This is a genomic window from Micromonospora sp. CPCC 206061, assembly GCF_036906915.1.
Lineage (GTDB): Bacteria > Actinomycetota > Actinomycetes > Mycobacteriales > Micromonosporaceae > Phytohabitans.
Genome location: NZ_JBAKHX010000056.1, coordinates 1 through 53438, shown reverse-complemented (window position 1 = coordinate 53438; position 53438 = coordinate 1). Strand labels below are relative to the sequence as shown.

Genomic DNA, 53438 nt, shown 5'->3' with positions numbered 1-53438 from the left:
GGTTGCTCGCCACATCGCCGGCGGGCCGCGCCGGCGGCGGGCGCGCCTGATGCCGCGCGCGGTCACGGTCGTCGGCGGCGGCCTGTTCGGCGTCACCGCCGCGTGCGCCCTGGCGCGCGCCGGCTGCCAGGTCACGCTGGTCGAGCGCGCCAGCGGGCTGCTGCGCGGCGCGAGCGGCGTCAACCAGTACCGCCTGCACCGCGGCTTCCACTACCCGCGCAGCCCCGAGACGGTGGCCGCATGCCTGGCCGCCGAGGAGTCGTTCCGGCGGACATTCCACGACGCCGTCATCGACGACCACGCGCACTACTACGCCGTTGCCAGGGCGGGCAGCCGGTTGAGCGCGGCGGACTACCTCGCCGCTCTGTCGCGGATGGGGCTCACCTGGCGGATCGAGCGGCCGCCGGTGGTGCGGGCCGAGACCGTGGCGTGCTGCATCCGGGTGGACGAGGCCGCGGTCGATCTCACCCGGCTGCGCCGGACCTGCGCCCGACTGCTGTGCGAGGCCGGAGTCCAAGTGCGCACGGGCACGGTGTTCCGCTGGTGTGACCTGCCACCCGGCGAGACTGTGGTGCTGGCCACCTACGCGGCCAACAACCAGTTGCTGCGCGCGGCGGGCCTGCCCGCCACGCCGTACCGGTACCAGCTCGCCGAGCTGCTCTCGGTCAAACTGCCGCCGACGTACGACGGGATCAGTTGCCTGGTCATGGACGGCGACTTTCCCTCCCTCGACCCTTGCGGCCGAACCGGTCACCACGTCGTCGGCCACGTCACCGAGATGCACCATGTGGAGGAGACACGGATGGTATGCACATTCGAGGCCGAGGCGGCGCGGCGGCGGTCCTCGGCGGCGACCTGGCGGCGCTGGCTCGCGACCGGCACCGAGTTCTACGCCGGTCTCGACGGCGCCCGGCTGCTCGGCTCGCAGCTCGTCGTGCGCACCACGCTCGCAGGCGTGTCGGCTACCGACGCCCGCCCCACGCTCGTAAAACAGCACGACGAGCGGGTCTTCACGGTGTTCTCCGGCAAGCTGACCACCTGTACCACGGCGGCGCAGACCGTCACCGCGCTAGTGCTGGGGGTGTGAGCCGGTGTCCGCGATGGTCACTCGCCCGGTCGCGCTGGTCGGAGCCGGCCGGTGGGGCACCAACATCCTCCGCGTAATGTCCGGTCTCCAAGGCGTCGAGCCGGTGGTGGTCCGCCGCGACGAGGCCGACCTGCACCCGGCGGCGCCCGGCGTACCGCGGTCGCTGCGGGTCTTCGAGGCGCTGGCCGACCCCGGTATCGGCGCGGTCGTCATCGCCACGCCCACGCACACGCACGCCGAGCTCACCGCGCGCTTCCTGGCCGCCGGCAAGCACGTCCTCGTCGAAAAGCCGCTGTGTACGTCACCCACGACAGCCGGAGAGCTGGAACACCTCGCGCGGGACCGGCGACTGGTGCTCCGGACCGGACACGTCTTCCTGCACCATCCGGCCTTCGCTTCGCTGGCGGCCGCCGTCGCCGGCGGATCACCGTTGCGGATCAGCGCCGCCTGGCACAAGCCGGTGCCGCCGGATCTGGACCTGGGTTGGGAGCTGCTGCCCCACCCGGTCGGCATCGCCCACGCCCTCGTGGGCCGCGCACCCGACGACGTGGCGGGAAATCTCGCCGGCGCCCGTGGCGTGCGCGTCGAGCTGCGCTGGCACGGCGGATCGCACGCCAGGCTTGACGCGTACCCGTCCCCGCCCAACAGCTGGCGGCTGGCCGTCGCCACCACGGGAGTGACGGTCGAGTGGACGGCCGCCGGGCTGCAGCGCCACACCACTGGTCCTGCCGAGTGGCTCGCGGTGCCCCCAGGTGAGGCCCTCGTGGCGCAGATCAACGCCTTCCTGGCCGCCATCGACAACGGCCACACCACCGAGCCGGTGCCCGGGTCGGCTGTCGTGGCCACTATCGCGGCTGCGCTCGGGCACGCCGCCGGGCCCGCGTGGGCCGAGCCGCGGTGACGGTACTCGCCGTCAGCCAGGTTCTGCCAAAATACGCCATCGGTCTTCCCTTATGTTGTTTTTCGGTGCGAGAATCGACACGATGATGATTTGTGGCTTGAAGCTCACACACGACGGCACAGTGGCGGTTGTCGACGGGACGGAGCTGCTCTTCAGCATCGAGCTGGAGAAGATCGCCAATAACCGGCGATACAGCTCGCTGTCCGACCTGGACCAGATCGCGGAGATACTCGCCAGTCAGGGCTTGACCCCAGACGAAATCGACGTGTTCGCCGTCGACGGCTGGCAGTGGCGGGACGGGCCGCTCGCAGCCCTGCCGGTCACCGCAGGAGGGCGTTCCGACACGCTCGCCGCCGCCCCGTATCACGAAATCGAGGGCGTGAGCGAGGTCCACCAGCGGTACGAGTTCGCCGGACTGACCATCGACGGGCGCGCCTACCCGTATGTCAGCTACCACCACGCCACCGACCACCTGTACTCGGCGTACTGCACCAGTCCGTTCGCCGCCCGCGGCGAAGACGCCCTTGTGCTGGTGTGGGACGGCGGGATGCTGCCGCTGCTCTACCTGGTACGCGGCGGCACCCTGGACGTCAAGCCGCTGGGCGCCCTTTTCCCGCTGCCGGGCAGCATGTTCGCGTTCTTCGCCGCGCAGTTCGACCCCTTCTGGCGCGACACCACTGGATTGCCGCTCGACGAGCAGCTGCGCGTGCATCTTGAGGTGGCTGGTAAGGCGATGGCGTACGCGGCTCTGGGCCGGGTCGAGCCGGAGGCGTTCGACCTGTATCCGAAGGTCTGGAAGGCCATCGACGGGATCCCGCTGTCGGAACCGTCACGGATGACCGAGACAGTCCGGCGTGAGTGCGACATGTCGTTCCCCGGGCTCTCCAGCGCCGACCTGATCGCCACCTGTCAGGCCTACCTGGGCGAGGTGTTGGTTTCCGGCCTGCGGGAGCGGCTGGCCGAGATGCCGGATCCGCCGCGAAACCTGTGTCTGGCCGGCGGCTGCGCGCTCAACATCAAGTGGAACAGCCTGTTGCGCGGCAGCGGCCTCGTGCGCGAGGTGTGGGTGCCGCCGTTCCCGAACGACTCCGGCGTCGCGTTGGGCGCGGCGTGCGCGGAAATGGCCAAGACGCAGCGCGCCGCAAGCCTGGCGTGGAACGTGTACCAGGGACCCCGGCTCGCCGAGGTTTCGACACCACCTGGATGGATTGCCAGCCCGTGCGACGAGCGAGGCCTGGCGCAGATCCTGCATCAGGGCCACCCCGTCGTGTTCCTCGACGGTCGGGCGGAGCTGGGGCCGCGGGCACTGGGCAACCGGAGCATCCTCGCCGCACCGGTACAGGCGTCGATGAAGGACCGGTTGAACGAGATGAAGGCCAGAGCCGGGTACCGGCCTGTGGCCCCGGTGTGCCTCGAATCCCGCGCACCAGAGATCTTCGACCCGGGTACGCCGGACCCGTACATGCTCTTCGACCACCGCGTCCGTCCGGAGTGGACCGAGCGAGTGGCCGCCGTGGTCCACGTGGATGGCACCGCCCGCCTGCAGACCATCAACTCTCGTCAGCACCCGCGGCTCGCGCGGGTACTGGAAAGCTACGAGCGGCTGTCGGGCATTCCGCTGCTGTGCAACACCAGCGCCAACCTTCTGGGACGCGGCTTCTTCCCCGACGTCCGCTCGGCGCTGGAGTGGGGCGGCACCGACATGGTGTGGTCCGACGGCGTCCTGTATCAGCGCGGGCGTCGACTAGCTTGACGCTAGGCCACGACTGACGAGTTGTAGCGCGCCCACACGGCCTCGCGCTCCTCGTCCGACGACGCCCGGTGGAGCGAGGCGACAAGCTCGTCGACCTCCGCCGTCATCACGACCAGTACTCGCGCGCCTTCCGGGTCCGCCGTCGCGAACGTGTGGACCGTGCCAGCCGGAACCACCAGGTAGTCGCCTTCGGTGAGCAGGTGCCGGGTCTCCCCCAGCAGCACCTCCAGTCTCCCGCGGAGCACACAGAAGGCTTCGTCAGAAGAATGGTGGATGTGGGGCGGCGCCTGGTCACCCGGATAGTGCGCGAGATCCCAGCGTCTGACGACGAAGTCCGGCATGCGGCCATGCTACCGGCCGGCGGCGCGGTCAGCTCTCCTGGAGGATGTAGCGCCAGCGCTGGGCGTCGTCGGCCACCTCTGCCCACAGCGGATAGTCATCGTAGCCACGGCCACACGACCGTAGATGCAGCCGCCGGGAACCCACGTCGATGCGACCGTCGTGGCGATCCAGGTAGGTCAGGACGCGGCGTGTCTCGGTCAGCACCGACGGGAAGACGAGCTTCCACTCTCCGCTCTCGAAGCGATCGATCCGCTTACGCATGCGGTCGACGACGCTGCCGGTCCACTTGAAGTGGTGCACCTGGATGTAGCTCACCTCGCGAGGCAGTCCTCGCCCACCCCGCGCGCCGTGGTGCCCGATGTGCAGGGGGACCCGGCCGAGGGCCAGGCCGGTCTTGATGGACGGCGCCTGGACGAGCCGGGAGGTGATGGAACCGCCGAGTGGAAACCGCTCCCACAGCGAATCTCCGTCGACGTCCGGGAACCCGCCGTCGGCCGCCACACGGTCCACGAAACAGCCGTCGACGTGGTCATATCCACCGTGCTCGGCCAGCTCGATAAGGTCGGCGAGCGGCCGGTCGTAGACGTGGAACTCGTCCAGGTCCACAACGACGTACCAGTCGTCGGGGTGCTGCGACCGGGCCTCGAGCATCAGGCGCTCGTACATCTCGTCATCCCAAGGCCCGACGAAGGTCCGGAAGATCTCGATCCCGGCGTCGCGCGCGGCCTGCTCGATCTGCTCGTACAGCGGGTCGGAGGTGGACTCGACGTGCCGGCACACGTAGAAGGACTCCACGCCGTGCGCTCGGTAGTGCTCGACCAGATGCCGCAGCAGCAAGGCGTCACCGCCGCCCACGACGGCGGCAAGATGGACTCTCGGCAGGACCGATCCGGAAGGCATCAGCTTCCTCCTCATCGTCACATCGACACGAACACGGTACCGGAAATACGCCATCAAGTCTTCACAGGGAAGCCGCGAGATACAACAATGGCCGCAATGGTGGCTTGCGGGCTGGGCTTGCCGCTGTCTCCGCTGTGGACAGTCAGACTGGGTGGTGAGCGCTGTGAACGCGGATCTCGTCATCGTCGGGGCCGGACTGTTCGGCCTTACAATGGCCGAACGCTGCGCCACGGAACTCGGCGTGAACGTCCTCGTGCTGGATCGCCGTGACCACATCGGCGGCAACGCATACGATGAGACGGACCCGGAGACGGGCATCAAGATACAGCGGTACGGCACGCACGTGTTCCATACGTCGAACGAGCGAGTATGGGCGTACGTCAACAAATTCACCATGTTCACCGACTACCAGCACCGGGTCTTCACGCTCGCCGGCGGCCGCGTCTACCCCATGCCGATCAACCTGGGCACCATCTGCCACTTCTTCGGGCGGGCCATGTCGCCGGACGAGGCGCGGGCGCTGATCGCCGAGCAGGCCAGCGCTGCCGACGGCACCGGCGGGCTGGAGGGTCGGGCCATCTCACTGATCGGCCGCCCCCTCTACGAGGCGCTCATCCGCGGATACACGGCGAAACAGTGGCAGACCGATCCGCGCGACTTGCCCGCCGAAATCATCAGCCGGCTGCCCGTGCGGTACACATTCAACAACCGCTACTTCGACGACAAGTACGAGGGGATGCCGGTCGACGGGTACACCCCGTGGCTGGAGCGGATGGTCGACCAGCCCCGGATCGAGGTGCGGCTCGGCACCGACTTCTTCGACGTACGTTCCCGGTTGGCCGGTGCGGTGCCGATCGTCTACACCGGCCCCGTCGACCGCTACTTCGACTACGCCGAGGGTGACCTGTCGTGGCGCACTCTCGACTTCGAGTGGATGGTCCTGCCGGTCGGCGACTTCCAGGGGACGGCGCACATGAACTACGCGGACGAGACGGTGCCGTTCACCCGCATCCACGAATTCCGCCATTTCTACCCGGAGCGGCGCGACTACCCGGACGATCAGACGATCATCGCGCGGGAGTACTCGCGCTTCGCGCGGCGGCACGACGAGCAGTACTACCCGATCAACACCGGCGAGGACCGCGCCCGGCTGCTGGGCTACCGTGATCGCGTCCGCGCGGAGCACCAGGTGTTCTTCGGGGGGCGGCTCGGCATGTACAAGTACCTGGACATGCACATGGCGATCGGCTCCGCGCTCACCATGTTCGACAACGTGGTCCGCCCGCTTTTCGAAACGTCGTCGGTGTCTGGTTGGCAGCGTCCTGATGCCGAGATCAGGTAAGGGAGCACGCCGGCCAGGACGGTGACGACCAGCGGCGAAGCGTGCAGCCTGATCCATTCTCACACAGTCGGGTCATGCCAGTCCGGGCCCGCACGATGTAGCCCGTCGCGGGATCCACTTGTGAGGGGACGGCGGACGAGCAGCGTGGAATCCTGAATGTCGACCACTACACCGTCGCGGGTCACTGTCCGCGGCCGCTGCTCGGCCACGAGCGTCTCAAAGTCGTCCGGCAGGCCCGGCAACAGCTCCTCGGCGACGAACATCGCCTTGTGCTGGCTCCCGGTCAGGTGACTGAACACCGCGGACGGCGCGTGGCCAACGACCAGTAGTCGGCCCCCGGCCGCGACGGCCTCAGCCAACCGACCGATCACCTCGACCATCCCGCCAGCCGGCGGGTGCAGGTAGTGGCTGGTGACCAGGTCATACGACCGGCCGTCCGCCGTGAATGTCCGCGCGTCGACCTGCCACCAGTCGACGCGGTCGGCGACCCCGGCCTGCTCGGCGTGCCGGGCGGCGCGTGCCAGGCCGTTGGCGGAGAAGTCGGCGCCGGTGACCGTCCAGCCCTGGCGGGCCAGCCAGATCACGTCTCCCCCCTCGCCGCAGCCGACGTCCAGCGCGGTGCCCGGCGTCAGCCCGGCCACCTCGGCGACCAGCTGCGGGTTGGGGTTCCCGCTCCAGATCTTCTCCGGTGCGCTATACCGCTCGTCCCAGGCGGCCGGTTCGAACATCGCAGCCGCTTCATCCTCGGTGAGGTGGTGCCCGTGCCCACTCATCGGGTGGCTCCCCTCTGGTGCGGCGCCGCGGTCTTGTCGACGACCAAGTCGCTGGACTCGTTGATTTCCATGCCCGCCAGCATCCTGAATCTCGCTGAGGTTTGACAAACTATGTTGCTACTTCAGCAACCCGACTCGGCCGCGGGTGTTTTCGTCCGAAGCTCAGCTGAGACGCCCGCGCGGGCTGGTCAGGGGCGAAACACCTCGGAGAGGCCGCGGTGACCGATCCCGACCAGATATACCAAATACGCAAGAGACGCGAGGCCGAGCACGGCGACCGCCAGCCGGTGGCTGGTGTCCACCGCGTCGGCGATCCGCCGGGCGTACCGGGTCAGGCTCCGCTCGCCGAGCGTGGGCAAGCGTTCAGCCGGCCGTCCGTCCGGGTCGAACCCGTTGACCTGGCGGTTCAGCTCGTCGTAGGCGGCGCCGCGCCACGGTCCGACGAGGACCGCTGCCACCGTCTGGAGCAGCGCGTAAATCTCCGGTGTCGTCGGCCCCGCAGCTGACCGCAGGCTGCGCAGGTGCACCGTGAGGACGTCCACTGCGCCGCGGAGCAGGGTGGCGACCGGCTGCGGCCGGGCAGGTGCCGGCACCGACCGGTCGATCCGGTCCGCGGCCCGGGCCAGCAGCTCGGCGATCCGGCCCAGCGACGCGCGATCGGCGGCGAAACGGTCAGGGACCCTGTGTGGGCTGTAGTACGCCGCCCCGGTCGGACGCCTTGGGCGCCTGGCCCGCCCCTGCGACGCGAGGAACATAGCGATCGCCCGCCGGGTGACGACGCCGATCCAGAACTCGTCCACGATCCCGGTCACCAGCAGCACGACCGGCACGGTGGCGAGAGCGGTGAGGAACGCCACGCCGACCAGCCCGAGGATCTCGTCTTCGGGCCGACCCCACGCCGTGCCGACCAGCTGGGCCAGCAGGAACACGCCAGACAGCGCCCAGGCCATATTGACCGTCTTGCTCCAGACCCAGTACAGGAACGCGGCCAGCGTGGCGGCGGCGCGGGCCGGCCGGTTGACCAGCCGCCCGTAGACCACCAGGCGAGGGCGGGACACCGCGCGTATGCCACGCCAGAGGAGGACGGAGTACACCAGCACACCGACCGCGGCCCCAGGGCCAGCCAGCCAGGACTGAGGCACCGGCACTGGCCACAGCACGATGGTCGCGGTGAGCCCGCCGCCGACGGCGGCGAAGACCTGAACCCAGGCGGCCGCAACGGAGACCGAGGAGAAGCCGGAGGTGCCGTGTTCGAGGTCGGCCCGCCACACCCGCCGGATCGTCGGACCGAGACCCCACCGCCCAGCCAGCACGAACTCCGGGTCGAGCAGCTTCGCCCGCAGGACCGACCACAGCATGGCATTGACCATGCCGAGCACCACGACGCAGCACAGGAACACGCCAGGCCCCAGCAGGATCGTCACGGCCACCTCGCGGAGATTCATGACCGCGTTTGTATCAGGCGTCCGGGTCAGCGGGCCCCGCCAGAATCACGGGCGATGGTGATCCACAGCGACCCTCGTCGAGCTGTCGACCCTGGTTGCCGTAAGTAACAACTGTCCGAAGCAGACAGCCGCAAGCCGCACTCGACACGACTCCGGCCAACTCGACCCACACCGACATTAATAGACGTTCTTGATATTTAAGTCTATAGATGTAACACTCGTCGAAAGCGCTCCCAGACGGATCTTTACCGCCGCAGAACGGAGGATGCACAGTGCGTTCACACAAGCTCGACCAATCCGGTGGGCGATCCCGGTCAGCCTTCCGCCAGCCCGTTCGAGCGCTCGTCCTGCTGCTCGCCATGATGGTCGGCACGCTGCCCTGGACCGGCGCAGCCCAGGCCCACGGCACCATCATCAACCCGGCAACCCGCGCCTACCAGTGCTGGAAGACCTGGGGAAACCAGCACACGAACCCTGCCATGCAACAACAAGACCCCATGTGCTGGCAGGCCTTTCAGGCTAACCCCGACACCATGTGGAACTGGATGAGCGCGCTGCGAGATGGCCTCGGCGGACAGTTCCAGGCTCGGACCCCCGACGGACAGCTGTGCAGCAACGGCCTGTCCAGGAACGACAGCCTGAACCAGCCGGGAGCGTGGAAGACGACCAACCTCAGCCGCAGCTTCTCAATCCAGCTGTACGACCAGGCCAGCCACGGAGCTGACTACTTCCGGGTCTACGTCAGCAAGCAGGGGTTCAACCCAACCACCCAGCGCCTCGGTTGGGGAAACCTCGACTTCATCACCCAGACCGGCCGTTACGCACCGGCGCAAAACATCACGTTCAACGTATCGACCTCCGGCTACACCGGACACCACATCCTCTTCGTCATCTGGCAGGCCTCGCACCTCGACCAGGCCTACATGTGGTGCAGCGACGTGAACTTCGGCTGATCGACCCGGACCGGCAGCCGTGACACCTCTCCGGCCCAGGACGTTGACTGACGTCCTGGGCCGGAGGGTCCCCCGATGCTCGCCAGCCAATTCGCCCAGACGGCCCAAACACCAGAACCGACGACGAGGTGAGAGGCAACAAATGATTTCCCGGGAGAGTTTCGCGGGGTGGTACCGAAACCGCTTCGTGTGGGTGGCGGTGATCCTGCTGGCGGTGTCGGTCAGCGCGGTTGTACTGGTCAATTCGGCCAGTTCGGAGGCGGAGCCGGTGGATCTGCAAACGCAGATCACGAACCGGATGCGTACCACGCTCGAACAGGCGGACCCGGGGCAACACAACCACGCCGGACACAACCTCGAGCAGATAACCACCGAGGAGGCGAAGCCGGCGGTGATCTGCGGGGTCCGCGTCTACGGCTATGAGCCGGCCGAGGTCACCACGCTCGCCGACGTGCGGACGGTCTACGGCTTCCACCTCTGCGGGGTCGCCGAACAGAAACGCCCCTGGGACGTAGCGGTCAAGCTGGCCGGCCCGGTGATCATGGACATGTCCACCGAGCCTCCGGGCATCCAGGTGGTCGAGGCGACCGCCGACGTCATGTACGTCGACCGCCTGCGGGAGATGTTCCCGAACAAGTACGCGGAGCTGGCGCTCAAGGAGGCGCTGCCCGACCCGGAGATGGCCGACCTGCGCCGCCGGTACGACGCCGCGGCCGGGCTCTGAGCATGCTGATCAGCGGGTGCACTGATTGCGGCATCAGAGCCGCCCGCTCGGCGTAGTCGTCGGAATCCGGCGCAGCCGTCCCGGAAGCGTCTGGCTGTCGATCGTTCCCAACCGGCGTACCAGAAATCCTCGAAGGAAATCGGGGAGGTGGTGTCGGATTGGGGCCGACGTGTTCGTTGCAGGGGTGAGAGGCGTTCCTGTTCGGTCGGCAGACCTACGAGATCTTCGCCGGCTCGTGGGGAACATGGGCTGATCCCGGCGACAGCCCGCCCCCTCGCCGATCATCGCCCTCAACCGGGCCATCGCGGTCGCCGAGCTCGACGGCCCGCAGGTGGCACTGGCGGCCGTCGACCGTCTCCAGGACAAGTTGGCCGGCTACCACGCCTACCACGTGACCCGCGCCGACCTGCTGCGCCGGCTGGGCCACAGCCAGCAGTCGCGCGCGGCCTACGACAAAGCCATCGAGCTGGCGGGCAACACCGCCGAGACCGCCTACCTGATCCGCCGCCGCGACCAACTCGGCTAGCGCCCGTCGAATCCTCCGTGCAAAGCGGCGCCCGACCCTGGTGAGGCTCCGACGTAGCGGTGGGGGTGGCACCGTGACGGTGCCACCCCCACCGGATTTGGTTCAGCTGGCCGTACAGGTCAGCGTGGGCGCGGTGTTCGTGCCGTTCCAGGCTCCGTTGAACCCGAAACTCGTGCTCTGGCCGGCGTTCAACCGGCCGTTGTAACCTACGTTCGCGGCGGTCACCGACGCGCCGCTGGACGTTACCGTCGCATTCCACGAATTCGTGATGCTCTGGCCGTTCGGCCAGGTCCAGCGCACTGTCCAACCACTGATCGCGCTGCTTGTGGCCGTCACCGTGACGGTGGCGCCGAAGCCACCGCTCCACTCGCTGGTCTTGGCGTACGTCGCGGTGCAGCCGCCGTTGCCGGGCGGCGGGGTGGTGACCGGCGGAGTGGTGACCGGCGGAGTGGTGACCGGCGGCGTGGTGGGCGGGGTGGTGACCGGCGGTGTCGTCGGCGGCGGGGTGCTGGTGCCACCGCCGAAGATGACGTCGCTGCACAGGTAGTACGGCTGGTCGAGGTGGCTCGCCTGCCAGATCGTGTAAACGACGTGCCGGCCGGTGCGATTCCCCGCATTCACCTGAGCCTGGTAGAGCCCGGTGGTGGGGTAGCTGCCGGTGCGCTGGATCAGCTCGAGGCTGCCCCAGGTGAGCGGCTGCGTCGTCGGGTCGAAGCCCTGCTTGGTGATGTAGATCAGCAGATAGTCGGCACCGTGGCGTGCCCCGTCCGTGATCGTCAGGGTGAAGTTGTTCGGCACAGGCTTGGCGACCCACGCGCCGACCGCGTCGAGCGACGCGTACAGCCCGCCCTGGGTGCGACCACCGCTGCAGAGCTGGCCATCCGGTACCACGGCCTGGTGGTTGCCGCCCACGTTCTCGCGGTACAGCCCGTTCCAGTTCCACATGGTGTTCGGGTTGGCCTGCCAGGCTTGAGCGCACATGGGGTCGGTCTGCGCCATGTTGGGGTTCAGATGGTCGTCGCCCCAGCGCTCCCAGCATCCGTAGTTACGCGACGGTGGATCGGTGACCGAACCGTGTGCCGACGCCGGGCCGGCGCGGCCGATGACGACGATCGTCAAAGCGGCGACCACGACGGTGATCGAAGCGAGTACGAGCCGCCTGGCTCGCCGTGAAACTTTCATCATTACTCCAGCAAGTCCTGGACCTGGCGTGGGCGCTCGACGAGTCTCGATAGCGTCGAGGGCGCGCGAAGGTCGACGTATGTGACGTCGGTTGAGCGGGAAGCGGAAAGACTGCCCGCCTCGGCTCGCGGCTCCCAGGCCAGCCTACATAGTTTCAGTGATGTTTGTGAATGGCTTGACGCGCGAAGTCTGCCGGTGAGTCATCCAGGGCCTAGCGGTTACGGCGACGGCGACGACGAGCCGAGTCCGGTGCGCAGGTCTTGCTGCTGGTCTGGCAGCGATGGGCGGTCGCGCTCGCGGCGGCCGAGCCTGCTGTGGCGGCGGCCGTAGAGGAAGTAGACCAGCAGCCCCAGGGCCATCCAGACGACGAACCGCAGCCAGGTTTCGACGGTGAGGAACAGCATGAGCGCCACGCAGGCCATCACCGACAGCACTGGTATCAGCGGCATCCAGGGAACGCGGAAGCCGCGCGGCAGGTCCGGCCGGGTACGACGCAGCACCACGACCGCGACCGAGACGAGAACGAACGCGAACAGGGTACCGATGTTGACCATCTCGGCGAGCTCCTCCAGCGGGACGAACGCGGCGAGAATGGCCACCAGCACACCGACGATGGCGGTGATGCGGTGCGGGGTTCCGAAGCGCGGATGTACGCGGCTGAGCCACCGCGGGAGCAGCCCGTCACGGCTCATCGCGAACGCGACCCGGCTCTGCCCCAACATCAGGATCATCACCACCGTGGTCAGCCCGGCGAGGGCGCCGACTGTGATGAGGTTGGCGAACGCCGGCCTCCCGACGGCCTGGAACGCCGCGGCGAGTGGAGCCTCACTGTCCAGCTCGGTGTAGTTCTGCATACCGACCACCACCAGCGAGACAGCGACGTACAGCGCGGTGCAGATCGCCAGCGAGCCGAGGATCCCCCGCGGCACGTCCCGCTGCGGCACCCGGGTTTCCTCAGCCGCAGTGGCGACGATGTCGAAACCGATGAACGCGAAGAACACCAGCGCCGCCGCGGCGAGGATACCGCTGATGCCGAAGTTGGCCGGCGCCTGGCCGAAGATGGCTTCCACGAGGGTCGCCTCCGTGCCGGAGCCGCCTGATGCGGGCTCGGCCGGCGGAATGAACGGCGTGTAGTTGCCGCCCTTGATGAAGAAGAGCCCGGCTGTGATGACGAAAAGCACCACCGCGACCTTGACGGTTACCACGATGGCATTGACCCGCGAGGAGACCTTGATGCCAGTGATCAGGACCGCGGTGAGGATGAGAACGATGAGTGCCGCTGGAAGGTTGATCACGCCGCCGGTGAAGGTGTCCGGAAGACTCACGCCGATCGTATCGAGGAGCACGGCGAAGTACTGCGACCAGCCCACGGCCACTGTGGCGCCCGCGAGGACGAACTCCAGGATCAGGTCCCACCCGATGATCCAGGCGACGAGCTCGCCGAGGACCGCGTACGAATAGGTGTACGCGCTGCCAGCCACCGGCACCGTCGACGCGAACTCCGCGTAGCACAGCGCAGCGAGTGCGCACGCCACACCGGCCGCCACGAATGACAACGCGACCGCTGGCCCGGCCGTCTGGTTCGCGGCCACGCCGGTCAGCACGAAGATCCCCGTGCCGATGATGACCCCGATACCGAACACGGTGAGGTCCAATCCGGACAACTCCTTGCGCAGCCGGTGCTCGGGCTGCTCGGTGTCCCGGATGGACTCCTCGACCGACTTCGTGCGCAGCACGCTCATGACTGGATCACCTCATCTTCTCGGCGAACCTGCATAACCGACTGACCCGAAACCAGGACCGGTAAACATGCGCGTCACTCGGGCGGGACTGCCACGAGGTGGTACGGCGACGGCCCTCGCCATTCCCACCGTCGCCGGGCGACGTTTCCGCGAGGCGACCCGGGGTTCACCCCCCGCGCAGGGTCCTTCGCGGAAACGTGGTGGCAGATGCGCTGATCAGCGACCTACCCGGATCACGGCAGGTCGCCTCCGGCAGGTACGAGGTGGTCAGTCACGACGAGGGCGACACTGCGATGCCCTTGGCCAGCGCGGCCTGGACGATGCGGATGGCCTCGTTGGTGTCGATGCCCACGCTGGCGATGACGGCGGCGTACTCGGCGGCGGCGTGGCGTGCCCGTTCGCGTCCCTGCTCGCCGGCTGCGGACACGAACGAGCCGGCTGCTCCGCGGGTCTCGATCAGCCCCGCCTCCTCCAGCTCCCGGTAGGCCCGGCCGACGGTGTTGGCGGCCAAACCAAGGTCTGCGGCCAGGCGGCGGATGGTCGGCAGCCGGGTGCCCACGGCCAGCGTGTGGTCCTGGATCTGGCGGGCGAGCTGGCCACGGAGCTGCTCGAACGGTGGGATGGGCGAGGCCGAGTCGATGACGATCATTCGGTTCACCGGGCGCTCGTGACGTGCCGCGCCACCGTGCCGCTCCGCGCGGTCCGCGCATCGATCAGGGCGAGCGCGATGACGCTCAGGACGATGAAGACGAGCCAGGCAACGTTCCACCAACCAAAGGCGGTACTGAACACCGACGTGACCGGCAGCGACCACACCACGGTTGGCACGGTGACGTCTCGGGCGTCCTCGACCCGCATGATGACGTCGGCGGTCAGCGAGACCTCGTCGTCCGCCACGACCGGGTGCGTCAGAACATGACGCAGCTGTACAACCATTACGACCGCGACCCCGCACAGCCCGATGAGCAGGACGACCGCAGCGTACCTCGCGGTGGAGTCCTGCATGGTCAGGACGCCGATCGCCAGCACCATCGCACCCGCGAAGGTGGTAACCGCGAACGCGGCACGCGGCCAGCCGAGCACGGTGCGCCAGCCGAGCCGGACCGGGTGGGCCGCCCGTCGCGGCAGCATCGCGCCGGCCCGCCGGTCGACCCGCCGCACCCACAAGTCCAGCAGCGACTGGCCCAGCACCAACCCCACCACCACCGCCGTCAACACCAGCAGCGACCAGCGTCGGGACGACCCGGAACCCTCGCCCATGGCGCTGATGTAAGTGAGGGCGACCGCGATGATGAACGCGGCGAGCAGGACAGCAGCGGCCAGACGCCTACGTCGCCGGGCCGCCAAACGCGTCGCCAGCAACGGTGTCGGCCGGACGTCGGTCAGGCCGTGCCCGGCCAGCCACACGCCGGCCTGCTCAAGGTCCGCCGGACGCACCGACGGGTCAACCTCTGGCAACATTTCATTCGGCATGACGCCTCCGATGTCTCAAAGCTTGTCTCAACATGTTGCGTCAAGCCTTGCGACAAGTCAACCAGGCACGGAGGCCTCGCAACCCCCTACATCTCCAGTCACGGGAGGATTTCGATGTACCCCTCGGTTCCGTGTACGCGGATCCGCTGCCCATCGGAGATCAGCCGAGTCGCGTCCACCACACCAACGACGGCCGGCAAGCCGTACTCCCGGGCGATCACCGCGCCATGGGTCATCAGGCCGCCCACCTCCGTCACCAGGCCCGTGATCGCGACGAACAGGGGTGACCAGCTTGGGTCGGTGTAGGCCGTGACGAGGATGTCGCCCGCTTCGAGATCGGCCTCCGCCATGTCAAGGATGACGCGGGCCCTGCCCTCGATGGTTCCGGCGGAAACCGGTAAGCCGATCAGGGCACCGGCTGGCACGTCGTCACGCCGGTATGCCCCGGTCAGGGCCTCGCCGTCAGACGTGAGCACCCGGGGCGGCGTGAGCGCCTGGTACGACCGGAACGCGTCCTTGCGCTGCTGGATGAGCTGGTCGTCCAACTGGTTGGTGCGCGCGACGTCGTGGAGTTCCTGGAATGTGAGGTAGAAGATGTCCTCCTTCTCGGCGAGCACGTTGGCGTGTACGAGGCGCTCGGCCTCCGCCAGCAGGGCCTGCTTGTAGACGAAGTAGCGGCTGACGATGTCGTACTTCGGGTACTCCCGGTAGCCGATGAAGGTCCGGACCCGGTCGATCATCCCCTTGGCCTCGTCTGCCTTCTGCTCCCCGTCCGGCAGGGCCCGCAAGCGTGACAGCACGTCCCGTTCCTTCTTCTCCGCCTCCTGCCGCCCCTGCTCGAAGCGGCGCTCGGCGGCGCCCGGCTCGAAGAGCTTGATGTTGTCCAGGATCAGGGGCACGAGCGTGGTGGGGCGTTCGCTCCAGCGCGGCCTCGTGATGTCGATCTCGCCGACGCAACGCATGCCGTACCGGTCGAGGTAGGCCTCGATGGCGGCGCGCGCTTCGGTCCCGCCTGCGAGCTTCGGCAGCTCGTCCAGGTAACCCTCGTCCTCGACGCCCTGCAGAAACGCCACCACCTCCGGATTCGGACGGATCACATCCGCGACGTCGAGCAGCGCCAGTCCCATCTCTGACGTGACGTTGTTGGGGGCAGACAGCGTGAGTGTGTCGGCCGCGTTCTTCTCGCCCAGCCATTCCTGCAAGTGGTCGTTGAGCCACCAGGTGGCATCCATCCCTGCCATGATCGCCTGAAAGTTCAGCGGATCACCGAGAACTCGCTTGTGCTCCTGGAGGGCCTCCAGCAGGAAGTCGAACATCGCCGGTCCGGTCTTCGTCCGGATGTCGCGCCGGAGGCCGGCGATGGACGCCTGGCTGCGCTCGATCAGCTCGGTGACGATGGCCGGATCGGTCTCGATCGGGGCTGGCCCGCCGCCGACCGGCGGCCCGCCGCGACCCTCGTCCGGGAGCGTCGGGATGAAGTCGCCGCGGTCGAGGACGGTTTCCAGCGCGTCCCTGGTCAGCGGATCGCCCCTCCCCACCACATCCAGGAGGCCGGCGCGGCTTGCCGGCGAGGCCAGGCGCCGGGTGACGTCGACGAACAACCGCCCGCCGGCCTCCTGCATCGGCGCCATGGCCGTCAGCTGCCACATGGACAGCCCCAGCGGCTTCATGGGGTCGGTCATCATCTGCTGGTGGCCGACAGAGAGGTAGACGTGATTCTCCTGGTCGCCGGTCTCGGGGATGGGGAACAGCGTGGTGATTGGCCGGCTCTGCACGATCTGGAAGCCGTCATCGACCAAGCACCATTCGATGTCCTGCGGTCGGCCGAAGTGCACCTCGATCCGCCGCCCGAGCTGCACGAGCCGCACGACCTGCGCATCCGTCAGCGCCGGCTGCTCCTGCCGCTGCCGGTCGATCGCCAGTGTCTGCGTCCCGCCCGCCGGAAGGGCGTGGATGGCGAGCTGCTTGGCGGCGACCGCCTTGGCGACGACTTCGCCGTCGCGCACCTTGAAGACGTCCGGGTTCACCAGGCCGGAGACCAATGCCTCGCCGAGGCCGAAGCTGGCGTCCACGGCGGCGACCTTCCGATTGCCCGTGACGGGGTCGGCCGTGAACAGGATGCCGGCCGCCTCCGGGAAGACCATCCGCTGCACGACCACGGCCATGTGGACCTTTCGATGGTCGAAGCCGTTCCGCAGGCGGTAGGTCACGGCCCGCTCGGTGAACAGCGACGCCCAACACCGGCTGACGTGCTGGAGGATCGCCGCCGGGCCCACGACGTTCAGGTATGTGTCCTGCTGGCCCGCGAAGGACGCCGTCGGCAGGTCCTCTGCCGTCGCGCTGGATCGCACGGCGTAGGCCGCTTGCTCGCCGAGCCGTGCGAGCGCGTCGGCGACCGCCGCCGTCAGATCGTCGGGGATTGCCACGCCTTCGAGCGTCTGGCGGATCTCCGCGCTGAGCGCGCGGATCGCCTCCCGGTCATCCGGGCTCAGGCGCGACAGCCGATCCAGTTGATCGTCGATCGACGGCGCTTCGGTCATGATCCGCCCGAAGGCGTCCGTCGTCACGCAAAAGCCGGCCGGCACACGGATGCCTTCGATCCGCGATAACTCCCCCAGGTGCGCGCCCTTGCCGCCAACGACCGCGACCTGCGTCTCGCCAGCCTCTTGAAGATCCAACACGTACTGCGTGATCATCGCGACACCTCCGAGGCAGCCTTGCTCCGTCGCATTGAAATCCCCACCGGCGGACTTGACCCTGACGCTGCGTCAACCCTCCATGCTGGCTGTCATGAGCATCCCGCCAGCAACCAATCAGGTCCAGCGGCCCGCGATCCACGCACGGGGGCCTGGAGAAGTCGTACAAGCAGCTGCGTGTGCTGTGCGGCGTGGACCTCGACATGGCGCGGGGCAGCATCTTCGCCCTGCTCGGCTCGAACGGCCCGAGTCAACGGCTTCGATGTCGCGACGCAGGCCGCCGACGTACGCGAGTCCATCAGCCTTTGGAGCAGGCATACATCCCGCCGTCCGTCAGCTCGCCTACGCGGCAACGCCCCTCGCCCTGCCGGCCATCGCCCCGGCGAACTCATCCCCCAGCCGTTCCCGCAGCGCCGCGAGTCCGCGGAACGTCTGAGCCTTCACGTTTCCAGTGGAGCACCGCATCGCGGCCGCGACCTGCTCGACCGGCATGTCACACAGAAACCGCATGACCAACACCGTCCGCTGCCCCTTCGGCAGCTCCTCCAGTGCGCGCACCACCAGGTCACGGTCCTCCAAGGCGCTGTCGCTTGCCGTATCCGGCTCGGGCGTGGCCGGCATCAGCCAAACCTTCGACCAAGCCAGCCGCCGCTCGTCGAGGAACGCCCGCACCAGCATGCGGTGCACGTAGCCGTCAATCTTGTCCGCGGCTCGGGCCCGCGCCCAGTGCACGTATAGCTTGGTCATCGTCGTTTGCACCAGATCGTCGGCGCGGTGCCGGTCGCCGCACAGCAGGAACGCCGCACGGTGCCAACGCTCAAGCCGCGTCGACACGTAGTCGACGTAGTCCTGGGTATCCGCGTCGACCTCGCGTGTTGCGTCACCGCGCATCCCGACTCTTCCCTTCCACGAACATTGACGGTCAGTACCGGCGGTGGGGTCGCGCCGACGTTGATGGTCGCCGACCGCCGTCCCGTCCCTACGAAGAAGCTGTGAAGAACCTATGAGGGCGCTGTCGGGTCCATGTACTCGGACAGAACTGGCAGCTCACGCCTGGTGCGCAGTGGAGACAGGACGATGGCCCCACTGCCGACGACCTGCTCGGCCACCTGAGATCAGAGGTCGCCGACGGGGCGAATCTGGCATGGGAACCGTTTTCATTAGCCTGGTAGGCTGCGGTGGTGACCATGGCGGAAGCGGACAAACAGCGGATCGCTGGCGTCTTCGACCGCGCGGCGCCGATGTACGAGCAGACCGGGGTGGCGTTCTTCGAGCCGCTCGGCGCCGCCCTGGCCGCGCACGCCGGCCTGCGGCCCGGCGAACGGATACTCGACGTCGGCTGCGGCCGCGGCGCGAGCTTGTTCCCCGCAGCCGAGGCGGTCGGCCCGTCCGGCGCCGCGATCGGCATCGACCTGGCCCCGGGCATGGTCGAGGCCACCGCCGCCGAGGCACGGCGACGCGGCCTGGCCCACCTACACGTACAGGTCGGCGACGCCGAAGCCCCCGACTTCCCGGACGCGTCCTTCGACGCCGTACTCGCCGGCCTGATGCTCTTCTTCCTCCCGGACGCGCCAGCGGCGGTACAGGCGTACGCCCGGCTGCTCCGTCCAGGCGGGCGGCTCGTGCTCAGCACGTTCACCGAGGTGTCCGACGCCGACAAGGAGTGGTTCGGCCACTTCGGGCAGGCGCTGCGGCCCTACCTGCCACCGCCACCCGAGCCGGTCCCCGGCTCGCCGCCCCCGCCGGATGCACGGCTGCGCACCCGGGAGTCCATTGTGGAGCTGTTGACCGGCGGCGGATTCAGTGGCGTGCGGTTTACCGAGAAGGCGCACCGCACCGTGTTCGCGCGACCCGAGCAGTTCTGGGACTGGCTCTGGTCGGCCGGCATGCGCGGCATGATGGAGAGCATCCCGGCGCAGGACCGCGACGACGCCCGCGCCGCGCTCACCGGCCTGGTCGCCGAGCGGCTGCGATCCGAGGACGGCACCCTCGGCTGGACCACCACCATCCGCCTCACCACCGCACGCCGCCCCTGAACTTGCCGCAACCCACGGTGTCACCGGCGCGGCAGGCGAGGTCACTGCGGCCTTCAGATACCCGCCGCAACAGCCACCTGTGACGAGTCACCCGTGTGACGATTTCATGACAAGCCGCCCACCGCTCGGTCCCCACGTTTGCCGGCACACGCCAGCAGGGAACAACCGAACACCGCACCCACCGACGAGCGGGACAGGAGCAGCAACATGGAAGTCACCGGCATCATCACCGCCATCATCATCGGCCTGATCATCGGCGCACTCGGCAGGCTCGTCGTACCCGGCAAACAAGACATCCCGATCTGGCTGACCATGCTCATCGGCGTCGTCGCCGCCATCCTGGGCACCCTGCTCGCAGGCGTACTCGACGTCGCAGAGACCCCCGGCGTCGACTGGATCGAGCTAATCCTGCAGGTCGCCTTCGCCGCTGTCGGAGTGGCCATCGTCGCCGGAGCCCGAGGCCGCCGCCGGCCTTGACCCACGCCCCGGTTCGTGGGGTCGTAGAACGGCTCGCCGCGGCGCAGCCGGCCACCCACCCAGCGGTGACCGCCAGCGCTCGGCGCCGGCTGCCGCGATGGCAGCGCCGCCGAGCGGCCCGGATGACGCTCCACGCCAGGAGCGCCGCCAACAGCCCGGCGGTGGCGAGTAGTCCACGTCGCGCTCAGACGTACAGCGCGGGTCCTCGACGGCGGCGACGGGTTGCCCGCCGTCGAGGATGCGGGCGGCGTTGAACGCGGCGGTGGTCAGTGGCCCATCCATCGCGCACCCGTGCGCTTTAGTGCTCGTCGAAGTGGTCCGCGTGGACGGCGTGGCGGTGCCCGTCGTGCAGGTAGTCCACGTGGTCGGCGTGCGCGACGGTGTCGTGCCCGCAGCCGTCGGCGTGGGTGTGCTCGTGCGATTCAGCCTGGACGTGCACGCCTTCGAGGTTGCATTCGTCGTAGTGGTCGCCGTGGCTGTGGTGCGCATGGCCGTCGTGCAGGTAGTCGACGTGGTCACCGTGCGGGACGGTAGCGTGCCCGCAGCTGTCGGTGTGGCTGTGCTCGTGCCCGGCGTGCGGGCGGTGTTCGGTCGCGGTCGTCATCCTCGTTCTTCCTCTCGTACGTGGGTGATGGCGTCCCGCACGATGTGCGCCACATGGGCGTCACCCAGCGTGTACACCATCTCCCTCCCCCTGCGGACCCGCCGCACCAGCCGCGCGTCCCGCAAACACCTTCAGGTGCTGCGACACCAACGGCTGCGCCAATCCGGTCGCCGTCACCAGCTCGTGCACTAGACGCTCCCGATCGGCCAGCAGGTCCACGATCGCCACCCGGACCGGCGAAGCCAGCACCCGGAACAGGCCCCCCACCTCCTCATACTGGTCCGGCGGCGCCTCACTCACAGACACATAGTCTCATGCGCAGCTGCGCATACAAAACGCCAGTGGACGATCTCTCGTTCCCGGCTCGTCACCTGGGACATCGCCGGCCGTCGCCGATCCCGCGCGCGGTACTGCTGTCGCGGTTCCCGGGCAACGGCGACGCGAACCCCGCCCGCAGCTCAGCCGACTGGGCTGCGCTCCGGCGGTCGGTGGGTGGACAGGTCGTCGCTGGGGTGGTCAGGCAGGTCGCGGTCGGCGTGGTCGGCGTGGAAAAGCGCCTCGTCGAGCAGGTGCCGCACGTGGATGTCGGCGGCGGAGTAGTACACGAAGGTGCCTTCACGTCGGCCTCGCACGAGCCCGGCCAGGCGGAGTTTGGCCAGGTGCTGGCTCACCGCGGTCGGTGCCGCGCCGACCAGTTCGGCCAGGCAGGCGACCGATGACTCCCCTTGCAGCAGTGCCCACAGGATTTTGATCCGCGTGGGGTCGGCGAGCAGCCGGAAGCCCTCGGCCGCCAGGTGCACCTGCTCCTCGTTGGGCATGCGGAAGTCGGGCAGCGACGTGTGCATGCCCGAAGAATATCTCACAGCTCATCAGCTTGCGTATCTGCATGACTGCGCAGATATTGTGGCACGGTGCTGACCGACATCCAGACCCGCCCGAGCCAACAGAGCGCGACTCGCGCGGTGCTGCCCGGTCGGCGTACCCGGTTGTGGACCCTCGCGGAGGTGCGGTGGGCGACCGCCGCCACGGTGCTGTTTGTTGTCGGCGGGGTGATCCACCTTGCCGGGGGGCCGACCTGGATGTGGTGGTCCCTGTATCTGGCGTGCTACGCCGCCGGCGGCTGGGAGCCCGGACTGGCCGGGCTGCGCGCGCTGCGGCAGAAGACCCTCGACGTGGACCTGCTGATGGTGGTGGCGGCGATCGGCGCGGCCAGCGTGGGGCAGGTGTTCGACGGGGCACTGCTGATCGTCATCTTCGCCACCTCCGGCGCGTTAGAGGCGTTCGCCACCCACCGCACCGCCGACTCGGTGCGCAGCCTGCTCGACCTCGCGCCACCGCAGGCCACCCGGCTCACCACCGGCGACGGTGAGGAACGGGTCGACACCGCCATCCTCGAGGTCGGCGACGTCGTCCTGATCCGCCCAGGCGAACGGATCGGCGCCGACGGCGTCGTCGTCGACGGGACCAGCGACGTGGACCAGTCGACGATCACCGGCGAGCCGCTACCGGCGGCCAAGACCACCGGCGACGAGGTGTACGCCGGCACCCTCAACGGCGCTGGCGCGCTGCGAATACGCGTCGGCAAGGCGCCCAACGACACCGTGGTGGCCCGGATCGTGGCGATGGTGGAGCAGGCCTCGGCGACGAAGGCACCGACGCAACTGTTCATCGAGAAGGTCGAGCAGCGCTACTCGGTCGGCGTGGTGGCGGCGACCCTGGCGCTGTTCGCCATACCGCTCGTCTTCGGCGAAGGGTTCACGGACGCGCTGCTGCGGGCGATGACCTTCATGATCGTCGCGTCGCCGTGCGCGGTCGTGCTGGCCACCATGCCGCCGCTGCTGGCCGCGATCGCCACCGCCGGCCGACATGGTGTGCTGGTCAAATCCGCCGTGGTGATGGAGCGGCTGGCCCAGACCAGCCTGGTGGCGTTCGACAAGACCGGCACCCTCACCGAGGGGACCCCACGCCTCAGTGCGGTGCGGCTGGTGCCCGGCGGCCCGGTAACCGATCCCGACCGACTCCTGGGGTTGGCCGCGGCCGCCGAGCGGCCGAGCGAGCACCCGCTCGCCGCCGCCGTGGTGAACGCCGCTCGCGCGGCTGGCTTGACCATCCCTACCGCTACCGCCTTCGCCTCACAGCCCGGCCGTGGCGTGCGGGCCGACGTCGACGGGCACGCCGTCACCGTCGGCCGCCCCACCCACCTGGCCGCCACCACGGTCGAGCCGGCGCGCCGCCTGGCCGCCGAGCTGGAGAAGACCGGCCACACCGCGGTCGTGGTGGCCATCGACGGCGTCCCAACCGGCGTACTCGGCCTCACCGACCGGGTACGCCCGGCGGCGGCAGAAGCCGTCGCCCACCTCGCGGTCCTCACCGGGCGGCCTCCGGTGCTGCTGTCCGGCGACAACCCACGGGCGGCGGCGCGGCTGGCCGCCGAGGTAGGCATCGGCGACGTCCGCGCCGGCCTGCTGCCGCAGGGCAAGGTGGCCGCCGTACAGGCCCTGCAGGCCGACGGCGTGCGACTGCTCGTGGTCGGCGACGGCGTCAACGACGCTCCCGCCCTGGCCGCCGCGCACGCCGGTATCGCGATGGGGCGGTCCGGATCGGACCTGACCTTGCAGACCGCCGACGCGGTCATCGTCCGGGACGACCTGTCCACCATCCCCGCGCTCATCGGACTGTCCCGTCGCGCGCGCCGCTACGTCATCGCCAACCTGGCCATCGCGGCCACGTTCATCACCGTCCTGGCCACCTGGGACATCGTCGGCCACCTCCCGCTCCCCCTGGGCGTGGCCGGCCACGAGGGCTCCACCATCATCGTGGCCCTCAACGGGCTGCGGCTGCTGCGCGCCTCAGCCTGGCGCGCATCATCCTGAGGGTCGCTGCCGGGGCGTGGTCACCACGACATCCATCTCCCGCAGGGTGGCGGTGGATCCGGCGGCGGTCAGCTCGGCGAGCAGGCCTCGCTGCGCCCATCCAGACACTCCGATTGAGGTTCGGATCGCCCAGTCCCGGGCTCGTCACTTCTTCCAGGTGGCGCAGCAGGAGGTTGGCGAGAGTCGACTTGCCCGCGCCAGAGCGGCCCACCACCACGACCGTCTCACCGGGCGCGAGCCGCAGCGTGACGTCCCGGATCGCGGGCTCGGGCCGGCCCCGGTACCGGTATGTGACGCCGTCGAAGGTGATCGCCGGGCCGCCGCGGAAGGTCCGCGCCACCTGGCCGGCGTATCGCACCGCGGCCGGCGCGGTCAGCAGTTCCTCGATCCCGTCCACGGCGGTGACGCCGAGATAGCCGGCGTGCCAGGCGGCGGCGAGGTCGCGTACCGGCCGGAAGCACTCCACCGCGACCAGCAGCACCAGGAAGACCGCCGCCGCGATGGCCACCTCCCGCCACCACAGCAGCAGCGCCCGGCAGAGCACCACGCCCACCGCGGCGGCCAGCAGCGGTGGGACGTCGGCGAGGTCCCGCCGGGCGATCGCCGACAACACCGCGGCGAGCAGCAGCGCCTGCCCGACGTACGCCGCGCAGACGGCAGCCCCGAGCAGCGCGCAGGCCGCGATCGGGCCGGCGACCGCGCCACCGAGCCGGATCAGCCTCCGATGGGTTATCACGCAAGCCCACCCTCCGGTATCGGCGCGTCGGCGAGGGTCCGCACCGAACCGGTCTGCTCGTCGGGCAGCACGCGGCCCCGGACGCCGAACACGTCGGCGAGCAGCGCGGGGATCAGCACCTCGGCCGGTGGCCCGTCGGCGGCGACCCGGCCCCCGGCCAGGGCGACGATCCGGTCGGTGAACCGGGCCGCGTGGTCCAGTTCGTGCAGCACCGTCACGACGGTCAGGCCGCGGGCGGCGTGCAGCTCCCGGACCAGCGACAGCACTTCCAGCTGGTGCCTGAGGTCGAGGAAGGTGGTGGGCTCATCCAGCAGGAGCACCGGCGTCCGCTGGGCGAGCGCGAGCGCCAGCCGTACCCGCTGCCGCTCCCCGCCGCTGAGCGTGTCCACCGCGCGCCCGGCGAGCTCCTCGACACCGGTGGCCCGGAGCGCGGCGGCGGCCTCCTCGTCGTCGGGGCGCCACAGCATGCCCAGCGGCCCCCGGTGCGGGTAGCGCCCTTGCGCGACGAGCTGCCGTACCGTCATGCCGGGCATCGGCGGCAGCTGCTGGTGCAGCACGGCGACCTGGCGAGCCATCTCCCGCCGGCGCAGGGTGTGCGCGTCCCGCCCCTGGAGGAGCACGCGGCCGGCCGCCGGGCGCGCCGCGCCGGCGAGCAGCCGCAGCAGCGTGGATTTGCCGCACCCGTTGCGGCCGACCAGCGCCACGCATTCGCCCGCCGCGACGGTCAGCGAGACCGCGTCCAGGACCGGACGGTCGCGGTACCGGAAGGCGACGTCCTCAATGGAGTACACGGTCATGTCGGCTCCACGTGGGCGGATCGGCGGGCCACGACGACCAGGGCGGCCGCCCCGGCGAGCGCGGTGACGGCACCGGCCGGCACCCCCAGCCGCTGCGTCGCGGGGCCAGACTGCAGCAGCATGGTCACCGCCTGGGCCACCGCGTCGGCGCCCGCGACGGTGGTTCCGCCGAGCAGGGCGACGGCGGGCAGCGTCCGGCGCAGATCGCCGCCGAACAGCGCCCGGGCCACGTGCGGAACGACCAGGCCGACGAACGCCAGCGCGCCGGCGAGGGCGGCCAGCAGCGCCCCAGCGGGGGAGTCCGCGGGTACCAGTCCGAGCTGCATGCCGGCCAGCACGGCGAGCACCGCTCCGGGGGTGACCCCGGTCAGTTCGGGCGCGGCGAGCGGGTTGCGCAGTACGGTCTGCAACAGCAGGCACCGTTTTCAACAGGGAGCGCAAAGTCATGCCGACTCATCGACTGCGCCACCCACGACACCCATCAACGCCGGCCAAACCGCAGTGGGCCGCGCGGTCGGCAAGGTCTGCGAACGCCATGGACGGCCATCGCGGGCTCTAGGACTAGACGTATCGAGCGAGCAGTCCGTGTCGGGGCGCTAGGACCCAGGCGGTCAGGAAGACGGCGGTCAGGGTGAGCACGATGGTGCCGCCGACCGGTAGGTCCCACGACCAGGAGACGTAGAGCCCGACCAGTGCGCAGCCGCCGCCGATGAGCGGTGCGATGAGCATCATGGCGGCGAGCCGGTCGGTCAGCAGCCGGGCCGCCGCGGCCGGTGTGATCAGCAGGGCCAGGACGAGGATGTTGCCGATGGTCTGCACCGAGATGACCACCGCGAGGGTGACGAGCACGTAGAGCGCGAGGTCGAGCCAGAAGGTGCGTAGGCCGAGTGCGCGGGCCATCTCCCGGTCCAGCGCGACGGTGACGAACTCCTTGTGCAGCAGGAACATGGCCATGAGCAGGGCTAGGCCGGTGATGGCGACGATGTACACGTCACGGTCCGGGATGCCGGTGATGGAGCCGAACAGGAACTGTTGCAGTGAGCCGGCGTAGCCGGGTGCGCGGGAGATGATGACGATGCCGAGGGCGAACGCGGCGACGAAGAACACTCCGATGACGGAGTCCTCTTTCAGGCGCCGGTGTTGGGAGAAGATGGCGACGAGTACGGCGGTGATGACTCCGGCGATGGTGCCGCCGAGGACCAGGTTGCCGGAGAGTACGAACGCGACCGCGAGGCCGGGGAATACGGCGTGGGCGACGGCGTCGCCGATGAATGCCATCCCCCGCAGGACCACGTAGCAGCCGACGACTCCGCACACGATGGCGGACATGACCGCGATGAGCAGCGCCTTGGGCAGGAACGCCAGGTCGGGGTTGAACAGGTCGGCGATGAAGTCGACCGGTGACATGTCACGTCCTCGCTGTCTCGGCGCTCAGGCCGAGTGCCGCGAACAGGTGGCTGCGTTCGCTGACCCCGAACGTTTCCATCCACAGTCGAGGATCGCGCAACTGGTCCGGCGATCCCGCGGCGACGACGGTCTGGTTCAGTAGGGCCAGCCGGTCGCAGGTGTGCATGGCCGCCGCCAGATCGTGGGTCGCCATCAGGACCGCGTGCTCCTTGCCAAGCTCGGCGAACAGGTCTCCGAGCAGCTCCTGGGTCGGCATGTCCAGTCCGGTGAACGGCTCGTCCAGCAGCAGCATGTCTGGCCGCAGGGCCAGGGCCCGGGCGACGAGCACCCGCTGGCGCTGCCCGCCGGACAGCTCGCCCACTGGACGGCGGCGCAGGTCGGCCAGGCGGACCCGGTCGAGCGCCTCGGCGACCGTGCGCCAGTCCGTCACGCCGGGCCGGCGGAACAGGCCCAGGCGCCTGGTGCGGCCGGTCATCACCGCATCCTGGACGGAGATCGGGAAGTCCCAGGTGAACTCGTGCCGTTGCGGCACGTATCCGACCCGGGACGCGCCGGGCTTGGCCGGCGCGCCCGCGACCTGGATGCGGCCGGTCTTGAGGCGCAGCAGACCGAGCACGCTGCGCAGCAGGGTGGTCTTGCCGGCGCCGTTCGGTCCGACCAGTCCAACGAGCTGGCCAGCGCCGATGGTGAGGTTCACGTCGCGCAGCACCAGCCGCTTGCCCAGTTCGACGCTGACGTTCTCGACCTCGAGGACTTCGCTCATGCCGAACCGCCCAGCTGCTCGTCCGCGGCCCGCCGCCGGGCCCGTGCGCCGCGGGCCAGCACGAGAAGGACCACGCCGGCGAAGGCCACCGCAGCGACTCCGATGACGACGGGCAGCGTGCCGCCCGAACCGCCGCCGCCGGAACCGGCGCCGCCCGGGTCCGCCGCCGCCACGGCGGTGGGGGTGGCGCTGGCCGCGCCGGTGGGCAGGCCGGCGGTGTACTGGGTGGCGAACGCCTCGTCGACGCTGGTGCCGTCACCGACCGCGAGCCGCAGCACGCTGCGGCCGCTGACCTGCCCGCCGGCCGCCAGGTCCGCGGTAATTTCGACCGCGACCAGGTACACGCCCGGCTTGGTGAAGATCCAGTTCGCGTGCGTGTGGGTGTTGGTGTCAACCCACAGCGGCTGCGGGTACGGCAGCGTCGAGTTCCACAGCACCTGGGGCGCGCCCAGGTTTCCCGACTGCAGATAGACGATCACGCTGCCGGGGCCTTGCACGCCGAGCAGGTTCATCGTCACGCCGCGACCGATCCCACTGAGAACGCCCGGGTCCTGGGTGTTCCAGCCGAGCCACACCACCTCGGGGTTCTGTGTCTGCGGTACGACGTGGACCGGTGTGCCCGGCTGCTGGCCGAGGAAGGCGTACGTCGGGTCGTCCGGCACCCGCTCGACGGCTGCGTCCCGCACCCGGAGCACCACATCGGACGGTTGCCGCCACACCGGGGGCGCTACGGTGCCGTCGTGCACCTGGATGGTCCACTTGCCGTCCCGGTACCGAGGACCGAGGTCCACGTGCCCCTGCTCCAGCACGGCGCGGCCGGTGGCCTCGCGCTGGTTCGGGTCCAGCGACTGGGTCAGGCCATCCGGTGTCGGCGCCGGCGTGGCCACCAGCCCCGCGGTCACCACGGCAGCCACCAGTGTCTTCATCGGGTGAGGCACTCCTTCAGGGAGTCGGCGTTGAAGCGCATCATCTTCACGTACGTGTCGACGGTGTCGTCGAAGGCGTCGCCGTAGATGGCACACACGGCGACGTCCCGCTCCTCGGCTATCTGCACCAAAGTGGACGATCGGGCACGCAGGTTGGGTTCCAGGAAGACGGCTCGCACGTTGAGGTTGCGGATGGTTTCGGTCAGCTTGACCCGGTCGGCCAGGCTCGGCTCGGTGGCCGGGTTGGGGGTGACGAACCCGGCGACCGGTATCCCGTAGGCGTGCGCCAGATAGGCGAACGCGTCGTGCGTGGTAACCAGGTATCGCCGGGCCGGCGGGATCGAGGCGATCGTGGCGGCGACGTAGGCGTCCAGCTCGGTCAGCGCGGCCAGATAGACCTCGGTGTTGCGCCGGTACTCGGCGGCGCCCTCCGGGTCGACCCCGATCAAAGTGTCCCGGATGAGCTCCACATAGGACTGGACGTTGCCGACGTCCTGCCACAGGTGCGGGTCGATCTCGCCGTGCACGTGCCGGCCGAGCACCGCCTGCGGCAGCTGGTAGACCCGCTCACCGGCGCGTCCGAGGAACCGGAAGCCCTGGCCGGCCGGCACCTCCTTCAACGCCTTGTTCGGCACCTCGATCACCGTGCGGGCCGGGTCGTACTCCGCCTGGCGCACCGCGCCGCCACCATGCGGATCCGCGTACAGGTAGAGGCGGCCGGCGTCCATGTCGACCGCGACGTCCGCGTGCCCGGCGCCGAGCACGTCCGCACCGGCCATTCCGGGTACGGAGTGCGGGTCCACGCCGACCGCGAACGTGAACGTCTGCCGACCCAGCGCGATCGGCGTGGACCGCTCCGACACCACAAGGCGCGCCTCGACCGCCAACCGGTACACGCCCGGGGCGGTGAACGCCCAGCTCATGTGGGTATGCGCGTCGGGCGGCAGAGTCGCGGTGTCGTCGCCGAGCCCGTCGGACGAGTTGAAATAGAACTCCGGCTGCCCGAACGACTCGGTCAGGTACGCCACCAGGTGACCCGGACCGGTCACGTCGGTGGCGGTGAGCAGCACGTCCGAGGCGCGGGTGGCCTTGTACTGCGCGCCGGTGCCCCGTACCCGCAGGCCCAGCCAGATCGTATCCAGCGAGACATCCTCGACCAGCGGGATAATCTCGGCCGCGTACTTCGACGCACCCTCCGCCAACGACACGTTCGGCACGCCGTCACGCAGGTTGGCATCCAGCGCCTTGATCACACTTTGCGCCTCAAGCAGCAGGTAGTTGCTAAAAGCCACGTCCGCGTACACGACGTTGCGCGCGTCACGCAGGGTCGGCTCGTACGCGTGCGAGTCCGCGTCGTCCGGCACGATCGAGTCGACCAGCACCCGGTCACCGCCCACGTTGCGGACCAGGTCCGCGAGGATCCCCGTGGTCGTGACCACCTGCACCCGATCCTCGGACCCAGTAAACGTGACCGGCGCGGCGCACCCTGACAACATGACGGCGAGGCAGGCAGCCGCAAGCGCTCGGCATTCCGACATGAAAGCCAGCCAGCCTAGAAGTCGGTGTTGTACGAGGTCTTGTTCTTGCAGTCCTTCCAGGTGCCGTCCGGCAGCAGCTTGCACACCTTGAACAGGATCTCTTCGTTCTGGCGGGGGCCGCCATCGTAGTAGCGCTTGACGTCGATGTAGTTCGTCGAGCCGCAGCCCCTGACGCTGACGACATTAACGAGCGTCCACCGTCCGGACCTGTGCACGTAGAGCCCCGCGATGATGCCATTGCTGCCGTCACAGTAGTTGTCTTCCACGTACAGGTATCCGTTGTCGTGGACGCCGTACGGCCGCGACGCCCAGTAGCCGTACCCGAGGTAGGCGCCGTTGACGCCGTACATTTCCGTTCGACTGGTCGCCGCGGACGCCGGCGTAGCGATACTCACCAGCGCAGCACCCGTAATGACCAATCCGGCCAACAGGCGAGCGATCCAACTGCGAATACCCAACTGACACACTCCATCAGGGACACTGCGACGGTAATCTACTGTGGACAAGAAAGGCGGGGTTACCGGCTAGCGACCGATCATGACGCCCTTCGCCGGCGGATGGTCAGGACCACCAGGAGGCCACCGCCGACCAGCAGGCCGGCACCGAGGGCCACCGGCCCGACCAGCGAGGTGCCGGTCAACGCCAGCGGACCGCAGCTCGTGCCGCTGTAGGTGTAGGTGCGGCTGCTGGTCCGCCGCGCCAGCGACTGCGGATCTGTGCTGCCCACCGCGAACGTGACCGTGGCGGTGTCGCTCACCAACCGTCCATTTGCGAGGGTTGCCCGCTGGGTGAAGGTGAGCTTGTACGCGCCTTCCTTGGTGAAGGCCCAGTTGCCGTGCGCGTGCGTACCGGTCGCCACGGTGTATCGGTCGGGCAGCCCGTTGCCGCTGTCGAACACGACCCGGGGCTGGCCGAACGTCTCGAACAGGTAGATCACGAGCTTGCCTGGTCCCTCGACTTTGTCCAGGGACCAGGTCAGCGAGGCACCGCGAAGCTGGGACGACGTGATCTCCTCGGTATTCCAGCCCAGCCACAGCATGCTGGAGTTCTGGGTCTGCGGGATCTGCCAGATCTTCGAGCCAGCGGGGCCGAGGAAGCCGAAGTTTCCGGCGGGGACCGTGGTGGCACCGGCCGGCTTGAGGTGCAACACGACGTCCGATGGGTCGCGCCAGGTCGTCTTGCCAGCCACGGTGCCGTCCTTGACCTGCGAGACCAGTTGGCCGCCGCTGAGCCGGGCCGCGTAGTCCACGTGCCCCTGGGCGAGGACCGCCGCGGTTGTCGTACCCGTGCTGGTGGACGTCCTGGTGACCGGGGTGCAGGACGGCGACGGGCTGACGGTTGTGGCGGCGACTTGCGACGTCGATGGGGCCGAGCCGGTCGGGGTGGGCGTCGACGTCGGAGGTGGTGTCGGGCTGGCGCTCGGCGTACCCGATGGGGTTGATGTCGGTGACACGGACGGTGAGGACGACGGGGTGCCCGTCCCGGACACGACGACCGTTACCGGCGCGGACGTGGACGCCTGGTGGTCGTTGGCATATGTCGGGGTGTACCGCGCGGTGAGCGTGTGAGAACCGCCAGCCAGCGCCGAGGTGGAGAGCGTCGCCTGCCCAGCGGAGACCGCGCCGAAGCCGAGCGAGACCGTCCCGTCGAAGAACTCGATCCAGCCGGTGGCCGAGGCCGGTGACACGGTGGCCGACAGCGTGACCGCGTCGCCCACGGATGGATTGTCCGGGCTGACCGACAACGCCGTCCGGGTCGCCTCGGGCGCAACGTCGCTGGCCTGCGTGCCGCCCACGTACCAGGTGTAGGTGGCCCGCGCTGGTGCCAGGACGGTGCCGTCCGCCGCGGTCGCCCGCACTTCGAAGGTCAGCTCGTAGCGCCCCAGGGCGCCGAACGCCCAGTTGGCGTGCCGGTGCTCGGAAACTGACTGGTTCAAGGTGCGAAACTGCGGGTCGGTGCCGCTGAACATGCGCACCGGCCCGCCGGCTGGGTTGTTTTCGAACAGCTCTACCCGGCCCGGCCCGGCAACGTCCACAAGGCTCAGTTCGACGGTGTCGCCCGCTAGGATCCCGGGCAGGATGGACTCGGTGTCCCAGCCGGCGAACAGCAGTTCGTCGATCTCGGTCTGCGGCGCGATCCAGACCGGATCGCCCGGGCTGCCGAGGAACGCGTACTCCGGCACGTCAGGCACCGGGTATCGGGAGACCTGGTCGGCGTCCTTGAGCTGGAACAGCACATCTCGCGGGTCGTAGACGTCATACGGCACCTCCCCGGCCCGCGCCCGCAGCCGCAGCGCGCCGTCGGCGTACTCGACGTGGATCACGTCGGCGTGCACGTCGTTCAAGACCACCCGCTGCCGGCTCGCCGGCGGCGCCGCCCCCGCGGACCCGGCGGTCACCACTGGCACCGCTGCCAGCAGGGCCAGCATCCCGAGTACGCCCGCGAGCCATCGCGGTCTTGTCGTGTCGCGCATCAACCTGCTCCCAGAGGGCTCGATTTGAACATGATTATCGTTAGCTAGACGCGCCTTGTCTAGTCACCCCATTGGCCAACGGGGTGCCGCGACAGCCGATATGCCGTATTTACTCCCTATTGCGGGCGTCGACGACATGCGACCACATTGGACAGCGCACGTCGACAGCCACTACCGCCTGCTACCAGACAGCCACCTTGACAGTCTAATGAAAATCGTTATCGTTTCGGTCTAGCACCTCGGTCCATAGAAGCCAGGAGGATCTGCATGCGTCTGAGAGTCCCGTTACTCACCACCGCGACCGCGGCCGTCACCGCCGCGCTGCTGGCCTGGTCGGCTCCCGCCCAGGCAGGATCGCTGGTGGTGCTGTCCCAGGGCCACGTCGATATCGTCGACGTGGCCTACGAAGACGGGGAGTTCGAGATCGCCGTCCACGACGAGACGGTCGAGCCGGACGTCGAGCGCGACCCCGCCGACGTGCTCTTCTGGGCCAAGCCCGAGTCGGCCGTCACCGTCCCCGCCGACACCAGGTACGCGTTCCTCGGCACCCCCGGCGCCACCGTCTACGTCCTGCCCGAGGTCGAGAACGAGGCCCTGCTCTTCCCGGGCCTGGCCACCGAGGAACTGGAGCCCGGCGTGTTCGCCGGCGACACCATCTCCATCCGGTTCAAGAAGGTCATCGGCCCGGACGGGGTGAGTCTGTTCACCACCGACCCCACCGGTAACCCGAACGTGCTCGTCGACAGCGAAGACGGCCTGCCAGACACCGTCACCCTCCCGGTCGGCACCCACATGCACCAGAACTGGGCCTTCGAGAAGCCCGGGTACTACTTCGTCAAGGTCGACGTGACCGGCGTGCTGGCCGGCAGCACCACCACGATCACCTCCGACGCGGTCTGGCTGAAGTTCAAGGTCGGGAGCTGACACCCATGTTGAAACTCACCAGCCGGCTCCTGGCCGCTGCGGCGGTCGCCACGGCCGCCATCGTCGGAGTCACCGCCTCGCCAGCACTGGCGGCGACCTACGACACCGGACACATCGACGTGCTCGACGTCGACTACAGCGGCGGCACCGTCACGCTGGACATGAGGACGTACAGCCCGGCCAACGACGACGTCTCCCCCGCCGCCAACAGCATCCGGCTCCACCCGCTGACCGCCTACGACCTGGTCGTGGCGAGCAGCACCGGATCCTGGCCGTGCGTCGGAGCCCTGAACTCGACCGTCTATGTGGCGCCCGCCTCGGTTCCCTCAGGGGACACCCGGGTCTGGCCCGGCTGGAACACCGAAGACGTGTCCACCGCCAACCGCCCGGTCACCATCGAGCTGGTCAGCGTCTCCGGGCCTGGCCACGTCACCCTCTACAACATGACCGGCCTACCGGCCGCCCCCTCGGTCGTGCTGAGCAGCAGCTCCGCCAGCGGATGCGCGAAATCCTCGTTCTCCATCGGCAGCACCCCACATGGGCACGCCAACTGGGCCTTCTCCACCCCGGGCAACTACCAGATCACCTTCAAGGCCACCGTCACCGGCGGCGCCTCCTCCGGCAACGTGGTCTACAACTTCACCGTCGGCTAAGTGAATCCGGTTCCCTGGCCGGCCCAGGCTGCCGGCCAGGGACCGGCACGGGGAGTAACTCATGAAATCGAGATCACGACTATTGGCCACGGCAGCCGCCGCGATACTCGCCGCGCTCGTGGCAGCACCGGGGACCGCGGCCGCCGCCACCGGCGACGTCCGGCCATACGCCATCGTCGATTCTGGCGAATACCACCTCGACGTCGACTACTCCGGCGGCGCCCTCACTCTGGACCTCAAGCAATGGACCGGCAGCGACGACCTGTCGCCGGCGGCCACGCTGCTGCGGCTGCTGCCGTCCTCGGCCAAAACGGTGCCGAGCGGCAGCCAATGGGCCTGCCTCGGCCCGGCCGGAGCCACCGTCTACCTCGCGCCGCAGGTGCAGGACCCCAACCTGTTGTGGCTTGGCTGGAACGCGGTGGACGTACCGGCAGCCCAGGGGCCGGTGCGGATGGAACTAGTTGGCTTCGAGGGCCCACCGGGAAGCTGGTTCAGCATCTACACCGCGTCACTGGGCTCGCCGAGCTTTAAGATCAATACGTACGGCGGCTTCGGCTGCCCGGTCTCCGTCTGGCCGAGCGGCCTCACTGCGGGCAGCTACGGTGTCGGCAACTGGGTCTTCTCCCACCAAGGCAACTACTCGCTGAAACTGCGGGCGACCGCCCAGAACGGCGCCGGCGCGACCTCCGGCCTCGTCACCTACACATTCCACGTTGGATAGTGCACAGCCTGCCGGTCCCGCACCCGTTGGGTGCGGGACCGGCGTCCGCCGTCAGGCCGCCTCGGCGCCCCGCCGGCACTGGCCGCACACACCGGGCACGTTGATTTCCAAGGCGCTGACCGGCCGCCGCCTGCCAGCGAGCGCGTCGAGCACCGTTCGGCGCGATGTTCGCCCCCGATCCGTACGCCATGGCCGCCGAACTCGTGCGCGTGTGCGCGCCTGGCGGGGTAATCGCCGTGCTGGCCCGGACCCCGGACAGCCCCTTCGGGCAGCAGGCCGACATCGCCTTCCGGCATCTGCCTCCGGCCTCGGCCGTCGGGCGGCCGCGATTCGAGGCGTGGGGCGACCCGGCGATGATCCGGGAGTTCTTCACCGGCCAGCCCGCCGACATCGCCACCACAGTGGACAGCGTGGACGTGCACTGGCCCAGCCTGGAAGCCGCCGTGGACGAGGTCACCACCCTGGTCCCCGGCTGGGTCGCCGCCCACACCCCGCTGGAAGCCGCCGGTGCCTGGTCTCAGGCACAGGCCGACGTCACCCAGGTCTTCGCCAGCGCCGGCCACACCGACGACACCGGCTTCGTCCTCCCGGTCCAGTACCTGACCACACTGGCCCGCAGGGTTTGACCGCTCCTCGGCCGAACCGCCAGTGCCACGCCTTGCCAGATAAGCGCGGCGTTATTGGGAACGGTTGTCATTGTAGTAGGCTCTGCCCGCGGCGCGTCACGGGAGGGAAACTCGGATGGGTTTGTGGGGCAGGGCGGCGAGATCGGTAGCCAGCGTCGGGTTGGCCGCTGGACTGGTGGCCGGGTGCGGCGGGACGGAGCCGTCGGCGAGCGCCGGCACCGACACGATCCGGTTCGTCACGCCGTACCGGGTCAAAAGCCTCGATCCGGTGGCGCAGGGGCTGTGGGCGGCCGAGTGGGGGTACGGCGAGCTGCTCATGCGGGCCACCGAGGACGGCCGGGTCGAGCCATGGCTGCTGGAGCGGCTAACCAACAGCGCCCCGACGACCTGGACGCTGACCCTGCGCGACGGCGTCACCTTCCAGAATGGACAACCGCTCGACGCGGCGACGCTGAAGACCGTGCTCGATCGGGCCTTACGCGACAACGCCCTCCTTACCGCCAGTCTGCCGCGGGCCACCACAGCGGTGGCCGACGCGCGGACCGTTACCCTCACCACCGCCGTGCCAGTCGCTAACCTGCCCAACCTCCTGGCCGACGAGCAGGGCGTGATGGTCTACGACCCGGCCGCGGCCGGCCCGGACGTGGATCCGGCGGCCTTGGTGGGCAAGGGAATCCACACCGGGCCGTTCCGGGTGACCGTGCTCACGGCAGACGAGATGACGCTGACCCGCAACCCGGCCTACTGGGGTGGCCCAGTCGCCCTGTCCGAGGCCCGGGTCCGGTTCGTCCCCGACGGTCAGGCCCGCGTGTTGGCGGTACGCAACAACGAGGCCGACGTGGCGCTCTACCCGCCCACCGAGCTGGTGCGCCAGCCGGGCTCCGGCGTGACCGCGGCCACCGCGAGCCAGCCCTTGCAGCATCTACGCGCAATTGTCAATACACGTACCGCCGCGATGGGCGACGAGGCGGTACGGCGCGCGTTCGCGATGGGCATCGACTACCGGCAGATCGCCGAGGACGTGCTGGACGGTCTCTACACCACGCCGACCGGGCTCTACCCGCCAGTCGTCGGCTACGGCGTAGAGACTCAACGGACCGACGCGGCCGAGGCCGGACGTGTGCTGGACGCGGCCGGCTGGCGCACGGGCGAGGGCGGGGTACGGGCGAAATCCGGCCGGCCCCTGACGGTCACCGTGCTGACGTACCCGCAGCAGCCGGACACCAAGACGATCGCGGTCGCGATGCAGGCCCAGCTCAAGCCGGTCGGTTTTGACGTACGGATCACCGAGGTGGACAGCAACTACGAGGCGATGAAGAAGTCGGACGGGTGGGACGTCGGGCTTTCGTTCGACGGAACCCTCGGGTATACCTACGATCCGGTCGCACCGCTGCGCGACTTCCTGACCACCAGTGGCGTGAGGAACTTCGGCGGGATCAGCGACCCGGAGCTGGACCGGCTGGTCGTCCAGCTCGGCACCGCGATCGACGATTCCGCGCGAACGCCGCTGCTGGTACGGGCACAGGAGTTGATCGCGCAGCGTGGGTACACGATCATCGTGGCCCAGCGCGCGGCGAAGGCGATCGTGGGGCCGGCATTCGCCGGGTACCGGCCGTCATCCGTGCTGCACCACCTGACCGCCCGCACAGCCGCCGGCTAAGTAGTGGCGCGCCTGCTGAGCCGGCTCGGGACGGCCGCGGCCACGCTGGCCGGGGCCGCCGCGCTCATCTGGGCGCTGCAACTGCTCGCACCTGGCGACCCGGCGCGCCGCGTGCTCGCCGCCAACGGCGTCACCGATCCCCTGCCCACGCAGGTCGCCGCGACCCGACACACGCTCGGCCTGGACCGGCCCGCGTACGAGCGCCTGGCCGGCTGGTATGCCGGCGCGGCGCGCGGGGATCTCGGTTCGTCCTGGCGCACCGGACGGCCGGTCCGCACTGAGCTGACCGATCGGCTGCCCGCCACCGCGCGCCTGGTCGCGGTGACCGGCCTCCTCGCCGGCCTCGTGGCCATTCCGGTCAGCCTGCTGGCGTCGGCCAGCCGCCGGCGCTGGCCGGACGCGCTGCTGCGTACTGGGACGTTCATTGCCGCTGCGACGCCCAGCTTCCTGGCCGGCACCCTTTTGCTCGACATCCTCGTGATCCAGGCCGGTGTAGGCCGGGTGCTGGCCGACGGCTCCTGGCGCGCCGCGTGGCTTCCGGCCGTGCCGCTGGCTCTGGGCACCGCCGCCTACTGGTCACGGGTCCTGCGTACCGCGCTCGCCGGAGCGGCGACCGCACCATATCTGGAGACCGCCGCCGCGCGGGGTGCAGGTCGGCTCCGACTGCTGTTCGTACACGCGCTGCCGAACGCGGCACGCCCACTGCTGGCCGCAGTCGGCGTGACTATGGGCTCGCTGCTAGCCGGCGCGGTCATCATCGAGTCGCTGTTCACCTGGCCCGGCATCGGCCGGTACCTCATCGAGGCGATCGAGTCCCGGGATGTGCCGGTGGTACAGGGCTTCGTGCTGTTCGGCGCGGTCTGTTACGTCGCCACTAGCCTTGTCGCCGACCTACTAGCCCGTCTCATCGATTCCCGGCCCGACGCGAAGTGAAGGTCTCGGCCCTCCACATCGGACTCGCGCTACTCGTTGCGCTCGGCGTGCTGACGCTTGTGGTGCCCGCGCTGGCTCCGGACCCCAATCTCACTGAGTACGACGGCAAGTTAGCCGGCCCGAGTTGGGCCCATCCGCTGGGCACCGACGCCGCCGGGCGCGACGTGCTGGCCCGCGTCGCCGCCGGCGCCCGCATCTCCCTCGGCGGCGCCCTTCTGGTCGGCGCGGTCAGCGTCGCGGTCGGGCTCCTGGTGGGGATGGCGGCGGCGCTGCTCGGCGGGATCCTGGACACCCTGCTGTGCCGGCTCATCGATGTCGTGCTCGCGGTACCCACACTGGTCCTCGCCCTCGCCGTGGTCGGCGTCCTCGGTCCCGGAATCGGCAACCTGCTGCTCGCCATGACGCTGGCCGGCTGGGCACCGATCGCCCGCCTGGCCCGCGCCTGGGCAGCCGAACGGCTCGGGCGGCCCTACGTCACCGCAGCTCGCCTCGCTGGCCTGTCCCGCTGGCGGGCCGCCCGCCACCACGTGCTCCCACCCACGGCCACCGCGGTGGTCGCCGTGGCCACCCTCGGCCTGGGCGAGACCATCCTCGGCCTGGCCGGCCTATCGTTCCTCGGCCTCGGCGTGCAGCCGCCGACCGCCGAGTGGGGACAGCTCGTCGCCGAGAACCGGCTCTACGCCGTCACCGCGCCATGGCTCGTCCTGGCACCCGGGGCGGCGATCGTGCTCAGCGTCGCGGCCGTCACCCTGCTGGCCGACGCCTGGCTCGACCGGATCTCGGCATGACGGCGGCCCTGCGGGTCGAGAACCTGACCGTGCGGTACCCGAACGGTGTCGTGGCCGTCCGCGGTCTGGACCTTCACGTCGCAGAGGGCGAGGCCGTCGCGCTGGTCGGGGATTCCGGCTCCGGCAAATCCACCGTCGTACGGGCCGTACTCGGCCTCCTGCCGCCTGGCACCATCCGCTCCGGACGCGTCTGGGTCGGCGGTCGTGACGTCACGGCGGCGAGCGGGCGGGAGTTGCGGCGACTGCGCGGCACCGGCGTCGGCTACGTGGCCCAGGACCCCTACGGCGCGTGTGATCCGGTGTGGACGGTTGGCCACCACGTGGCGGAGGCTTGGTACGCGCATCGGCTGCGACCAACCCATGGGGTGGTCGCCAGGCGCCTTGCCGATCTTGGCGTGAGCGCCATGCGGCGGCACCGGCCACACACCTGGTCCGGCGGCATGCTTCAGCGCGCCACCATCGCCGCGGCCACCGCACACGCCCCGCCCCTCGTCGTCGCCGACGAACCGACATCAGCGCTCGACGCGGACCTCGCCGCCGACGTGCTGCGGCTGCTGCGCGAACGATCCCGCGCACTGCTGCTGGTCACCCACGACCATGCGACCGCAGAGCGCTGTGACCGACGACTGGTGCTCCACCATGGACGGTTGGTCGACGCCCCCTGCCCGCCCGTCGAGCGATCCAGGGCCAAAGAGCCGACCAAGGGCCAGACCGGGGTACCGGTGGTCGAGCTGGCCGGCGTGACACTGCGCGCCGGCCAGCGTCCGCTCGTCACCGGCATCGACCTGACCATCCACCCTGGCGAGATCGTCGGCGTGGTCGGACCGTCGGGCGTCGGCAAGACCACACTGCTGGACACCCTCGCCGCGCTCCGCCCCCTCGCCGCTGGCACCATCCGGTTCGCCGGTCAGCCGAGTCCACCGCCCGGCTACGTCATGCCCATCTTCCAGGACGCCACGGCCAGCCTCGACCCCCGCTGGCCGATCTGGCAGACCGTCGCCGAGCCGTTGCCGACGCCGGACCGAAACATGGCCGTCAGATTGCTTCATCGCGTCGGACTGACCGCTGTCGACCCGGATGCCCGGCCCCGGCACCTGTCCGGCGGGCAACAGCAGCGCGTCGCGATTGCCCGCGCCCTCGCCGCCCGACCGGCCTTGCTGATCGCCGACGAACCCGTATCGCGCCTGGACACCACCGCCGCCGCCGGCATCTACACCGTGCTGTCCGAGGTCGCCGACGCGGGCACCGCCGTTGTGGTAGCCAGCCACGACGCCAAGCGGCTCGCGTCGTTGGCGGACCGGCTCCTGCGACTGACCGCCCCCCTTTGACCACCACCCGAGAACGGAATATAATGACAACCGTTTTCATTAAGGAGGGAAGGTATGTCGTCAGTCCCCGTGGCCCGGGACCCGGCGGTCCCCGCGGACGCCGACTTGCGCCCGTCGCTGACGGTCCTGTCGGGATTCTGGCCGGCGGCCACCTACGCGGTCGCGCGGTCGCTGCTGGCTGCCGGCCCGTCGATGCTGTTGGTCCGCTACGACCTGCACGGCGCTGGCTATGTGCGCCGCGTCATGAGCACCGAGACTGACCGGATATCCGAAGAACGGGGCGATCTTCTTCACGGGTGTGTGTCTCGCACGCTGCGCGACGATGTCCTGCCCACCATGGCGCGGCTGGCGCGCACCCATCCGGGCCAGGACATCCTGCTCATGCTGCCTCCAGTGGTCGAGCCGGAGACGGTCGCCACTGCCTGCGCCCGCTGCCTGGTCGACGGCGTCGCGCTGACGGAGTTGATCCGCGTCGACTCGTACGTCACGGTGCTCGACGCGGAGTACCTGCTCGACGGGTTGGGCAACGGCGACGATCTGGTCACGCTGGGCATCCAGGCCACGGACGACGACCATCGGTCGCTCGCCGATGTGGTGGTGCGCCAGATCGAGTACGCCGACACCCATGTGCTGTGGGGCTCCCGCAGCGATGGACCACTGGGGACAGCCCAGGTGCACGCCCTACTACACCGCCTCGCCCCGTGGGCAACTCGCGTGCACCTGGACGGTGACCGGATCAACGCCACCGCCCTGGCCCGGCACCTACGCAACACCCATCGGCACGACCCCCGGATTCCCAGCGTCCTCGCCCGCGGGGTCGAGGGGTATCCGCTCGGCATCCACGAACCGCACCCGCAAGCCGACATCGTGTCAGCCGTGTTCCGGGCACACCGCCCGTTCCACCCTAAGCGGCTGCACGATCTGGCCGAGACTGCCAACGTCGACGTCATCCGCTCCCGCGGTCACCTCTGGCTGGCCAGCCAGCCGGATACGGTGGTCACGTGGGATTTCGCCGGTGGCGGGCTGGCGCTGGGCACCCTCGGCCGTTGGCTGGCCGCCGTACCGGACTCGCAATGGCTCGATGTCTCCGCCTACCGCCGGGTTGCCGCCGCGCTCGACTGGGACCCGTACTACGGCGACCGGCACCATCACCTCGCCTTCATCGGCCTCGACCTCGACGCCGCCCAACTGCATCGCACCTTGAGCAGTTGCCTGCTCACTGACGCCGAACTCGCCGACGGTGAGGCGGTCTGGCGCACCTACCCCGATCCCTTCGCCGGCTGCTTCCCCGTCCCCGATATCCCCCTGAACGGTCAGACATGACGGATGGGCGTAGCGGGGCGATGGCGGCTCTGGTTCTGAGCGGCGCACTCACCGCCAGCGGCGCAGCAGCCGCCACTGGAGGATGACCGCCGCGACGGTCAGGACCAGCATCACCATCGTGGCCGCCGAGGCGTAGCCGTAGCGCAGGTATTCGAATGCGTTGCGGTAGACGAACAGCGACAGGTAGGTGGTGGCGTACGGCGGCGGGCCGCCGTCGGTCACCACGAGCGCCGGCACGAACGACACCTGGAAGCTCAGGATCGTGTCCCGTACCAGCAGCAGCCCGAGCACCGGCGCGATGAGCGGAAGCGTGATGCGGCGGAAGACGTCCCAACCTGTGGCGTCCTCGACGGCCGCCAGCTCGTACACCTCGGGCGGCAGCACGAGCCGCGCGGCGAGCAGCACCAGAAATGACTCGCCGACCGTGAAGAGGCTCATGATGATGATCGCGGCACGCGCGTCGGTCGGGTCGGTCAGCCACTGCGGCGGCGTGCGGCCCAGCGCGGTCAGCCCGTTCTCGCCGCCGACCCGCAGCAGCTGATTGATGGGGCCGTAGAGCGGGTTGAAGAGCCAGAGCCACAGCAGGCCGTACGCCACCTCCGGCACCGCGGCGGGCAGGGCGGCGGCCGTCCGGGCGGTGCCGACGCCGCGCGCCCGCCGATGCAGCAGGAGTGCCAGGCCGAGGGCGATGAGCAACCGCAGGGGTACGGCCACGGCCGCGAAGACGAGCGAGTTGAAAAGCGCGGTGCGAAAGATGCCGTCGCCGGCGAGCTCGGTGAAGTTTTCGGTGCCGGTCCACTGTGGTGGCTGAACGAGGTCGTAGTCGGCGAACGCGAGTACGAGCGTCGCGGCGGCGGGCAGCAGCACGAGCGCGACCAGCCCCACGGCGTACGGGGCCAGCATGAACCCCAGCTGGCGCCGGACGCGGGGCCCCCGGGGAAACGTGGAGCGCAGCGGAGCGTTTTCTTGGGGTGCTTTCATGCCCGCTTGCCGGTGCTGGGGTCGAAGACGTGGACCTTTCCATCTCTGACGGTGACGTGCGTTTCGTCGGAGGCTGGCCTTTCTGCTGCTGGGACGCGAGCGACGGCTGAGTGCTCACCCAGTCGCAGGTAGACGTGGGCGTCCTCACCGACGACCTCGATCCGCTCCACGCGGGCAGGCGTCCCCTGGTCGCCGAGGCGGAGCGCGCCCGGGCGGATCCCGATGAGCGTGCCGGGCGGGGCGAGGCCGGAGAGTGGCCCGCCGGAAGGCAGCAGGTTCATAGGGGGTGAACCGATGAAGCGGGCGACGAACGTCGTCGCCGGCGCGTGCCAGATCTCGTCTGGCGTGCCGACCTGCTCGATCCGGCCCTCCCGCAGCACAGCGATCCGGTCGCCGAGCACGAGCGCCTCGACCTGGTCGTGGGTGACGTGCAGCGTGGCGCCGCCGACCCGGGCATGCAGCGCCTTCAGCTCGGCGCGCATCTCCACCCGTAGCTCGGCGTCGAGGTTGGACAGTGGCTCGTCCAGCAGGAAGACGTCCGGCTCGCGGACGAGCGCGCGTGCCAGCGCGACCCGCTGCCGCTCGCCGCCGGAGAGCTGCCCGGGGCGACGGTCGAGCAGGTGTCCACAGCCGACGGTGACGGCTGCCCGCCGGGCCCGTTCGGTCGCCTCCGCCTTCGGCATGTCTCGCACGATGAGGCCGAAGGCGATGTTCTCGGCGGTGGTCAGGTGCGGGAAGAGAGCGTACGACTGGAACACCATCGCCACGTTGCGCTGGCCGGGCCGCAGCCTGGTGACGTCCCGATCCCTGATCGTGACTCGACCGGCCGAGACTGGGGTGAGGCCGGCGACGGCACGCAGCAATGTGGACTTGCCGGCGCCGGACGGGCCGAGCACCACGAGCAGTTCGTCGCGGGCCACCGTGAGGTCGAGGCCGTGCAGCACCTCGTTGGCGCCGTGCGCGACCCGCAGGCCTGTCACCGACAGTGTCATGGCGCTATGCCGCGGGCGAAGATTGGCCGGGTCTGCTCGTCGAGCTGGCGGATCACGTCGTCGAGCTTGTCTCCCCGGTAGAGGGCGTTCTCCAGGATGCCGCCGGCGGCGTCCTCGATCTCCGGCCAGGTGGAGATTGTCGGCACCCGCCGGATGGTCGGGACGGCGTCGAGGAAGACCTGCGCGTTGCGGGGTGGCTGAGCCGGGTCGAGGAAGGCGGGCGACTTCGAGACCTCCATGTTCGACGGAACGGTGCGCCCGGTGGCGGCCACGATCCGCTGGCCCTCCGCCCCGATGGCGTACTCCAGGAACCGCCAGGCCGCGTTCTTCGCCTTGGAGCCGCTCGTGATGCAGTACGCGTCGGAATGCAGGATGCCGGCCTGTTGCTTGCCGTACATCGGCATCGGCGCGACGTCCCACTCGAAGTCCTTGACGGTGCGGAAGGTCGTGGTGACCCGGCGGGACGACAACAGCATCGCCAGCCGGCCGTTGCTGAAGCGGGACTCGTCGTTCTCCGCCTCGACCTCCTCGTCGGTCGGCACCACGCCGTACGCGAGGCGGAGCGCTACGAAGTCGCGGAGCACGTCCCGGGCCGGGCTCGCGTCGAACGTGAACCGGGTCGGCTTGCCCTCGTCGTCGACGATCTGGCCGCCGGCCGACCACACGAGCGGCGCGATGCGGATCAGCGTCGGCTCGACACCGAGACCGTAGACGGCGACCCGGGCGCCGCCGCCCTCCGACTCGGTGCCGCGCACGATCGCGCCGCTCGCGTTGCGGGTCATCGCGGTGGCGGTGGCGATCAAGTCGTTCCACGTCCAGCCGGGCTTGGGCACGGCGACGCCGAACTTCTGAAAGATCGTGCGGTTGTAGTAGACGGCGAGGCTGGAGACGTTCTGTGGCAGGCAGAGCTGGCGCCCCTGCCACCGGAACGCCTCGGTCGCCTGTGGATAGAGGTCGGTGAGCTTGACAACTGTCGACTTGGCCAGCCGGTCATCGAGCGGCTCGACCGCGTTCTTGGCGGCGAACTGGCCGTAGAAGCGGTAGTTCATGAGGAACACGTCCGGCGGTGAGCCGCCCGCGATCGAGGTGGAGAGCCGGGTGATGAGGTCTTCCCGATCGCTCGCCTCGACCAACTGCACCTCGGCGCCCGACGACGCCTTGGCGTACGCGTCGACGAGCGTGCGGTATGCCTGTAGTTCCTCGGGCGCGCCGAAGACCAGCAGGCGGATTGTCTGCCGGGTATCCCCGGTCTCGGCGGCGCCGCATCCGGCGGCGAGCAGGGCCGCGGCCAGCAATGCGATGATCTTGCGCATCAGGTCTCCTGATACCCGTGGAGTCGGAGGTGGCGGAGGGCGTGCCGCTGCGCCAGCGCGAAAACCACCAGCGGCGGAATTGTAGTGAGCACCGCGCCGGCCAGGAACACCGGAAAGTTGGTCGGGTCCAGCGTGGACAGTGAGCGGAGCGCGAGCGGCAGCGTGAAGAGGTCGCGGTCGTAGACGTACACGAGCGGGTCGAGGAAGTTGGACCAGGTCAGCACGAACGTCAGTGCCGCGACCACGGCGGTCACCGGGCGGACCAGCGGCATCGCCACCCGCCACCAGGTGCGCAGCGGCGAGAGGTCCTCCAGGCGGCAGGCGTCGTACAGGTCGGCGGGGAGCGCTCGGAACGCCAGGTAGAACACCAGCGGATAGAGGGGTGAGGTGGCCAGCAGCGCGGGCGCGACGAGCGGGGCGAGCGTGTCGGTGAGGCCGAGCGCCCGAAACAACGCGAAGCGCGGCACCAGCAGCGCGGTGGCCGGTGCCGCCAGCGCGGCGAGCGAGGCGGCCATCACGGCGGCGGTGATCCGGCGCGGCAGTTGGGTCATGGCGAACCCGGCCAGCGACGCCACGAGCACGCTGACCGGCACCGCGATCGCCGCCACGACCGTGGAGTTGAGGCCGGCGCGCACAAGACCGCCGAGGTCCACCGCCCGGATGTACCCCTCGGCGGAGAGCGGATCGGGGACGAGCTGCGGACCTGGAGGGGGCGGCAGCCCCGGCTCGCGAAGCGATCCGGCCACCAGCATGAGCAGCGGCGGCAGGAACACCGCGACGACGGCTACCGCCCCGACGGTGCGAAGCCTCATCCCTTCTGGTCAGTCAATGTTGAGCCGCCACGCGGAAAGTCCGTGGGTTGCCGCGTACAGGATCCGCTTGCCCGGGACGATGGTCAGGCCGGCCACCTCCACGTTGGGCATGCCCGGCGCCGCCTTCGTCCACGTCGTCGTGCCGGCCGCGTTGCGCAGCACGCCGAAGTCGGTGGAGGCGTAGAGGTCGCCGCTGGTGTCGTCGCGCACCAGGTCGGTGACCGGGATGTCGCCAAAGTCGTACGACCGGTCGACCCACGTGGACGTGCCCGCGACCGGATCGAACGTGACCTCGAAGACGTGACCCGGCGTCGTCGGGGTGTTGACGTTGTAGCCGCTGTACGAGATCCAGGCGTGGTTGCCGTTCTTCGGATCGACGTAGATGCTGCTGACGAACCTGCCCGGTGCCGCCGCGTCGTCGTCGATCCGGGTCCAGGTCACCGCCGACGCGGGCTCGGCGTCCACGTTGGACGTGATGAACACCCGTCCGGTCGTCGTGGCGGCCCAGGCGCTCGACGTGTTCAACGTCGTGCGTTCGATCGCCGCGACCGCGCCGCCGGCCCGGTCTCCCCAGAACGGGTCGACGAGCCGGTTCGGCCCCAGCTCCGCCCAGTCGCCGCAGGTGGCTTCGAACGTCCCGGTCCAGGTGTTGCAGATCCGGTTGGCCTCGGCCAGGCTGCGGTCGCCGAGCCCGAAGGTCTTGGTCCGGTACGCCGTGCGGCCCGTGCCGGCGAACATGGTGCCGCTCACCTTCGGGTCGCTGATCACCGGCGAGTAGAACTGCGAGTTCGCGTGCCCTGCAAGCGGGTCCGACGTGTCGATCCAGTCGGCCGTGGCGCCGTTGTTGAAGTTCACTTCCGGAGTCGTGTCGTTATACGTGTGGAACCGGAACTTCTTGTTGGCGACGTCGAAGCCGGACTGCCCGCCGTCACCGATGATGGTGTTGAGCCACAGGGCGCGATTGCCGTAGTTCTCCCAGGTGCCGTTGTCCTGCGTACCGCCCTGCAGCAGGTTGTGGTCGTGCGGGCTGACCGACAGGCTCATGAACTGCAATGTGGACAGCCCTGCGTTGACGCCGTCCAGCTTGGACGGTATCCGGGAGAGCATCTGCCGGCATCGCTCCAGCTGCGCATCGGTGGTCAGCGCCCGCCGCGGGTTGTCACACCAGGCCGAGCGATCGACGAACGTGCCGCTGGAGCGCATCACGCCGCCGTCGTTGGCCTCGAAGAACTGGAACGGGTTGCGCGGATTGGTGACGAGGTCGTGCTGGTCCGGGTGCAGGCCGTTCGGGTGCAGCTCGTCGGTGCCGTCAAAGGTCATGTCGGTGCCGGTGAGGCCGGCGTCGGTGGAGAGCACCACCGCCCGCTTGTTGGCGATCGTCTCACCGTAGGAGTACGACCCGCCGGCGTACACGATGTCGGGGTGGCCGTCGGGCGTGTGGATGAACACGTCGTACCAGCACTGCCCGCCGCAAAGGTTGTACCAGGCAAAGCCCGGGTCGGCCACGTTGGGGCTGGTCAGGTCGGTGAAGGTGGGCGCGCCGGCGGCGACGTCGTCGCTGCGCAGCATCCGTGCGTACGGCGTGCCGGTGTTGCCCTCGTAGACGTACATGCGGGTCTTGCCGTTGGGCAACCGGGTGACGTCGAACGCCGGCCGGGTCTGGATGATCGCCGGGTTGAGCGACTCCTTGATCTGCGTCCAGGTCGCACCCGCGTCGGAGGAGCGCCAGATGCCCCGCGCGTACGAGGAGGCGTACACGATGTTGGAGTCGGCCGGGTCGAGCTCGACGTTGCGCACGCCACGCGGCGAGCAGACCGCACCGTTGGCGAACTCGGTCACGCTGCCGGTGCAGTCGGTGACGTTCAACGAGCCGTTGTGGATGAAGCCGAACGTGCGCCCGCCATCGGTCGACTTGTAGAGTCCCCATTTCGCCGCGCCCGGGGTTGGCCGGGTGACGCCGCTGCAGCAGACGCTCGACATGCCGGTGAGCGCGGTGGTGGTGGCCACGTACAGCGTCTGGGGGTCGCCCGGCTTGACCACGATCTCGCCGATGCCTTTGCCACCGAGCTCCGCCTTGCCCAGCGGCCCGATCCAGGTGCGCCCCGCGTTGGTGGACTTGTACAGGCCGACGCCCGCGCCGCAGCCGGAGCCGCAGATGTTGGCCTCGCCGGTGCCCAGGTAGATCGTGTTGCGGGTCGGGTCATTCTTGTCGATCGTCACCGCGCCCGCGGTGTTGATGTCCAGCGGCCCGGCCAGGTACTTCCACTCCGGCTGGCGACGCAGGATGTCGTCGGTGCGCCACACGCCACCGCCGGCCGGCGTGATGAACGCCCGGCAGTTGCCCGGCCTGCACCGGTCGCTGATCGCGATCGACGTGGTGCGCCCACCCGCCACGTAGTCGTTGGGCACGTAGTTGAAGGAGTCGCGCAGCGGCGTGTCCGGGTAGAGGGCGCGGCTCGGCCCTACCGGCTGCCACGTCCCCTTCTTGCTCTTCCCGCGCGGGAAGCCACGGTTGAACGACGTGGTGAACGCGCGCTTGGCCGTATCGATCTCAGTGACCGCGACCGCGGAGTCGGGGTACGCGCGCTTGAGGTACTCGGCGGCCGCGGCGGACCCGGGGCCTTCGAGGGCCATGCCGCTGTTGCCGGGCATGGCCTGGCGGCGCATTTCGCGATGCTTGCCCACTGCGGTCGGCAATTCCGCCTCCCCCGTCACCGCCGCCGGCGCTGCTGGCGTACCGGCGAAGTGGAGAGCGACGATGCTGGCCGACACGACCAGCACACCGACCAAGAGAGCTGCGAAAGATTGACGACCTCTTCGGGTCACGGCTGTCCCCTTCCCCTGCTGCCGCCGCCGCGCAGCGAGCAGTAGAGATCGTCAGCCGTCGCTGGCAGCGCTACCAGCAATCTCCCAGAGGTCACCCAGCTGATACAAGGAGGGCGATGTAACGATCCCGAGTCGGGAGTGGGCAAAGTAAACGAAGTCGCGATAGAGCCGCGAGTGGTCTGTGTTTTTGCTGAGTCCCATGGGATCATCCCCACACCCCCACGCGCCGACTTTGCGCTGACCACGGCATACCGCCGGGCGCGAGGAAGGCGCGTACACGCCTTCCCTTGGAGATCGGATGCGCCAAAAGAAGTGGCTGCGGGCCGGATTCGCGGCCGCTCTAGCCGTGCCGCTGGCAATGGTGACCGGGGCAACGCCCGGTGCCGCCGCCCCCAGCGGCGATCTAAGCGTCGAGCAGCGCCTGCGACCAACCGACCGGGTGTCCGCCGCCAAGGCGCCCACCAGCCGTTTGGCCCAGACCGACCCGACGCTGCTGAACCGTACCGAATCCACCCGGATCCCGGTCCTGGTCAAGCTGGACTACGACCCGGTAGCCACATACAGCGGCGGCGTCGCGGGTCTGGCCGCGACGAGCCCCGCCCAGACCGGTCGCAAGCTCGACCGCGGCGCGGCCGTGCAGGCATACGAGAAGCACGTCGCGCGGCGCGAGCAGGAGATCGTCGCCGACCTCGCCAAGGCCGTGCCCGGCGCTGCCGTGCGGCAGCGGCTGCGCGCGGTGTACGGCGGGGTGTCGGCCATCGTGCCGGCCAACAAGGTCGGTGACCTGCTGAAGGTCGACGGCGTGGTGGCGGTGCAGAAGGACGAGTTGCGCCAGCCACTGACCGACGCCAGTGCCGCGTTCATCGGGGCCAACAGCACCTACGGTGCGCTGGGTGGCAAGAAGAACGCGGGCGCCGGAATCATCATCGGAGTCATCGACACCGGCGCCTGGCCGGAGCACCCGTCCTTCGCCGACCAGGGCAACCTGAACGCCCCGCCCGCCAAGGCCGATGGCACGCCGCGCGAATGCGACTTCGGTGACAACCCGCTGACGCCGCAGACGGACGTGTTCGCCTGCAACAACAAGCTCATCGGCGGCGCGCCGTTCCTGGACACGTACCTGGCCCTCAACGAGGGCGAGGATTACGAGTCCGCGCGGGACAGCGGTGGCCACGGTACCCATACCGCCTCCACCGCGGCCGGCAATGTGCTCGCCTCGGCGCCAGTCTTCGGCGTGGAGCGCGGCCCGATCCAGGGCATCGCACCGGGCGCCTGGCTCTCGGTCTACAAGGCCCTGGGCGAGTCGGGCGGTTACTCCTCCGACCTCGCCGCCGCGATCGGGCAGACGGTTCTCGACGGCGTCGATGTGATCAACTACTCGATCTCGGGTGGTAGCAACCCGTTCACCGACCCGGCCGAGTTGGCGTTCCTGGACGCGTACGCGGCGGGCGTGTTCGTCTCCGCGTCGGCGGGCAACTCGGGGCCCGGCTCGGCGACCACCGACCACGTGTCGCCGTGGGTCACGACCGTCGCGGCGTCGACCCAGACCCGCGAGTTCAACTCCACGCTGACCCTCACCGGCGGGGCCGACACGCTGACCCTGAAGGGTGCCTCGATCACCGCCGGCGTCACCGGGCAGACCCCGGTCGTACTGGCCGAGTCGCTTTCCGGGTACTCCGCGCTATGCTCCGCGCCGGCCCCGGCTGGCGCCTTCACCGGCAAGATCGTCGCGTGTCAGCGCGGCGTGAACGCGCGCATCGCGAAGGGCCACAACGTCCTGCAGGGCGGTGCGGTCGGCATGGTGCTCTACAACCCGACGCTGGCCGACATCGAGACCGACAACCACTGGCTGCCGACGGTCCACCTGGCAGACGGCACCCAGTTCAAGTCGTTCATGACCACGCACACCGGCGTCACGGGCTCGTTCACGGCTGGCCAGAAGGAGGACGGGCAGGCCGACGTCATGGCCGCGTTCTCCTCGCGCGGCCCTGGTGGCTTCGGCATCAAGCCGGACATCACGGGGCCTGGCGTGCAGATCCTGGCCGGTAACTCGCCGACGCCTGACGCGGTCGAGGGCGGCCCGCCCGGCGAGTACTTCCAGGCGATCGCTGGCACGTCGATGTCAGCGCCGCACATCGCCGGGTCGGCTGTGCTGCTCAAGGCCCTGCACCCCGGCTGGAGCCCGGGACAGATCAAGTCGGCGATGATGACAACGGCCTTCCAGGACGTCGTCAAGGAGGATCAGACCACGCCGGCCGATCCGTTCGACTACGGCAGCGGGCGGGTCGACCTGAAGAAGGCTCAAAAGCCGGGCCTGACCTTCGACGAGTCGGCGGCGCGGATGCTGGCCCTCGGCAACGACCCGATCAACGCGGTGCACCTGAACCTGCCGTCGGTCAACGCGCCGACCATGCCCGGCCGGCTCACCACGGTTCGCACCGCGAAGAACGTGACCAGCGGGAACCAGACCTACCGCGTACGCGTCAAGTCGCCGGCAGGCAGCAAGATCACCGTTACGCCGAGCGTGTTCACGCTCGGCGCCGGCAGGTCGAAGGACCTGACGATCACCATCACCTCGACCACGGCCAGCGGCCAGCAGTTCGGTCAGGTGATCCTCGACCCGACGCAGTCCAACCTGCCGACGCTGCACCTGCCGGTGGCCTTCGTGCCGCAGCAGGGCGACGTCAAGCTGGCCAGCGACTGCGCCCCCGCACAGGTCACCCTCCAGGGCACGGCCGAGTGCACGATCACGGCGACCAACGAGTCGTTCGGTGACGCCGTGATCGACCTGGAGACCAGCGTCAACCAGAACCTCAAGGTCTCCGGAGTCGAGGGCGCGACCGCAGCCGGCACGCGCCGCGTGGTCAAGGACGACGTGCCGCTGGCCGGCGCCATGCCCGGTGTGCCGTCGCTGGCACCGGGCACCCTCGCCGGGTACCTCCCGCTGGCCGACTTCGGCGTCGCGCCGGAACCGATCGGCGACGAGGAGATCCTCAACTTCGACGTGCCGCCGTTCGTTTACGGTGGACAGACGTACACGAGGATCGGGATCGACTCCAACGGGTACGCGGTCGTTGGCGGCGGCACGTCGGAAGACAACAACTGCTGCGAGCTGACCCAGATCCCGGACCCGGCACGGCCCAACAACGTCCTGGCGCCGTTCTGGACCGACCTGGACGGCTCCAAAGACCAAGGCATCCTGGCCACCGTCCTCAGCGATGGGGTGAGCGACTGGCTGGTCGTGGAGTGGCAGGTCGACGCCTGGGGAACCGACTCCAACCGGCACTTCCAGCTCTGGATCGGGCTCAACGGCGAGGAAGACATCGTCTTCGCCTACGACCCGGACGCCCTGCCCGCCGCACCCGGCGCGCAGGAACTGATCGTCGGCGCCGAAAACGTCAACGGCAGCGGCGGTGAGCAGCTTCCCGCAGGGACCCTGCCCACCGAAGACCTGCGGATCACCAGCAGCCCGCCGACGCCCGGCGCCACGGTGTCGTACGTCGTCCAGGTCACCGGCGTCGACCTCGGCAAGGGCGTGGTCACCAGCGAGATGGCCGCCACCACGGTCCCAGGCGTCACCGTGGTCAGGTCCGAGCTGCCAATCAGGCTCCGGCCCGGCGGCATCGTTCAATAGCAATCCAACAACCGCAGTGTGCGCCGTGACCGGAGCCCGGTCACGGCGCACACTCGTTCAAGCACCCTCGCCGGCGACCGCCTGATCATCAGCGAACTCTTCCGCGACCATTTCGACTACTTCAAGACTGACTTCATATACACCGCGCGTTGGTTGGGACACGGCACACCGGCGCCCCGCCGCTCGTAGCGTATCGGGACGCGATTTCCTTTCCCGTAAATCGGAGGGTAACGGCGTCAGGTGATCGAGGCCTGGTGGATGGCCTTGACCGAGGCGGCGAGGACCTGGTCGAACTCCTCATCGCTCTGCTGCTGCCGCAGGCCCTCGGTGAGGGCGCGGGAGAAGCTGGCGATCAGGCCGTGGTTTCGCGCCAGCCGGGCGTTCGCCTCCTGCTGCGGGTAGCCACCGGACAACGCGACCACCCGCAGTACCTTCGGATGCCGGATCAGGTCGGCGTAGAAGTCGTCCTCGGTGGGGATGGACAGCTTGAACATGACCTGCTGCCCCTCGGGCACGCTGGGCAGGCGTTCCGTGATGTCCTGCCGGAGCAACCGCTCGGCCAACGCCTTCTCGGTGCTGGTGATGTCGACCTCGGGCTCCAGGATGGGCACCAGCCCGGCATCGAGGATCTTGAGGGCGTACTCGAACTGCTGATCCACGACGGCGGTGATGCCGCCGGCGTGTGCCCGGCTGATGAACGACCGCATTTTCGTGCCGAACACCTGCCGGCGCCGCGCCCGCTCAAGGACGCTTTCGAGCTTCGCGAACGGCTTCATCAGCCGCACACCGTCGGCCTCGGCCGCGAGGCCCTCGTCCACCTTGACGAACGGGACCACATTCCTGCGTTCCCACAGGTACGACGGAGCGGCCATGCCAGCAACGTCGCGATCCATCGTCTGTTCGAACAGGATCGCGCCGAGGATGCGATCGCCGTCGAAGGCCGGAGCGGTGATGATTCGGCTGCGGAATTCGTGCATCAGGTCGAACATTTCCTCATCGGAGGCGTACGCCGCCTCGGGCACGCCGTAGTGCTCCAAGGCCTTCGGTGTGCTGCCACCGCTCTGGTCGAGGGCGGCGATGAAGCCCGCGCCCGTGGCCACCTTCTGCATCTGCGCCTCGTTCATCGATACCCCCTTCTCCGTCTCGCCACCCGAAGCCTAGGCCCGTCTGGCCGCGGCGGAGGGCAGGATGCGGTAAGGCCGATCAACGCTGTTCAGTTCCGGCACCTGCCACAGCCCCTTGCACACATACCCCTAGGGGGTATAGTGAGATGGTCAGGAGGGGATCGATATGCAGCACCATGACACCGACCATGCCGCCGCGTCCGCAACCGAGCAGCATCACGGCCACGGTCACCGTGATCAGCACGACGTTCACGCGGGGCATGGCACCCACGGCACCCACGGCACACACGGTGCCGACGCGCACGGTGGGCATGGCGGCCACGACAAGCAC

The 53438-nt window shown here is 69.3% G+C and carries 46 protein-coding genes and 4 pseudogenes; 21 read left to right on the top strand and 29 right to left on the bottom strand.

The annotated features are described in order from the left end of the window. From V6V89_RS29000 to V6V89_RS28990, 3 genes are all read left to right on the top strand, one after another. A partial coding sequence (locus tag V6V89_RS29000) for an NAD(P)/FAD-dependent oxidoreductase (RefSeq protein ID WP_334622645.1) occupies positions 1-1087 on the top strand: 1087 nt, incomplete at its 5' end. Positions 1088-1100: 13 nt separating this feature from the next. Beyond that, on the top strand, positions 1101-1988 hold the full coding sequence (locus V6V89_RS28995) for a Gfo/Idh/MocA family protein (RefSeq protein WP_334622644.1): 888 nt from the start codon (positions 1101-1103) through the stop codon (positions 1986-1988). A gap of 97 nt (positions 1989-2085) precedes the next feature. Continuing rightward, complete coding sequence (locus V6V89_RS28990) at positions 2086-3741, top strand: carbamoyltransferase N-terminal domain-containing protein (RefSeq protein ID WP_334622643.1); 1656 nt, start codon at positions 2086-2088, stop codon at positions 3739-3741. Positions 3742-3743: 2 nt separating this feature from the next. On the opposite strand, the gene V6V89_RS28985 is transcribed toward V6V89_RS28990, so the two are convergent. Next, complete coding sequence (locus tag V6V89_RS28985; protein WP_334622642.1) at positions 3744-4082, bottom strand: cupin domain-containing protein; 339 nt, start codon at positions 4080-4082, stop codon at positions 3744-3746. Positions 4083-4110: 28 nt separating this feature from the next. Then, positions 4111-4983 (bottom strand): glycosyltransferase family 2 protein, encoded by an 873-nt coding sequence (locus tag V6V89_RS28980; RefSeq protein WP_334622641.1) that lies wholly within the window; start codon positions 4981-4983, stop codon positions 4111-4113. A gap of 163 nt (positions 4984-5146) precedes the next feature. On the opposite strand from V6V89_RS28980, the gene glf reads away from it, so the two are divergent. After that, positions 5147-6325 carry a UDP-galactopyranose mutase gene (glf, locus tag V6V89_RS28975; RefSeq protein WP_334622640.1) on the top strand — a complete coding sequence of 393 codons (1179 nt, stop codon included), beginning with the start codon at positions 5147-5149 and terminating at the stop codon, positions 6323-6325. 59 nt (positions 6326-6384) lie between these two features. On the opposite strand, the gene V6V89_RS28970 is transcribed toward glf, so the two are convergent. Beyond that, entirely contained in the window at positions 6385-7098 is a 714-nt protein-coding gene (locus tag V6V89_RS28970; RefSeq protein ID WP_334622639.1) for an SAM-dependent methyltransferase, read from the bottom strand. A gap of 188 nt (positions 7099-7286) precedes the next feature. Then, positions 7287-8543, bottom strand: coding sequence for a hypothetical protein (locus V6V89_RS28965; RefSeq protein ID WP_334622638.1), 1257 nt, complete (start codon positions 8541-8543; stop codon positions 7287-7289). Positions 8544-8902: 359 nt separating this feature from the next. Between V6V89_RS28965 and V6V89_RS28960 the strand changes: the two genes are divergently transcribed. The 3 genes and pseudogenes from V6V89_RS28960 to V6V89_RS28950 all read left to right on the top strand — a co-directional run. Further along, on the top strand, positions 8903-9496 hold the full coding sequence (locus tag V6V89_RS28960) for a lytic polysaccharide monooxygenase auxiliary activity family 9 protein (protein ID WP_334622637.1): 594 nt from the start codon (positions 8903-8905) through the stop codon (positions 9494-9496). Positions 9497-9638: 142 nt separating this feature from the next. Next, positions 9639-10220: a hypothetical protein gene (locus V6V89_RS28955; RefSeq protein ID WP_334622635.1), complete on the top strand. Its 582-nt coding sequence runs from the start codon at positions 9639-9641 to the stop codon at positions 10218-10220. A gap of 271 nt (positions 10221-10491) precedes the next feature. Continuing rightward, a pseudogene (locus tag V6V89_RS28950) lies at positions 10492-10746 on the top strand (RNA polymerase sigma factor); the annotation flags it as partial. Between the two features lie 102 nt (positions 10747-10848). Here V6V89_RS28950 and V6V89_RS28945 read toward each other — a convergent pair. From V6V89_RS28945 to rph, 5 genes are all read right to left on the bottom strand, one after another. Next, positions 10849-11928 (bottom strand): lytic polysaccharide monooxygenase auxiliary activity family 9 protein, encoded by a 1080-nt coding sequence (locus V6V89_RS28945; protein WP_334622634.1) that lies wholly within the window; start codon positions 11926-11928, stop codon positions 10849-10851. 218 nt (positions 11929-12146) lie between these two features. Then, a complete protein-coding gene (locus tag V6V89_RS28940; protein WP_334622633.1) occupies positions 12147-13670 on the bottom strand; it encodes an amino acid permease in 1524 nt (507 codons plus the stop codon). A 271-nt stretch (positions 13671-13941) separates the two neighbouring features. Continuing rightward, positions 13942-14319, bottom strand: coding sequence for a GntR family transcriptional regulator (locus tag V6V89_RS28935; protein ID WP_334622650.1), 378 nt, complete (start codon positions 14317-14319; stop codon positions 13942-13944). A 5-nt stretch (positions 14320-14324) separates the two neighbouring features. Continuing rightward, positions 14325-15143, bottom strand: a complete 819-nt coding sequence (locus V6V89_RS28930) for a hypothetical protein (RefSeq protein WP_334622632.1) — start codon at positions 15141-15143, stop codon at positions 14325-14327. Between the two features lie 98 nt (positions 15144-15241). Beyond that, the gene (rph, locus tag V6V89_RS28925) at positions 15242-17839 is read right to left on the bottom strand and encodes a rifamycin-inactivating phosphotransferase (protein WP_334622631.1); all 2598 of its coding nucleotides are present in this window, start codon (positions 17837-17839) and stop codon (positions 15242-15244) included. Between the two features lie 94 nt (positions 17840-17933). Here rph and V6V89_RS28920 point away from each other — a divergent pair. Continuing rightward, a pseudogene (locus V6V89_RS28920) lies at positions 17934-18145 on the top strand (ABC transporter ATP-binding protein); the annotation flags it as partial. 36 nt (positions 18146-18181) lie between these two features. Here V6V89_RS28920 and V6V89_RS28915 read toward each other — a convergent pair. Continuing rightward, positions 18182-18730, bottom strand: a complete 549-nt coding sequence (locus V6V89_RS28915; protein ID WP_334622630.1) for a SigE family RNA polymerase sigma factor — start codon at positions 18728-18730, stop codon at positions 18182-18184. Between the two features lie 296 nt (positions 18731-19026). Between V6V89_RS28915 and V6V89_RS28910 the strand changes: the two genes are divergently transcribed. Both V6V89_RS28910 and V6V89_RS28905 read left to right on the top strand, forming a co-directional pair. After that, complete coding sequence (locus V6V89_RS28910) at positions 19027-19875, top strand: class I SAM-dependent methyltransferase (RefSeq protein WP_334622649.1); 849 nt, start codon at positions 19027-19029, stop codon at positions 19873-19875. 207 nt (positions 19876-20082) lie between these two features. Further along, positions 20083-20352, top strand: a complete 270-nt coding sequence (locus tag V6V89_RS28905) for a GlsB/YeaQ/YmgE family stress response membrane protein (RefSeq protein ID WP_334622629.1) — start codon at positions 20083-20085, stop codon at positions 20350-20352. 298 nt (positions 20353-20650) lie between these two features. Here the strand turns inward: V6V89_RS28905 and V6V89_RS28900 are convergent, their stop codons facing one another. The 3 genes and pseudogenes from V6V89_RS28900 to V6V89_RS28890 form a co-directional block, all read right to left on the bottom strand. Beyond that, on the bottom strand, positions 20651-20956 hold the full coding sequence (locus V6V89_RS28900) for a hypothetical protein (RefSeq protein WP_334622628.1): 306 nt from the start codon (positions 20954-20956) through the stop codon (positions 20651-20653). Then, positions 20953-21256: pseudogene (locus V6V89_RS28895) on the bottom strand (ArsR/SmtB family transcription factor). The gene V6V89_RS28900 and the pseudogene V6V89_RS28895 overlap by 4 nt, the downstream one beginning before the upstream one ends. A 158-nt stretch (positions 21257-21414) precedes the next feature. After that, positions 21415-21801 (bottom strand): ArsR/SmtB family transcription factor, encoded by a 387-nt coding sequence (locus V6V89_RS28890; RefSeq protein ID WP_334622627.1) that lies wholly within the window; start codon positions 21799-21801, stop codon positions 21415-21417. 66 nt (positions 21802-21867) lie between these two features. On the opposite strand from V6V89_RS28890, the gene V6V89_RS28885 reads away from it, so the two are divergent. Continuing rightward, positions 21868-23829 carry a heavy metal translocating P-type ATPase gene (locus V6V89_RS28885; RefSeq protein WP_442935238.1) on the top strand — a complete coding sequence of 654 codons (1962 nt, stop codon included), beginning with the start codon at positions 21868-21870 and terminating at the stop codon, positions 23827-23829. Here V6V89_RS28885 and V6V89_RS28880 read toward each other — a convergent pair. The 9 genes from V6V89_RS28880 to V6V89_RS28840 form a co-directional block, all read right to left on the bottom strand. After that, entirely contained in the window at positions 23780-24565 is a 786-nt protein-coding gene (locus tag V6V89_RS28880) for an ATP-binding cassette domain-containing protein (protein WP_334622626.1), read from the bottom strand. The two genes, V6V89_RS28885 and V6V89_RS28880, sit on opposite strands and share 50 nt — an antisense overlap. Beyond that, positions 24562-25362: an ABC transporter ATP-binding protein gene (locus V6V89_RS28875; RefSeq protein ID WP_334622625.1), complete on the bottom strand. Its 801-nt coding sequence runs from the start codon at positions 25360-25362 to the stop codon at positions 24562-24564. Before V6V89_RS28875 ends, V6V89_RS28880 begins: the two co-directional genes overlap by 4 nt. Continuing rightward, positions 25359-25772 carry an iron chelate uptake ABC transporter family permease subunit gene (locus tag V6V89_RS28870; RefSeq protein ID WP_334622624.1) on the bottom strand — a complete coding sequence of 138 codons (414 nt, stop codon included), beginning with the start codon at positions 25770-25772 and terminating at the stop codon, positions 25359-25361. The genes V6V89_RS28875 and V6V89_RS28870 overlap by 4 nt, the downstream gene beginning before the upstream one ends. A 151-nt stretch (positions 25773-25923) precedes the next feature. Next, complete coding sequence (locus V6V89_RS28865; RefSeq protein ID WP_334622622.1) at positions 25924-26769, bottom strand: anchored repeat-type ABC transporter permease subunit; 846 nt, start codon at positions 26767-26769, stop codon at positions 25924-25926. A gap of 1 nt (position 26770) precedes the next feature. Next, positions 26771-27532 carry an anchored repeat-type ABC transporter ATP-binding subunit gene (locus tag V6V89_RS28860; RefSeq protein WP_334622621.1) on the bottom strand — a complete coding sequence of 254 codons (762 nt, stop codon included), beginning with the start codon at positions 27530-27532 and terminating at the stop codon, positions 26771-26773. After that, positions 27529-28458, bottom strand: coding sequence for a choice-of-anchor M domain-containing protein (locus V6V89_RS28855; RefSeq protein ID WP_334622620.1), 930 nt, complete (start codon positions 28456-28458; stop codon positions 27529-27531). The genes V6V89_RS28860 and V6V89_RS28855 overlap by 4 nt, the downstream gene beginning before the upstream one ends. Beyond that, on the bottom strand, positions 28455-29996 hold the full coding sequence (locus tag V6V89_RS28850; RefSeq protein ID WP_334622619.1) for an anchored repeat ABC transporter, substrate-binding protein: 1542 nt from the start codon (positions 29994-29996) through the stop codon (positions 28455-28457). The genes V6V89_RS28855 and V6V89_RS28850 overlap by 4 nt, the downstream gene beginning before the upstream one ends. A 14-nt stretch (positions 29997-30010) precedes the next feature. After that, positions 30011-30391: a hypothetical protein gene (locus V6V89_RS28845; RefSeq protein WP_334622618.1), complete on the bottom strand. Its 381-nt coding sequence runs from the start codon at positions 30389-30391 to the stop codon at positions 30011-30013. A 140-nt stretch (positions 30392-30531) separates the two neighbouring features. After that, positions 30532-32469: a TIGR03773 family transporter-associated surface protein gene (locus V6V89_RS28840; RefSeq protein ID WP_334622617.1), complete on the bottom strand. Its 1938-nt coding sequence runs from the start codon at positions 32467-32469 to the stop codon at positions 30532-30534. A gap of 267 nt (positions 32470-32736) precedes the next feature. Here V6V89_RS28840 and V6V89_RS28835 point away from each other — a divergent pair, with 267 nt between their 5' ends. The 9 genes from V6V89_RS28835 to V6V89_RS28795 all read left to right on the top strand — a co-directional run bounded on the left by V6V89_RS28835 (position 32737) and on the right by V6V89_RS28795 (position 41425). Next, positions 32737-33393 carry a choice-of-anchor M domain-containing protein gene (locus V6V89_RS28835; protein ID WP_334622616.1) on the top strand — a complete coding sequence of 219 codons (657 nt, stop codon included), beginning with the start codon at positions 32737-32739 and terminating at the stop codon, positions 33391-33393. A gap of 5 nt (positions 33394-33398) precedes the next feature. Next, on the top strand, positions 33399-34046 hold the full coding sequence (locus V6V89_RS28830) for a choice-of-anchor M domain-containing protein (protein WP_334622615.1): 648 nt from the start codon (positions 33399-33401) through the stop codon (positions 34044-34046). A 61-nt stretch (positions 34047-34107) separates the two neighbouring features. Then, the gene (locus V6V89_RS28825) at positions 34108-34767 is read left to right on the top strand and encodes a choice-of-anchor M domain-containing protein (protein ID WP_334622614.1); all 660 of its coding nucleotides are present in this window, start codon (positions 34108-34110) and stop codon (positions 34765-34767) included. A 164-nt stretch (positions 34768-34931) separates the two neighbouring features. Next, complete coding sequence (locus tag V6V89_RS28820; protein ID WP_334622613.1) at positions 34932-35393, top strand: hypothetical protein; 462 nt, start codon at positions 34932-34934, stop codon at positions 35391-35393. Positions 35394-35508: 115 nt separating this feature from the next. After that, the gene (locus V6V89_RS28815; protein ID WP_334622612.1) at positions 35509-37053 is read left to right on the top strand and encodes an ABC transporter substrate-binding protein; all 1545 of its coding nucleotides are present in this window, start codon (positions 35509-35511) and stop codon (positions 37051-37053) included. Between the two features lie 3 nt (positions 37054-37056). Beyond that, positions 37057-37986, top strand: coding sequence for an ABC transporter permease (locus V6V89_RS28810; protein ID WP_334622611.1), 930 nt, complete (start codon positions 37057-37059; stop codon positions 37984-37986). Further along, positions 37983-38774 carry an ABC transporter permease gene (locus V6V89_RS28805; RefSeq protein ID WP_334622610.1) on the top strand — a complete coding sequence of 264 codons (792 nt, stop codon included), beginning with the start codon at positions 37983-37985 and terminating at the stop codon, positions 38772-38774. The genes V6V89_RS28810 and V6V89_RS28805 overlap by 4 nt, the downstream gene beginning before the upstream one ends. Beyond that, positions 38771-40102 carry an ABC transporter ATP-binding protein gene (locus V6V89_RS28800; RefSeq protein WP_334622609.1) on the top strand — a complete coding sequence of 444 codons (1332 nt, stop codon included), beginning with the start codon at positions 38771-38773 and terminating at the stop codon, positions 40100-40102. Before V6V89_RS28805 ends, V6V89_RS28800 begins: the two co-directional genes overlap by 4 nt. 54 nt (positions 40103-40156) lie before the next feature. Further along, a complete protein-coding gene (locus V6V89_RS28795; RefSeq protein WP_334622608.1) occupies positions 40157-41425 on the top strand; it encodes a CobW family GTP-binding protein in 1269 nt (422 codons plus the stop codon). A 48-nt stretch (positions 41426-41473) separates the two neighbouring features. On the opposite strand, the gene V6V89_RS28790 is transcribed toward V6V89_RS28795, so the two are convergent. The 5 genes and pseudogenes from V6V89_RS28790 to V6V89_RS28770 form a co-directional block, all read right to left on the bottom strand. Continuing rightward, the gene (locus tag V6V89_RS28790) at positions 41474-42328 is read right to left on the bottom strand and encodes a carbohydrate ABC transporter permease (protein ID WP_334622646.1); all 855 of its coding nucleotides are present in this window, start codon (positions 42326-42328) and stop codon (positions 41474-41476) included. A gap of 74 nt (positions 42329-42402) precedes the next feature. Beyond that, positions 42403-43398, bottom strand: coding sequence for an ABC transporter ATP-binding protein (locus tag V6V89_RS28785; RefSeq protein ID WP_334622607.1), 996 nt, complete (start codon positions 43396-43398; stop codon positions 42403-42405). Continuing rightward, on the bottom strand, positions 43395-44711 hold the full coding sequence (locus V6V89_RS28780) for an ABC transporter substrate-binding protein (RefSeq protein ID WP_334622606.1): 1317 nt from the start codon (positions 44709-44711) through the stop codon (positions 43395-43397). The genes V6V89_RS28785 and V6V89_RS28780 overlap by 4 nt, the downstream gene beginning before the upstream one ends. Position 44712: 1 nt before the next feature. Next, positions 44713-45523 (bottom strand): annotated as a pseudogene (locus V6V89_RS28775) (carbohydrate ABC transporter permease); the annotation flags it as partial. A gap of 9 nt (positions 45524-45532) precedes the next feature. Next, entirely contained in the window at positions 45533-48349 is a 2817-nt protein-coding gene (locus V6V89_RS28770; protein ID WP_442935237.1) for a WD40/YVTN/BNR-like repeat-containing protein, read from the bottom strand. Between the two features lie 298 nt (positions 48350-48647). On the opposite strand from V6V89_RS28770, the gene V6V89_RS28765 reads away from it, so the two are divergent. Further along, positions 48648-51983, top strand: a complete 3336-nt coding sequence (locus V6V89_RS28765) for a S8 family serine peptidase (RefSeq protein WP_334622603.1) — start codon at positions 48648-48650, stop codon at positions 51981-51983. A gap of 236 nt (positions 51984-52219) precedes the next feature. On the opposite strand, the gene V6V89_RS28760 is transcribed toward V6V89_RS28765, so the two are convergent. Together V6V89_RS28760 and V6V89_RS28755 are read right to left on the bottom strand one after the other, a co-directional pair. After that, positions 52220-53107, bottom strand: coding sequence for a fructose bisphosphate aldolase (locus V6V89_RS28760; protein ID WP_334622602.1), 888 nt, complete (start codon positions 53105-53107; stop codon positions 52220-52222). A gap of 79 nt (positions 53108-53186) precedes the next feature. Continuing rightward, positions 53187-53438 (bottom strand): hypothetical protein (locus V6V89_RS28755; protein ID WP_334622601.1); only part of this gene is annotated, 252 nt, incomplete at its 5' end.

Bases quoted from the DNA above. Each gene is read 5' to 3' on its own strand.
- V6V89_RS28995 (WP_334622644.1), top strand. From the start codon at position 1,101: ATGGTCACTCGCCCGGTCGCGCTGGTCGGAGCCGGCCGGTGGGGCACC.
- V6V89_RS28985 (WP_334622642.1), bottom strand. From the start codon at position 4,082: ATGCCGGACTTCGTCGTCAGACGCTGGGATCTCGCGCACTATCCGGGT.
- V6V89_RS28980 (WP_334622641.1), bottom strand. From the start codon at position 4,983: ATGCCTTCCGGATCGGTCCTGCCGAGAGTCCATCTTGCCGCCGTCGTG.
- V6V89_RS28970 (WP_334622639.1), bottom strand. From the start codon at position 7,098: ATGAGTGGGCACGGGCACCACCTCACCGAGGATGAAGCGGCTGCGATG.
- V6V89_RS28965 (WP_334622638.1), bottom strand. From the start codon at position 8,543: ATGAATCTCCGCGAGGTGGCCGTGACGATCCTGCTGGGGCCTGGCGTG.
- V6V89_RS28960 (WP_334622637.1), top strand. From the start codon at position 8,903: ATGATGGTCGGCACGCTGCCCTGGACCGGCGCAGCCCAGGCCCACGGC.
- V6V89_RS28955 (WP_334622635.1), top strand. From the start codon at position 9,639: ATGATTTCCCGGGAGAGTTTCGCGGGGTGGTACCGAAACCGCTTCGTG.
- V6V89_RS28945 (WP_334622634.1), bottom strand. From the start codon at position 11,928: ATGAAAGTTTCACGGCGAGCCAGGCGGCTCGTACTCGCTTCGATCACC.
- V6V89_RS28940 (WP_334622633.1), bottom strand. From the start codon at position 13,670: ATGAGCGTGCTGCGCACGAAGTCGGTCGAGGAGTCCATCCGGGACACC.
- V6V89_RS28935 (WP_334622650.1), bottom strand. From the start codon at position 14,319: ATGATCGTCATCGACTCGGCCTCGCCCATCCCACCGTTCGAGCAGCTC.
- V6V89_RS28930 (WP_334622632.1), bottom strand. From the start codon at position 15,143: ATGCCGAATGAAATGTTGCCAGAGGTTGACCCGTCGGTGCGTCCGGCG.
- rph (WP_334622631.1), bottom strand. From the start codon at position 17,839: ATGATCACGCAGTACGTGTTGGATCTTCAAGAGGCTGGCGAGACGCAG.
- V6V89_RS28915 (WP_334622630.1), bottom strand. From the start codon at position 18,730: ATGCGCGGTGACGCAACACGCGAGGTCGACGCGGATACCCAGGACTAC.
- V6V89_RS28910 (WP_334622649.1), top strand. From the start codon at position 19,027: ATGGCGGAAGCGGACAAACAGCGGATCGCTGGCGTCTTCGACCGCGCG.
- V6V89_RS28905 (WP_334622629.1), top strand. From the start codon at position 20,083: ATGGAAGTCACCGGCATCATCACCGCCATCATCATCGGCCTGATCATC.
- V6V89_RS28900 (WP_334622628.1), bottom strand. From the start codon at position 20,956: ATGACGACCGCGACCGAACACCGCCCGCACGCCGGGCACGAGCACAGC.
- V6V89_RS28890 (WP_334622627.1), bottom strand. From the start codon at position 21,801: ATGCACACGTCGCTGCCCGACTTCCGCATGCCCAACGAGGAGCAGGTG.
- V6V89_RS28875 (WP_334622625.1), bottom strand. From the start codon at position 25,362: ATGACCGTGTACTCCATTGAGGACGTCGCCTTCCGGTACCGCGACCGT.
- V6V89_RS28865 (WP_334622622.1), bottom strand. From the start codon at position 26,769: ATGTCACCGGTCGACTTCATCGCCGACCTGTTCAACCCCGACCTGGCG.
- V6V89_RS28860 (WP_334622621.1), bottom strand. From the start codon at position 27,532: ATGAGCGAAGTCCTCGAGGTCGAGAACGTCAGCGTCGAACTGGGCAAG.
- V6V89_RS28855 (WP_334622620.1), bottom strand. From the start codon at position 28,458: ATGAAGACACTGGTGGCTGCCGTGGTGACCGCGGGGCTGGTGGCCACG.
- V6V89_RS28850 (WP_334622619.1), bottom strand. From the start codon at position 29,996: ATGTCGGAATGCCGAGCGCTTGCGGCTGCCTGCCTCGCCGTCATGTTG.
- V6V89_RS28840 (WP_334622617.1), bottom strand. From the start codon at position 32,469: ATGCGCGACACGACAAGACCGCGATGGCTCGCGGGCGTACTCGGGATG.
- V6V89_RS28835 (WP_334622616.1), top strand. From the start codon at position 32,737: ATGCGTCTGAGAGTCCCGTTACTCACCACCGCGACCGCGGCCGTCACC.
- V6V89_RS28830 (WP_334622615.1), top strand. From the start codon at position 33,399: ATGTTGAAACTCACCAGCCGGCTCCTGGCCGCTGCGGCGGTCGCCACG.
- V6V89_RS28825 (WP_334622614.1), top strand. From the start codon at position 34,108: ATGAAATCGAGATCACGACTATTGGCCACGGCAGCCGCCGCGATACTC.
- V6V89_RS28820 (WP_334622613.1), top strand. From the start codon at position 34,932: ATGTTCGCCCCCGATCCGTACGCCATGGCCGCCGAACTCGTGCGCGTG.
- V6V89_RS28815 (WP_334622612.1), top strand. From the start codon at position 35,509: ATGGGTTTGTGGGGCAGGGCGGCGAGATCGGTAGCCAGCGTCGGGTTG.
- V6V89_RS28800 (WP_334622609.1), top strand. From the start codon at position 38,771: ATGACGGCGGCCCTGCGGGTCGAGAACCTGACCGTGCGGTACCCGAAC.
- V6V89_RS28795 (WP_334622608.1), top strand. From the start codon at position 40,157: ATGTCGTCAGTCCCCGTGGCCCGGGACCCGGCGGTCCCCGCGGACGCC.
- V6V89_RS28790 (WP_334622646.1), bottom strand. From the start codon at position 42,328: ATGCTGGCCCCGTACGCCGTGGGGCTGGTCGCGCTCGTGCTGCTGCCC.
- V6V89_RS28785 (WP_334622607.1), bottom strand. From the start codon at position 43,398: ATGACACTGTCGGTGACAGGCCTGCGGGTCGCGCACGGCGCCAACGAG.
- V6V89_RS28780 (WP_334622606.1), bottom strand. From the start codon at position 44,711: ATGCGCAAGATCATCGCATTGCTGGCCGCGGCCCTGCTCGCCGCCGGA.
- V6V89_RS28765 (WP_334622603.1), top strand. From the start codon at position 48,648: ATGCGCCAAAAGAAGTGGCTGCGGGCCGGATTCGCGGCCGCTCTAGCC.
- V6V89_RS28760 (WP_334622602.1), bottom strand. From the start codon at position 53,107: ATGAACGAGGCGCAGATGCAGAAGGTGGCCACGGGCGCGGGCTTCATC.